Source organism: Actinomyces sp. HMSC08A09 (genome assembly GCF_001807465.1).
In the GTDB taxonomy this organism is placed as follows: Bacteria; Actinomycetota; Actinomycetes; order Actinomycetales; family Actinomycetaceae; genus Actinomyces; species Actinomyces oris.
Map to the genome: position 1 here is coordinate 57672 of NZ_KV789118.1, position 57671 is coordinate 115342.

General features: G+C 67.4%; 48 protein-coding genes and 5 tRNA genes (2 of these 53 cut by a window edge). 38 read left to right on the plus strand and 15 right to left on the minus strand.

The window, feature by feature from the left end; all coding sequences use genetic code 11:
• Positions 1–10: the end of a TerC family protein gene (locus tag HMPREF3165_RS05760; protein WP_070511482.1), read on the plus strand. Its footprint begins 995 nt before the window's first position; only the last 10 of its 1005 coding nucleotides appear in the window; its start codon lies off the left edge, out of view; it ends in the stop codon at positions 8–10.
• A gap of 56 nt (positions 11–66) precedes the next feature.
• Positions 67–2556 (plus strand): HAD-IC family P-type ATPase, encoded by a 2490-nt coding sequence (locus tag HMPREF3165_RS05765; RefSeq protein ID WP_070511484.1) that lies wholly within the window; start codon positions 67–69, stop codon positions 2554–2556.
• A 25-nt stretch (positions 2557–2581) separates the two neighbouring features.
• Here HMPREF3165_RS05765 and HMPREF3165_RS05770 read toward each other — a convergent pair whose 3' ends face one another.
• Together HMPREF3165_RS05770 and HMPREF3165_RS05775 are read right to left on the minus strand one after the other, a co-directional pair.
• A complete protein-coding gene (locus HMPREF3165_RS05770; RefSeq protein ID WP_070511485.1) occupies positions 2582–3229 on the minus strand; it encodes a class I SAM-dependent methyltransferase in 648 nt (215 codons plus the stop codon).
• On the minus strand, positions 3199–3483 hold the full coding sequence (locus HMPREF3165_RS05775) for a YciI family protein (protein WP_020991526.1): 285 nt from the start codon (positions 3481–3483) through the stop codon (positions 3199–3201). The genes HMPREF3165_RS05770 and HMPREF3165_RS05775 overlap by 31 nt, the downstream gene beginning before the upstream one ends.
• A 139-nt stretch (positions 3484–3622) precedes the next feature.
• On the opposite strand from HMPREF3165_RS05775, the gene uvrA reads away from it, so the two are divergent.
• A complete protein-coding gene (gene uvrA / locus HMPREF3165_RS05780) occupies positions 3623–6469 on the plus strand; it encodes an excinuclease ABC subunit UvrA (protein ID WP_040321130.1) in 2847 nt (948 codons plus the stop codon).
• Between the two features lie 49 nt (positions 6470–6518).
• Here the strand turns inward: uvrA and HMPREF3165_RS05785 are convergent, their stop codons facing one another.
• Positions 6519–9143, minus strand: coding sequence for a DUF2339 domain-containing protein (locus HMPREF3165_RS05785; RefSeq protein ID WP_070511488.1), 2625 nt, complete (start codon positions 9141–9143; stop codon positions 6519–6521).
• A 206-nt stretch (positions 9144–9349) separates the two neighbouring features.
• Here HMPREF3165_RS05785 and HMPREF3165_RS05790 point away from each other — a divergent pair, with 206 nt between their 5' ends.
• Complete coding sequence (locus HMPREF3165_RS05790) at positions 9350–10726, plus strand: UTP--glucose-1-phosphate uridylyltransferase (protein ID WP_070511489.1); 1377 nt, start codon at positions 9350–9352, stop codon at positions 10724–10726.
• 164 nt (positions 10727–10890) lie between these two features.
• Here HMPREF3165_RS05790 and HMPREF3165_RS05795 read toward each other — a convergent pair.
• Positions 10891–10963: transfer RNA gene (locus HMPREF3165_RS05795), tRNA-Val, on the minus strand.
• A 150-nt stretch (positions 10964–11113) separates the two neighbouring features.
• Between HMPREF3165_RS05795 and HMPREF3165_RS05800 the strand changes: the two genes are divergently transcribed.
• From HMPREF3165_RS05800 to HMPREF3165_RS05825, 6 genes are all read left to right on the plus strand, one after another.
• Positions 11114–11186, plus strand: a tRNA-Gly gene (locus HMPREF3165_RS05800).
• Between the two features lie 36 nt (positions 11187–11222).
• Positions 11223–11293, plus strand: a tRNA-Cys gene (locus HMPREF3165_RS05805).
• Position 11294: 1 nt separating this feature from the next.
• A tRNA-Val gene (locus HMPREF3165_RS05810) sits at positions 11295–11369 on the plus strand.
• A gap of 123 nt (positions 11370–11492) precedes the next feature.
• Positions 11493–13649: an excinuclease ABC subunit UvrC gene (gene uvrC / locus HMPREF3165_RS05815; protein ID WP_070511491.1), complete on the plus strand. Its 2157-nt coding sequence runs from the start codon at positions 11493–11495 to the stop codon at positions 13647–13649.
• A gap of 50 nt (positions 13650–13699) precedes the next feature.
• Positions 13700–13912 (plus strand): TOBE domain-containing protein, encoded by a 213-nt coding sequence (locus HMPREF3165_RS05820; protein ID WP_003780741.1) that lies wholly within the window; start codon positions 13700–13702, stop codon positions 13910–13912.
• Between the two features lie 119 nt (positions 13913–14031).
• A complete protein-coding gene (locus HMPREF3165_RS05825; RefSeq protein WP_070511493.1) occupies positions 14032–15489 on the plus strand; it encodes a glycoside hydrolase family 1 protein in 1458 nt (485 codons plus the stop codon).
• A 36-nt stretch (positions 15490–15525) separates the two neighbouring features.
• Here HMPREF3165_RS05825 and purT read toward each other — a convergent pair whose 3' ends face one another.
• Positions 15526–16812: a formate-dependent phosphoribosylglycinamide formyltransferase gene (gene purT, locus HMPREF3165_RS05830; RefSeq protein ID WP_070511495.1), complete on the minus strand. Its 1287-nt coding sequence runs from the start codon at positions 16810–16812 to the stop codon at positions 15526–15528.
• Positions 16813–16932: 120 nt separating this feature from the next.
• Between purT and rapZ the strand changes: the two genes are divergently transcribed.
• The 16 genes from rapZ to HMPREF3165_RS13755 all read left to right on the plus strand — a co-directional run bounded on the left by rapZ (position 16933) and on the right by HMPREF3165_RS13755 (position 34535).
• Positions 16933–17907: an RNase adapter RapZ gene (gene rapZ / locus HMPREF3165_RS05835; protein ID WP_060957942.1), complete on the plus strand. Its 975-nt coding sequence runs from the start codon at positions 16933–16935 to the stop codon at positions 17905–17907.
• A 3-nt stretch (positions 17908–17910) separates the two neighbouring features.
• Complete coding sequence (yvcK, locus tag HMPREF3165_RS05840; protein ID WP_070511497.1) at positions 17911–18921, plus strand: gluconeogenesis factor YvcK family protein; 1011 nt, start codon at positions 17911–17913, stop codon at positions 18919–18921.
• Between the two features lie 266 nt (positions 18922–19187).
• A complete protein-coding gene (gene whiA, locus HMPREF3165_RS05845; RefSeq protein ID WP_004564945.1) occupies positions 19188–20168 on the plus strand; it encodes a DNA-binding protein WhiA in 981 nt (326 codons plus the stop codon).
• Positions 20169–20419: 251 nt separating this feature from the next.
• Positions 20420–21427 carry a type I glyceraldehyde-3-phosphate dehydrogenase gene (gene gap, locus HMPREF3165_RS05850; protein WP_004564944.1) on the plus strand — a complete coding sequence of 336 codons (1008 nt, stop codon included), beginning with the start codon at positions 20420–20422 and terminating at the stop codon, positions 21425–21427.
• Positions 21428–21539: 112 nt separating this feature from the next.
• Positions 21540–22733 carry a phosphoglycerate kinase gene (pgk, locus tag HMPREF3165_RS05855; protein ID WP_070511499.1) on the plus strand — a complete coding sequence of 398 codons (1194 nt, stop codon included), beginning with the start codon at positions 21540–21542 and terminating at the stop codon, positions 22731–22733.
• A 15-nt stretch (positions 22734–22748) separates the two neighbouring features.
• The gene (tpiA, locus tag HMPREF3165_RS05860; protein WP_070511501.1) at positions 22749–23528 is read left to right on the plus strand and encodes a triose-phosphate isomerase; all 780 of its coding nucleotides are present in this window, start codon (positions 22749–22751) and stop codon (positions 23526–23528) included.
• Between the two features lie 232 nt (positions 23529–23760).
• Positions 23761–24003, plus strand: coding sequence for a preprotein translocase subunit SecG (gene secG, locus HMPREF3165_RS05865; protein WP_009406441.1), 243 nt, complete (start codon positions 23761–23763; stop codon positions 24001–24003).
• Positions 24004–24094: 91 nt separating this feature from the next.
• Positions 24095–25018 carry a site-specific tyrosine recombinase XerD gene (gene xerD, locus HMPREF3165_RS05870; RefSeq protein ID WP_043537648.1) on the plus strand — a complete coding sequence of 308 codons (924 nt, stop codon included), beginning with the start codon at positions 24095–24097 and terminating at the stop codon, positions 25016–25018.
• Positions 25019–25178: 160 nt separating this feature from the next.
• Positions 25179–26051, plus strand: a complete 873-nt coding sequence (locus tag HMPREF3165_RS05875; RefSeq protein WP_009406376.1) for a ParA family protein — start codon at positions 25179–25181, stop codon at positions 26049–26051.
• Entirely contained in the window at positions 26041–26862 is an 822-nt protein-coding gene (locus HMPREF3165_RS05880; protein ID WP_070511504.1) for a segregation and condensation protein A, read from the plus strand. The genes HMPREF3165_RS05875 and HMPREF3165_RS05880 overlap by 11 nt, the downstream gene beginning before the upstream one ends.
• Complete coding sequence (gene scpB / locus HMPREF3165_RS05885; RefSeq protein WP_070511506.1) at positions 26859–27458, plus strand: SMC-Scp complex subunit ScpB; 600 nt, start codon at positions 26859–26861, stop codon at positions 27456–27458. The genes HMPREF3165_RS05880 and scpB overlap by 4 nt, the downstream gene beginning before the upstream one ends.
• The gene (locus HMPREF3165_RS05890) at positions 27455–28429 is read left to right on the plus strand and encodes a pseudouridine synthase (RefSeq protein ID WP_070511508.1); all 975 of its coding nucleotides are present in this window, start codon (positions 27455–27457) and stop codon (positions 28427–28429) included. Before scpB ends, HMPREF3165_RS05890 begins: the two co-directional genes overlap by 4 nt.
• Complete coding sequence (locus tag HMPREF3165_RS05895) at positions 28426–29586, plus strand: prephenate dehydrogenase (protein WP_070511509.1); 1161 nt, start codon at positions 28426–28428, stop codon at positions 29584–29586. Before HMPREF3165_RS05890 ends, HMPREF3165_RS05895 begins: the two co-directional genes overlap by 4 nt.
• 130 nt (positions 29587–29716) lie before the next feature.
• The gene (gene der, locus HMPREF3165_RS05900) at positions 29717–31876 is read left to right on the plus strand and encodes a bifunctional cytidylate kinase/GTPase Der (protein ID WP_070511586.1); all 2160 of its coding nucleotides are present in this window, start codon (positions 29717–29719) and stop codon (positions 31874–31876) included.
• Between the two features lie 945 nt (positions 31877–32821).
• Complete coding sequence (locus HMPREF3165_RS13245) at positions 32822–34177, plus strand: hypothetical protein (RefSeq protein WP_141745021.1); 1356 nt, start codon at positions 32822–32824, stop codon at positions 34175–34177.
• 229 nt (positions 34178–34406) lie between these two features.
• On the plus strand, positions 34407–34535 hold the full coding sequence (locus tag HMPREF3165_RS13755) for a helix-turn-helix domain-containing protein (RefSeq protein ID WP_256275108.1): 129 nt from the start codon (positions 34407–34409) through the stop codon (positions 34533–34535).
• 41 nt (positions 34536–34576) lie between these two features.
• Here the strand turns inward: HMPREF3165_RS13755 and HMPREF3165_RS13760 are convergent, their stop codons facing one another.
• On the minus strand, positions 34577–34777 hold the full coding sequence (locus HMPREF3165_RS13760; protein WP_070511511.1) for a hypothetical protein: 201 nt from the start codon (positions 34775–34777) through the stop codon (positions 34577–34579).
• Between the two features lie 322 nt (positions 34778–35099).
• Here HMPREF3165_RS13760 and pgi point away from each other — a divergent pair, with 322 nt between their 5' ends.
• Together pgi and HMPREF3165_RS05920 are read left to right on the plus strand one after the other, a co-directional pair.
• Positions 35100–36755 carry a glucose-6-phosphate isomerase gene (gene pgi, locus HMPREF3165_RS05915; protein WP_070511513.1) on the plus strand — a complete coding sequence of 552 codons (1656 nt, stop codon included), beginning with the start codon at positions 35100–35102 and terminating at the stop codon, positions 36753–36755.
• A 63-nt stretch (positions 36756–36818) separates the two neighbouring features.
• Positions 36819–37115 carry a rhodanese-like domain-containing protein gene (locus tag HMPREF3165_RS05920; protein ID WP_256275087.1) on the plus strand — a complete coding sequence of 99 codons (297 nt, stop codon included), beginning with the start codon at positions 36819–36821 and terminating at the stop codon, positions 37113–37115.
• Between the two features lie 65 nt (positions 37116–37180).
• Here the strand turns inward: HMPREF3165_RS05920 and HMPREF3165_RS05925 are convergent, their stop codons facing one another.
• The 8 genes from HMPREF3165_RS05925 to zwf all read right to left on the minus strand — a co-directional run bounded on the left by HMPREF3165_RS05925 (position 37181) and on the right by zwf (position 44751).
• A complete protein-coding gene (locus tag HMPREF3165_RS05925; protein ID WP_070511517.1) occupies positions 37181–38050 on the minus strand; it encodes an HAD family hydrolase in 870 nt (289 codons plus the stop codon).
• Between the two features lie 144 nt (positions 38051–38194).
• Positions 38195–39154, minus strand: coding sequence for a CAP domain-containing protein (locus HMPREF3165_RS05930; protein ID WP_070511519.1), 960 nt, complete (start codon positions 39152–39154; stop codon positions 38195–38197).
• 473 nt (positions 39155–39627) lie between these two features.
• A tRNA-Pro gene (locus HMPREF3165_RS05935) sits at positions 39628–39704 on the minus strand.
• A gap of 100 nt (positions 39705–39804) precedes the next feature.
• On the minus strand, positions 39805–40242 hold the full coding sequence (locus HMPREF3165_RS05940; protein WP_070511521.1) for an RNA-binding S4 domain-containing protein: 438 nt from the start codon (positions 40240–40242) through the stop codon (positions 39805–39807).
• A gap of 22 nt (positions 40243–40264) precedes the next feature.
• Positions 40265–41326, minus strand: a complete 1062-nt coding sequence (locus HMPREF3165_RS05945) for an HNH endonuclease family protein (RefSeq protein WP_070511523.1) — start codon at positions 41324–41326, stop codon at positions 40265–40267.
• An 86-nt stretch (positions 41327–41412) separates the two neighbouring features.
• Positions 41413–42207, minus strand: coding sequence for a 6-phosphogluconolactonase (gene pgl, locus HMPREF3165_RS05950; protein WP_070511525.1), 795 nt, complete (start codon positions 42205–42207; stop codon positions 41413–41415).
• On the minus strand, positions 42200–43171 hold the full coding sequence (locus HMPREF3165_RS05955) for a glucose-6-phosphate dehydrogenase assembly protein OpcA (protein ID WP_070511527.1): 972 nt from the start codon (positions 43169–43171) through the stop codon (positions 42200–42202). The genes pgl and HMPREF3165_RS05955 overlap by 8 nt, the downstream gene beginning before the upstream one ends.
• On the minus strand, positions 43168–44751 hold the full coding sequence (gene zwf / locus HMPREF3165_RS05960; protein WP_070511529.1) for a glucose-6-phosphate dehydrogenase: 1584 nt from the start codon (positions 44749–44751) through the stop codon (positions 43168–43170). Before zwf ends, HMPREF3165_RS05955 begins: the two co-directional genes overlap by 4 nt.
• A 417-nt stretch (positions 44752–45168) precedes the next feature.
• Here zwf and gndA point away from each other — a divergent pair, with 417 nt between their 5' ends.
• The 7 genes from gndA to HMPREF3165_RS05995 all read left to right on the plus strand — a co-directional run bounded on the left by gndA (position 45169) and on the right by HMPREF3165_RS05995 (position 53469).
• On the plus strand, positions 45169–46644 hold the full coding sequence (gene gndA, locus HMPREF3165_RS05965; RefSeq protein WP_070511531.1) for an NADP-dependent phosphogluconate dehydrogenase: 1476 nt from the start codon (positions 45169–45171) through the stop codon (positions 46642–46644).
• Between the two features lie 81 nt (positions 46645–46725).
• Positions 46726–49425, plus strand: coding sequence for an aminopeptidase N (pepN, locus tag HMPREF3165_RS05970; protein ID WP_070511534.1), 2700 nt, complete (start codon positions 46726–46728; stop codon positions 49423–49425).
• A gap of 257 nt (positions 49426–49682) precedes the next feature.
• On the plus strand, positions 49683–50135 hold the full coding sequence (locus tag HMPREF3165_RS05975; protein ID WP_004564921.1) for an FHA domain-containing protein: 453 nt from the start codon (positions 49683–49685) through the stop codon (positions 50133–50135).
• A complete protein-coding gene (locus HMPREF3165_RS05980) occupies positions 50132–50896 on the plus strand; it encodes a transcriptional regulator FtsR (protein WP_004564920.1) in 765 nt (254 codons plus the stop codon). Before HMPREF3165_RS05975 ends, HMPREF3165_RS05980 begins: the two co-directional genes overlap by 4 nt.
• Before the next feature lie 130 nt (positions 50897–51026).
• Positions 51027–51503: a DUF151 domain-containing protein gene (locus HMPREF3165_RS05985; protein ID WP_020991520.1), complete on the plus strand. Its 477-nt coding sequence runs from the start codon at positions 51027–51029 to the stop codon at positions 51501–51503.
• Between the two features lie 272 nt (positions 51504–51775).
• Positions 51776–52348, plus strand: coding sequence for a MerR family transcriptional regulator (locus tag HMPREF3165_RS05990; RefSeq protein ID WP_370538944.1), 573 nt, complete (start codon positions 51776–51778; stop codon positions 52346–52348).
• Between the two features lie 161 nt (positions 52349–52509).
• Positions 52510–53469, plus strand: coding sequence for an aldo/keto reductase (locus tag HMPREF3165_RS05995; RefSeq protein ID WP_070511536.1), 960 nt, complete (start codon positions 52510–52512; stop codon positions 53467–53469).
• A 24-nt stretch (positions 53470–53493) separates the two neighbouring features.
• Here the strand turns inward: HMPREF3165_RS05995 and HMPREF3165_RS06000 are convergent, their stop codons facing one another.
• Complete coding sequence (locus tag HMPREF3165_RS06000) at positions 53494–55095, minus strand: Hsp70 family protein (RefSeq protein WP_070511537.1); 1602 nt, start codon at positions 55093–55095, stop codon at positions 53494–53496.
• A 308-nt stretch (positions 55096–55403) separates the two neighbouring features.
• Here HMPREF3165_RS06000 and HMPREF3165_RS06005 point away from each other — a divergent pair, with 308 nt between their 5' ends.
• The 3 genes in view from HMPREF3165_RS06005 to HMPREF3165_RS06015 are tightly spaced (at most 43 nt apart) and all read left to right on the plus strand, a layout consistent with a single transcriptional unit that may run on beyond the window.
• Positions 55404–56642: an inorganic phosphate transporter gene (locus HMPREF3165_RS06005; protein ID WP_070511538.1), complete on the plus strand. Its 1239-nt coding sequence runs from the start codon at positions 55404–55406 to the stop codon at positions 56640–56642.
• Positions 56639–56884 carry a hypothetical protein gene (locus HMPREF3165_RS06010; protein ID WP_004564914.1) on the plus strand — a complete coding sequence of 82 codons (246 nt, stop codon included), beginning with the start codon at positions 56639–56641 and terminating at the stop codon, positions 56882–56884. The genes HMPREF3165_RS06005 and HMPREF3165_RS06010 overlap by 4 nt, the downstream gene beginning before the upstream one ends.
• Before the next feature lie 43 nt (positions 56885–56927).
• Positions 56928–57671, plus strand: the beginning of a protein-coding gene (locus HMPREF3165_RS06015; RefSeq protein WP_070511540.1) for a glycoside hydrolase family 32 protein. It continues 789 nt past the right edge of the window; the window shows 744 of its 1533 coding nt (coding positions 1–744); it begins with the start codon at positions 56928–56930; the stop codon falls past the right edge of the window.

Sequence of the window (57671 nt, forward strand, 5' to 3'; positions counted from 1 at the left end):
GGCATCCTGAGGTCTCGGCCCCCAGGAGGAGGGGCGCCCTCCGGCTGATTCACTACTGTGTGACGTGTGAGCACCACGCATCCCCCTGAGTCCTCGGTCAGCGGGCTCAGCGCCGCCCAGGTCGCCGAGCGCGTCAGCGCCGGACGGACCAACGAGTACCGCGAGCGGACCTCCCGCAGCGCCGCGCAGATTCTGCGAGCCAATGTCTTCACGATCTTCAACGGCATCCTTGGCGCCGCACTGGTGCTCGTCCTGGCGCTGGGGCACTGGGCGGATGCACTGTTCGGTTTCGTCCTTGTGCTCAACACCGCCACCGGAACCCTGGCGGAGATCCGCGCCAAGCGTGCCCTGGACCGTCTGTCCGTGCTGGAGACCCCCCGCGCCATCGTCGTCAGGGACGGGGCCGAGACCGAGGTGGCCGTCGGCCAGGTCGTTCTCGACGACGTCGTACGGCTCGCAGCCGGCCAGCAGGTGCCTGCCGACGGGGAGGTTCTGACCAGCGACGGCCTGGAGATCGATGAGTCGATCCTCACCGGCGAGTCCCGGCCGGTGCGCCCCGTGAGCGGAGCGAAGGTCATGTCCGGGACCACGGTGACGGCCGGGACCGGGCTGTTCCGCACCACCGCGGTCGGCGGGGACGCCTACGCCCACCGGCTGGCCCGGGAGGCCCGCAAGTACTCACTTGTCGTCAGCGAGCTGCAGGCGGGGACCAACCGGGTGCTGCACTGGATCAGCTGGGTCATCGTGCCCGTGGCCCTGGTCCTGGTGTGGTCCCAGCTGCGGTTGAGCGGAAGCGTCGCCGAGGCCTGGAGCAGCGGCGCCTGGCGTCATGCGGTCGTCGCTGGCATCGCGGGCGTGGTCAGCATGGTGCCCCAGGGCCTGGTGCTCCTGACCTCGGTCAACTTCGCCACCGCCTCCCTGACCCTGGCCAGGCGTAACGTCCTGGTTCAGGAGCTGCCCGCCGTCGAGGTCCTGGCTCGGGTCGACACCCTGTGCCTGGACAAGACCGGCACCATCACCACCGGACGTATCCGTCTCGGTGAGATCCATGGGCCCGACGGCGGCGAGGCTCCCTCCGAGGTGCTCTCGGCGCTCGCGCTTCTCAGTACGGTGGGGGAGGCCAACGCCACCGCCGACGCCATCAGGGAGGGGCTCGCTGATTCCGACTGGCTCGGTGCACAAGGACTTCAAGAGGCGCTGTCGTCGGCCGGCGCCGGCAGCGGGGCCGGTGTGGAGTCAGTGCCCTTCTCCTCGCGCCGCAAGTGGTCCGCAGTTCGCGACCGCTCCGGCACCACCTGGGTGCTCGGTGCCCCCGAGATCGTTCTGGCGGGACACAGTGAGTCGGTGCTGGATCGTGCCCGTCAGATCGCCGCGCAGGGGATGCGCGTCGTGGCCCTGGCCTGCTCGCGCTCGCCCTGGAGGCTGGCCGAGGGGCAGGAGGAGCCGCGGCTTCCCGATGACCTTGAGGCCGCAGGGATCGTGATCCTCACCGAGGAGATCCGCCCCGACGCCGCGGAGACCCTAGCCTACTTCCGCCAGCAGGGGGTCGACGCCAAGGTCATCTCCGGGGACAGCCCCGAGACGGTGGCCGCGGTCGCCCGTCAGGCCGGAGTCACCGCGCCCGACGGCGGCGAGCTCGTCGTCCTGGACGCACGTACCCTGCCTGCCGGAGCGGGTAGCGGGCAGGAGACGGAGGAGGACCTGGAGCGCCTGGCCGACGCGGTTGAGCGCGCCAGTGTCCTGGGACGCGTCACGCCCGAGCAGAAACGGGCACTGGTGCGGGCACTGAAGTCCCGAGGGCACGTCGTCGCCATGACCGGGGACGGCGTCAACGACGCCCTGGCGCTCAAGGACGCCGACCTCGGCATCGCCATGGGCAACGGAGCGCCAGCCACCAAGGCGGTGGCGCGCCTGGTGCTGCTCAAGGGAGAGTTCTCGGCCCTTCCCGGGGTCGTGGCTCAGGGGCGCCGCGTCATGGCCAACACCGAGCGCATCGCCTCGCTGTTCCTGGCCAAGACCATCTACGCCTCGCTCATCGCCGTCGTCGTGTCGGCCATGGCGGTCGCCTACCCGTTCCTGCCCCGCCAGTTCACGGTCGTCTCCTCACTGACGATCGGGATCCCCGCCTTCGTCCTGGCCCTGGCCCCCAGCAACCAGCGCTACCGGGAGGGCTTCCTCGGGCGGGTGCTCAGCCTGTGCGTACCGGCCGGGCTCATGGCGGGTACCGTCACGCTGTCCACCTACCTCTGGTTGACGCTCACCCACGCCCCGCGCGCCCAGGTGACCACGGCGACGACCCTGGTCCTCATCACCTGCGGGCTGTGGCTGCTCACGCTCACCGCCAGACCATTGACGAGCTGGCGGCTGGGGCTGGTCGCTCTCATGGGGACGATCGCGGTCCTCGGCGTCGTCGCCCCACCGGTGCGCGCCTTCTTCCTGCTGGCCTGGCCCACCCCCGGGGTGTGGTGGGTCATCGCACTCATGGCGGGCCTGGCCGTTGGTGGCATCGAGCTGGTCCACCTGGTGCGGCGCCGGATCGTGCGCGGCCGCGGCTAAGTGCCCTGCTGCCTCGCCGCCGCTCCTACCTTGTGGCGACGAGGCGAAGCCATCCGTGCCGGGGATGGATGCTGATATCGACCGTGAGGAAGCCGGCCTCGCGGGCCAGGCCTGTGAGGCTCCGGCCATCAGGCACATTCATGTCCAGACGCTCCGCCCAGCGCCCGGCCGCTTCCCGATCGGCGACCTCGTTGGTAATCACGAGCCGACCCCCGGGACTCAGGACGCGGCGTATCTCCATGAGGCCTGCCCGCAGGTCGGGCCAGAAGTAGGTGGTCTCGAAGGCTGTCGCCACGTTGAAGAATCCATCGCGGAAAGGCAGGTGGTCCACCGAGCCCTCCAGGACTCGAAGACGGCCGGAGGCAATGGCGGAGCGGTTGAGACGGCGGGTTGTCCCAACCGCCTCGGGGGAGTGGTCGACACCGGCCACCTCACGACGAGTCCGCGCAAGAATCCGGGCGATGGCCCGGCCTCCGCCGCAGCCGACGTCGAGCACCTTGTCACAGGGGTGGATCTCCGCTGCCTCCAGCCCCCACCGGTGCAGGCGGGCGTGCCCGATGTTCATACCGCGCAGCAGCAGACGCCCGGTCAGGGAGGAGGGGCGGGCGAACTGCGAGCCGGTCGGCGCGGCCTCCTGCCGGCTCAGGCCAGGACTCCGATGACGGGGTTCCACTCGCGTGGGATGCGCTCGGCGATGTAGCCGGCCTGCTGGAAGGGGTCGTCCTCGAGGAGGGCCAGTGCGCCGGCCTCGTCCTCGGCCCGCACGACGATGAGGGCGTCGTGGGTGCCCACATAGGGGCCGGCGGCCAGCAGCCGGCCCTCATCGGCCAGGCGTCCGTTGAAAGCGCGGTGCGAGGGGCGGACAGCGGCCATCTCCTCGTCCTTGTCAGTGACGTAGCGGTACTCGACGGCGTAGATCTTGCTCATGGCCTCAGCATAGGGGGGCCGCCCCCGACCATGGTGGGAACTCGGGAGCACGGTCATTCTTCCGGTGTCCCGACCATGAGACGTGTCGAACACATGTGCGACGCACGGGATGTGCGCTCACCCCTTAGACTCGAATCCCGTGAACGACTCTCTCATCATCCGTGGGGCCCGCGAGCACAATCTCAAGGGCGTCGACCTGGACCTGCCGCGCGACACGATGATCGTCTTCACCGGACTGTCGGGCTCGGGCAAGTCCTCCCTGGCCTTCGACACGATCTTCGCCGAGGGGCAGCGCCGCTACGTGGAGTCCCTGTCCTCCTACGCCCGTCAGTTCCTCGGGCAGATGGACAAGCCCGACGTCGAGCTCATCGAGGGCCTGAGCCCGGCGGTGTCCATCGACCAGAAGTCCACCTCGCGCAACCCCCGGTCCACGGTGGGTACCGTGACGGAGATCTACGACTACCTGCGTCTGCTCTACGCGCGCGCCGGCGTCCAGCACTGCCCGGTCTGTGACGCCGTCATCTCCTCCCAGACCCCGCAGCAGATCGTCGACCAGGTCCGCGCCCTGCCCGAGGGCACTCGCTTCCAGGTTCTCGCCCCCGTGGTGCGGGGCCGCAAGGGCGAGTACTCCGAGCTCTTCGGCGAGCTGCGCGGACGCGGCTTCAACCGGGTACGCGTCGACGGCGCCGCCGAGCGCCTCGACAACCCCCCGACCCTCAACAAGCGCCTCAAGCACGATATCGAGGTCATCGTCGACCGGCTCGTCGTCCGTGAGGGCATCCGCCAGCGACTCACCGACTCCGTCGAGACGGCGCTGGGGCTGGCGGAGGGGCTGGTCATCATCGAGCAGGTCGACCTGCCCGAGGACGACCCCGACCGGGAGCGGCGCTACTCCGAGAAGCGCGCCTGCCCCAACGAGCACCCCCTGGCCCTGGACGAGATGGAGCCGCGCACCTTCTCCTTCAACGCCCCCTACGGCGCCTGCCCCGCCTGCACCGGAATCGGCACCCGGCTCGAGGTGGACCCCGAGCTCGTCGTCCCCGACGAGGAGCTCACCCTGGCTGAGGGAGCCGTCGCCCCCTGGTCGAGCCACCAGAAGTACTTCACCCGCCAGCTTGAGGCCCTGGGCAAGGAGCTCTCCTTCGACGTCGACACCCCCTGGCGCGCCCTGCCCGCGCGGGCTCGGGAGGCGATCCTGCGCGGTAAGGACTACGAGGTCAAGGTCACCTACCGCAACCGGTGGGGGCGCGAGCGCATCTACTCCACCGGCTTCGAGGGGGTTCTTGACTATGTCATGCGCAAGCACGACGAGACCGAGTCCGACTGGTCCCGGGAGCGCTACCAGGCCTACATGCGTGAGATCCCCTGCCCCGTCTGCGACGGAGCCCGGCTCAAGCCCGAGGTGCTGGCCGTGCGCGTGGGCGAGCTGTCCATCGCTCAGCTGTGCGAGCTTCCGATCAACGAGGCCCGAGACTTCCTGGCCGACCTCAACCTCACCGGCCAGGCCGCCCAGATCGCCGGCAGCGTCCTGACCGAGATCAACGCGCGCCTCGGCTTCCTCGTGGACGTGGGTCTGGACTACCTCAGCCTGGCCCGTGGTGCGGCCACGCTCTCCGGGGGCGAGGCTCAGCGCATCCGCCTCGCCACCCAGATCGGCTCAGGCCTGGTGGGCGTCCTCTACGTCCTGGACGAGCCCAGTATCGGTCTGCACCAGCGCGACAACACCCGACTCATCGAGACCCTCCAGCGGCTGCGGGACCTGGGCAACACGCTCATCGTCGTCGAGCATGACGAGGACACCATCCGCTCGGCCGACTGGATCGTTGACATCGGGCCCGGAGCCGGCGAGCTGGGCGGTGAGGTCGTCTACTCCGGTGACGTCGCGGGCCTGGCCGGAGCCGAGGGTTCCATCACCGGCGACTACCTGGCCAGGCGGCGTCAGATCGAGATCCCATCCACTCGGCGCAAGCGGGACAAGAACCGTGAGGTCACCGTCGTCGGGGCCCGGGAGAACAACCTCAAGGACGTCACCGTCTCCTTCCCGCTCGGCGTGCTCACCGCCGTCACGGGAGTATCCGGCTCGGGGAAGTCCTCCCTGGTCAACTCCATCCTCTACCAGGTGCTCGCCAACCGGCTCAACCGCGCCCGCGGTGTGCCCGGCAGGCACAAGACGGTGCGGGGAGTGGAGCACCTGGACAAGGTGGTCCACGTCGACCAGTCACCGATCGGACGCACCCCCCGCTCCAACCCCGCCACCTACACCGGGGTATGGGACCACATCCGCAAGATCTTCGCGGCCGTGCCCGAGTCGAAGGTCCGGGGATACGGGCCCGGGCGCTTCTCCTTCAACGTCAAGGGCGGGCGCTGCGAGTCCTGCAAGGGCGACGGCACGCTCAAGATCGAGATGAACTTCCTGCCCGACGTCTACGTCCCCTGCGAGGTCTGCCACGGCGCCCGCTACAACCGGGAGACCCTGGAGATCCGTTACAAGGACAAGACGGTCGCCGACGTCCTGGACATGACCATCCACCAGGCGGCCGACTTCTTCTCCGCCTCCTCCGTCATCTCCCGCCACCTCAACACCCTGGTCGAGGTGGGACTGGGGTACGTGCGCCTGGGGCAGTCGGCCACCACGCTCTCCGGCGGTGAGGCCCAGCGCGTCAAGCTCGCCACCGAGCTGCAGCGCCGCTCCACCGGCCGAACCATCTACGTCCTGGATGAACCGACCACCGGACTGCACTTCGAGGACATCCGCAAGCTGCTCGGGGTGCTTCAGGGACTGGTCGACAAGGGCAACTCCGTGGTCGTCATCGAGCACAACCTCGACGTCATCGCCAACGCCGACTGGGTCATCGACATGGGACCCGAGGGCGGCAAGGGCGGGGGAACCGTCGTCGTGGCCGGGACCCCGGAGAAGGTCGCGGCCACCGAGTCGTCCTATACCGGTCAGTTCCTGGCCCCGGTGCTGGAGGCCGCTCGCGGCTGACTCCTCAGTCCGGCTCAGCCGGACGGCTCGACGTCGGTCCTCGCCGCTCTCAGATGCTTCCGGGCCCCATGGGGACCTGGCTGCTCTCGCGACGCTGCTCCTGCGCAAAGCGGTTGTAGAGCAGGGAGAGGACGAAGCAGACGACGCCCGCGGCCGCCAGCGAGATGACTCGAATGATCGAGTTCTGCGAGGCCACGTCCACAACAGCGAGCTTGAGCACGGACAGGAGCACCAGGGTCAGGCCGTAGTGGCGCAGGATCGTCAGGCGTGTTCTGAAGCCGAACACGATGCAGGCGCCGCCTGTCAGCAGGACCAGCACCGACATGAGGACTGAGCCCGGGCCGACGTCGGTGGCCACCATCACGGAGATCCACATGAGCAACGAGTTTCCGATCGCAAGACTCAGACACACCTCCGCGTGCCGCCGCCAGGGAAGCAGAAGCCATGTGGCGCTGGCTCCCAGTCCCAGGGCGATGGCAATCAGTAGAAGCTTCCAGGCCGTCGAGGACGCGGCATCAGCCCACGACAGCGTTACCAGTGCCAGCGCAGCCACCGTCACCGAGACGATCCAGGACGGTGCCGGTGCTCCCGTCTGCCTCCCTGTCGGGTCGGGCAGGGCCTCGCCGTGGGGTCCCACCCGGTAACGGGCTCCTCGGCACTGGCCACTGAGCACTCGCAGAGGCGTGGCACCGGGTGAGATCGTCCCCAGTGCGATGAGCGCGATAGCCACCAGGCCCGGAACCATGCGCAGCGCCGCCCACGCGCCCCGGTTGTTCTCCACGAGGCCGGTTCCCAGGAACGGAACGAGGACGGTCATGTTGAAGGCGACTGCCGCCAGAGCCACCCGCAGGGCCTGCACCCGTGGTTGAACGCGTGAAGGCGCGGTATACGGAGCCGGGACCGGTGAGCTGCGGGCGACTCGGTCACCGAGTCCTTCGGCCACGCACACCATGAGCGCAGAGATCACCACGGAGATGATGAGCGACCAGGAGTCACTGCGGGAGTAGATGGTTCTCGGGGGCACGAGGATCGGTGCCGTTCCGAGCAGGGCCAGGATCGGGGCGGGCTCCACTCGTGCGTTCAAGACGGCCGGAAGGAGGCACAGCATCGCAGCCACGATGACGAAGAGATGGACCCGGGGATCGCCTACAGCCGCCAGTCCGGCCAGCGCGAGGGGGAAGAACGCGGCCTCGTGTCCGATCGCCATGGCACGGCGCCAATCAGCGGGGCAGTAGCCCGGGAGTATCGCGAGCGCCGCCGCGGCCAGCAGGAGGAGCTCGAGGAGATAGGTGATGACGACGACGGTGTGCGCCAGGTGGAGAGCCATCTGCCCCGTCAGCAGGTTGACGAACCCCACCATGAGCACCGCCGCGGTCAGGCCCCAGTCCCAGCCCGAGGTCTTGATACCGATGCTCCACAGTCGCGTGCTTGCGTGCATCGTCTGAGACACCAGCAGCGCGCACAGGATGAGAGTGATGCTGGTACCGCCGACGGTGGAAACACGCAGCATCGGCTGGATCGGTGCGGTGATGAGGGCCGTTGCCGTCGCCACCATCGATGTCGCCGGAAACCAGGCGGCCGACCTCATCCGTCCGGTGTTGCGCGACAGGGCGGTGCAGGTCAGCGCCAGCACCGTGACATGGATACCGATCATCAACCATGTGACGAGCGCGGCCTGTGGCTGGCGTGACACATGGCTGACTGCGAACCCGATGGTCACCAGAGCGCCGAGGGTGGAGATGACCGCGGTGAACAGCACCCGTGTCATATGCGACACGGCCAGGAGGACGAGGCCCCAGCAGGCCATGAGGATCAGGGCTGGCTCTGGGCGGAGCATTCCTCCGAGAAGAACAGCCCCCACGATGGCGACGAAACCGAGCCCCCCGCCGGTTCCCGTGATCGTCGCGGCGGCGACACGGTGCCGGGGATGGGTGAGGCCTAGCCGAGCCCCGGCTGCTGTCATGATGACCGCGATGAGTGCCAGTCCCAGGATCTTGACGGGGGTGGGAATGTAGTCCCAGACGAGAGCCAGCAGACTGACCCCGGCCGACAGGACGAGCACCGCTGCGGCGCCGGAGAGCAGATATCGTCCGAGGTTGCCCTCACGCATCGCCCGCTGGGCCCAGCCCGGAACCGCCTGGGCCTCAGCGCCGAGTGCCTGACCGGCGCCGGCCGGACCCACCTGATTGGTCGCCTGCATATGAGGGGCGTTGCCCGCTACGGGGGCATACTGCATTGGAGTCGGGCCCGCCTGGGCTGCGAAGGATCGCGTGGGCTCCACGGGGGCGGGGGGCTGGTAGTGCTGGGCCTGCGGTACCTCGGTCTGAGTGGCTCGGGGAGCGTCAGCGGATGGTGCCTTCGCAGGGTGGACGTTCCTGTCCTCCGGGAGGGGGTCGTTGACCGGGGCCTGAGCGGGGGACTCGTTGAGACGCTGCCAGGAGTGCTCTGAGGCAGACCTCGTCTGCGGGGCGATCGAGGGCGGAGTCGTCTCCGGACGGGAGGGGCTGCTGCTCCTCACTGTGTCGGGGGAGTCGCTGCTCTCCTGCGTCGAGGCGGCGGAGGAGTAGGTCAGCCAGGTGACGCGCTCGGCGAGCCAGTCGATCTTCCTCTCGATGAGGTCCAGCCGCTGCAGGACCAGGGCGACATTCGGGCCGACAGTTGGCGGCATGGACATGACGGTTCTCCTCGTCACTCGGTGCTCGGCGGTGAGCACGTGTCACTCAACCGGTTCATCTGAGAGTAAGGGGAGTCGTCGATGGCGTGAAGGGGGTACAAGTGCCCTGTGGATAACTCGAGAGGAGGGAGAGAACCAATCCTTCAAGAACGAACAGAGTCGAACAAAGTTCCACAAGAACGGTCAGGCTGGGATAGGCTTGCGTCATGAGCGAGAACGGACTCACTTCAGCCCAGCACAAGATGCGCGACGCCGGTGTCGCAGAGCAGGCCATCACGGTTTTCACCCACTACTACCAGTCCCTGGAGGCGGGGGCCACAGGGCTCATTCCCGAGGAGACCATCGAGCCCCTCACGCAGATCGACGCCCTGGCTGACGTCGAGGTCAGCGAGGAGCAGGCCCGTGAGGCGCTGAGCAAGACGGTCCTCATCCGGCTCAACGGGGGACTGGGCACTTCGATGGGCCTGGATCGCGCCAAGTCCCTCCTGCCGGTCCGCGATGGCAAGACCTTCCTGGACCTGCTGGTCGATCAGGTCCTGGCGGCACGTCGCCGTTACGGAGTGAGCCTGCCGCTGATCCTCATGAACTCCTTCCGCACCCGGGAGGACTCCCTTGAAGTGCTGGCCGGGCACCCCGAGATCCAGGTCGATGGCCTGCCCCTGGACTTCCTGCAGAATCGCGAGCCCAAGCTGCGCGCCGACGATCTGACTCCCGTGGAGTGGGAGGCCGACCCTGAGCTCGAGTGGTGCCCTCCGGGCCACGGTGACATCTACACCGCCCTGCTCGCCTCCGGGCTGCTGGACGCCCTGCTGGACAAGGGTTACCGATACGCCATGACCGCCAACTCCGACAACCTCGGTGCGGCGCCCTCGGCCAGGATCGCCGGCTGGTTCGCCGCCTCCGGAGCCCCCTACGCCCCGGAGATGTGCCGGCGCACGCCGGCCGACGTCAAGGGCGGCCACCTGGCGGTGCGCAAGAGCGACGGGCGCATCATCCTGCGCGACACCGCGCAGACCCCCGAGGATCAGATGCACTACTTCACCGACCAGTTCCGCCACCCCTTCTTCCACACGAACAACCTCTGGTTCGACCTCGAGGTGCTGCGTGACACCCTCGCCGATCGAGGCGGGATCCTCGGGCTTCCGCTCATCAGGAACAGCAAGACGGTGGACCCCGCTGACTCCTCCTCGACGCCTGTCATCCAGCTCGAGACGGCCATGGGTGCCGCCGTTGAGGCCTTCGAGGGGGCCACCGCCATCGAGGTGCCGCGCTCCCGCTTCCTGCCGGTCAAGACCACCAACGACCTGCTGCTGGTGCGCTCGGACGTCTATGAGGTCGACGACGACGGACTGCTGCAGATGGTCCCGGACCAGGCCTGCACCGTGAGTCTTGACCCGCGCTTCTACAAGAAGGTCCAGGACTTCGAGGCTCGGTTCCCAAACGGTGTCCCCTCCATCAAGGACGCGCAGTCGCTGACCGTTGAGGGCGACTGGACCTTCGGTGCCGACGTCGTCGCCACCGGTGAGGCGCACGTGGAGGCGGAGGGCTCGCCCGGACGGATCGCCGACGGCACCCGGATCTGAATGAGCAGGTGGTCGCGGCCCTGCTAGTTGCGGCCGGTCGCGGCTGGTCGCTACGCGGTGGTGCCGGACACTCAGTCATGAGGTCCGGCGCCACCGCGCGTAGCGGGAACGAAAAAACGCTTGCCCTCCCAGAAGAGGGCAAGCGTGAGGGAACCGCTATCCGGTGGGCGATACTGGAATCGAACCAGTGACCTCCTCGGTGTGAACGAGGCGCTCTAACCCCTGAGCCAATCGCCCGGTGCGGCGCCAACCATAGCCAGCCGGGTGCCTCCGGAGCAAACGGCTGCCCGGTGAGGTGAATCACCGCGATGCCATTTGCCTGCCACTGCGATCCTGGTGCTATGGTTTTCCAGCACCGAGCGGTTCGGACGAACCGTGAGGATTCATGCGGATGTGGCTCAGTTGGTAGAGCATCACCTTGCCAAGGTGAGGGTCGCGGGTTCGAGTCCCGTCATCCGCTCCGAGGAGCCGGGAGCGCCCAGCCCCAGCATCTCATGGTGGGTTGGCCGAGAGGTTAGGCACCGGCCTGCAAAGCCGTTTACACCGGTTCGAATCCGGTACCCACCTCGGGCGATTGGCGCAGCGGGAGCGCGCTTCCCTGACACGGAAGAGGTCACTGGTTCGATCCCAGTATCGCCCACCACCATGACGAGGACCCGAGCCCTACCGGCTCGGGTCCTTCGTTGTTCTCGGGCTGGGTGCACCGGCGGCCGGCTGCCGGGCCGCGGGTCGTGGACGAGGATGATGGGCGTCTACGCTTGCGGGCATGGCCGACCCCTCGACGTACCGTCCGGCCCCGGGCGAGATCCCCACGTCCCCGGGGGTCTACCGGTTCCTGGACGGGCAGGGACGGGTCATCTACGTCGGCAAGGCCAAGAACCTGCGTCAGCGCCTGTCCAACTACTTCCAGGACCTCGCCGCACTGCACCCGCGCACCCAGAAGATGGTCACCACCGCATGCGCGGTGGAATGGACGGTCGTGTCCACCGAGGTGGAGTCCCTGGCCCTGGAGTACTCCTGGATCAAGGAGTTCAACCCCCGTTTCAACGTCATGTACAAGGACGACAAGTCCTACCCCTACCTGGCGGTGACGATGGGGGAGACCTACCCCCGCGTCCAGGTGGTCCGGGGAGCCCGCAAACCGGGAACCCGCTACTTCGGTCCCTTCGTCCAGGCCTGGTCCATCCGCGAGACCGTCGAGCAGCTGCTACGGGTGTTCCCGGTGCGTTCCTGCTCGGCCGGCGTCTTCCGCCGTGCCCAGGCCTCGGGGCGCCCCTGCCTGCTGGGATACATCGACAAGTGCTCGGCCCCCTGCGTGGGCCGCATCAGCGCGCAGGACCATCGGGCGCTGGCTGAGGACTTCTGCGCCTTCATGGCCGGTCGCACTGGCCCCTACCTGCGCCAGGTCGAGGCTGAGATGAAGGCGGCTGCCGCCGCCCTCGACTTCGAGAAGGCCGCCCGCCTGCGTGACGACGCCGCCGCACTGCGCAAGGTCATCGAGGGCAACGCCGTCGTCCTTCCCGACGCGACCGACGCCGACGTCTTCGCCCTGGTCCGCGACGAGCTCGAGGCCGCCGTCCAGGTCTTCCACGTTCGCGGCGGCCGGGTGCGCGGGCAGCGCGGCTGGGTCGTGGACCTCATCGACGACGCCGGGGACGCCGAGCTCATCGAGCGCCTCCTCGAACAGGTCTACGCCTCCCTCGTTGATCCGGCCGACGCCGGCGCCGTCCACCACAGTGGCGCCCCCACCTCCTCGGGCACCACCACCTCCGTCGGGGTGGGGGACCGTGCCCCCTCCAGCCCCCAGCCCCGCAGCGGCCCCCACGGTTCCAACGGTGACGCCTCCCGGCGCAAGGGAGAGTCGGCGGCCACGAGCGTCGACGACGTCGCCCACACGGCCACCACGGCGGTGCCCAAGGAGATCCTGGTTCCTGAGCTGCCCAGCAATGCCGCCACCGTGCGAACCTGGTTGTCCGGCCTGCGCGGAGCGAAGGTCGACCTGCGCGTCCCGCAGCGCGGCGACAAGGCCGCCCTCATGGATACGGTGCGCAAGAACGCTCAGGAGGCTCTGCGGCTGCACAAGACCCGGAGGGCGGGAGATCTCACCCAGCGCGCCCTCGCCCTCGATGAGCTCGCCGAGGCCCTCGATCTGCCCGAGGCGCCCCTGCGCGTCGAGTGCTACGACATCTCCCACACCCAGGGCACCTACCAGGTCGGCTCCATGGTCGTCTTCGAGGACGGTGCGCCGCGCAAGTCCGACTACCGACGCTTCACCGTGCGCGGCCAGGACGGCAGCGGCGCCGCTGACGACACCGCCGCCATGCACGAGGTCCTCACCCGCCGGTTCAAACGCCTCATCGCCGAGCAGGGGCGCGGTGAGGCCGCTGCCCTGGCGGCGCAGGAGATCGAGGACGTCGAGGGCATCGCCGTCGCCTCCGGGCCCATCGATCCTGAGACCGGCAAGGCCCGGCGTTTCTCCTACGCGCCCGGGCTGGTCGTCGTCGACGGCGGTCTGCCGCAGGTCAATGCCGCACGTACCGTCCTCGACGAGCTCGGCATCGACGTGCCGCTCATCGGCCTGGCCAAGCGTCTGGAGGAGGTGTGGGTGCCGGGGGAGGAGTTCCCCGTCATCCTGCCGCGCACGTCGCCTGCCCTCTACCTGCTCCAGCACCTGCGCGACGAGTCCCACCGCTTCGCCATCACCCACCACCGCAAGAAGCGCTCGGCCGGCATGACCCGCTCCGTCCTGGACGGCATCCCGGGCCTGGGACCGGCGCGTCAGGCGGCCCTTCTGCGGGAATTCGGCTCAGTCACGCGCATCCGGCAAGCCGATGTGGATGACATCACCCGTGTCAAGGGCATCGGACCGGCTTTGGCGGCTACTATCTTGGCTCACCTCAACAGTCCAGGTACTGAACAATAGTGCGATCTCGCAATGCGCTGGACTGACGTCAACTCGAAAGGACACCCCGTATGAGGATCTCCGCCCGCAATCAGCTGCCCGGCACCGTCGTCTCCATCGAGAAGGGCGCCGTCAACGGCGTCGTCAAGATCGAGGTCGCCCCCGGCGTCATCATCACCTCCTCCATCACCAACGCGGCCATCGAGGAACTCGAGCTGGCAGAGGGCAAGAAGGCGGTCGCCGTCGTCAAGGCCTCCTCCGTCATGGTGGGTCTCCAGGACTGAGGCCGGACGCCGCCATGAGGCGCAGGTCGGCCGCCGTCAGCGCGATCTGATCGTGGCGGTCACTGGCCCGGAACCTTCTGAAACCTGCACCTGACAGAACACACGGAGGATGAGGAGCCATGACCACATCATCACCCGACCCCGACCTGCGCTTCCCCGGCGGCTTCCTGTGGGGCGGAGCCACTGCCGCCAACCAGATCGAGGGCGCCTACGACGAGGACGGCAAGGGCCTGTCCGTTCAGGACGTCATGCCCCGGGGCATCCTGGCCCCGCCCACCCAGGCCCCCACTCCGGACAACCTCAAGCTTGAGGCCATCGACTTCTACCATCGCTACGCTGAGGACATCGCCCTGCTGGCGGAGATGGGATTCAAGGTCTTCCGCTTCTCCATCGCCTGGAGCCGCATCTTCCCGCTCGGTGACGAGACTGAGCCCAACGAGGAGGGGCTGGCCTTCTACGACCGGGTCCTCGACGAGCTCGAGAAGCACGGCATCGAGCCGCTGGTCACCATCAGCCACTACGAGACCCCGCTCCACCTGGCGCGTACCTATGACGGCTGGACCGACCGCCGCCTCATCGGCTTCTTCGAGCGCTACGCCCGCACCCTGTTCGAGCGCTACGGCAAGCGGGTCAGGTACTGGCTCACCTTCAACGAGATCAACTCCGTCCTTCACGAGCCCTTCCTGTCCGGAGGTATCGCCACCCCCAAGGCCGAGCTCTGTGAGCAGGACCTCTACCAGGCCATCCACCACGAGCTCGTCGCCTCGGCGGCCGCCACGAGGATCGCCCACGAGATCAACCCCGATATCCGGGTCGGCTGCATGATCCTGGCCGTGCCCACCTACCCGCTCACCCCCGACCCCCGAGACGTCTGGGCGGCCAAGCAGGCCGAGCGCGCCAACTACGCCTTCGGGGACCTGCACGTACGCGGCGAGTACCCCGGCTACCTGCTGCGTTCCCTACGGGACAAGGGCATCGAGCTGGAGATCACCGAGGCGGACCGTGCGCTGCTGCGGGAGCACACCGTCGACTTCGTCTCCTTCTCCTACTACATGTCCGTGTGCGAGACCGTTACCCAGCCGGCCGAGGCCGGCCGGGGCAACCTCATGGGCGGTGTTCCCAATCCCACCCTCGAGGCCTCCGAGTGGGGCTGGCAGATCGACCCGGCGGGCCTGCGCACCATCCTCAACGACTACTGGGACCGCTGGGGCAAGCCCCTGTTCATCGTCGAGAACGGTCTGGGAGCCAAGGACGTTCTCGTTGACGGCCCCCACGGCCCCACGGTTGAGGACGACTACCGCATCGCCTACATGAACGACCACCTGGTACAGGTCGCCCAGGCCATCGCCGACGGCGTCGAGGTCCTGGGCTACACCTCCTGGGGATGCATCGACCTGGTCTCGGCCTCCACCGCCCAGATGTCCAAGCGCTACGGCTTCATCTACGTCGACCGCGACGACGCCGGCGACGGCACCCTGGCCCGCTACCGCAAGAAGTCCTTCGGCTGGTACCGAGACGTCATCGCCTCCAACGGCGCCTGCCTCATTCCCTCGCCACAGGATGCGGCACAGGGGTAACCGCTGGGACGGTGCGGCCCTCCTGGGCGATCTGACTCAGACGCTGGGACGGATCGCCTGGGCGGCGGACCGCGCCCGATCTCGGGCGACCTGCACGTCGTCGGCGTAGGCCACGACAACGCCCAGGCGCCGCCCCGGGTGGGCCTCAGGCTTACCGAAGAGCCGCAGATCCACCCCCTCCTGAGCGAGGGCCTCATCAAGACCCGCGAAGCGCACGCCCTCGCCCGGCGCGGACTCTCCCGTCGCCTTGATGGTCACCGAGGCGCCGGGGGAGCGCAGCGTGGTGTCCACGGGCAGGCCCAGCAGGGCGCGGGCGTGCAGCTCGAACTCGCTCAGGCGCTGGCTCGCAAGTGTCACCAGGCCGGTGTCATGGGGGCGCGGGGAGACCTCGGAGAAGAGAACCTCCTCCCCGCAGATGAACAGTTCCACCCCGAACAGGCCCCAGCCGCCCAGCGCCGCGGTCACGCGCTCGGCCACCTGCTGGGCCCGTTCCAGGGCCACCGGGCTCAGGGGCTGTGGCTGCCAGGACTCCACATAGTCCCCATCGACCTGCCGGTGCCCGATCGGCTCGCAGAAGCTCGTCACCGTCTCCCCGGTGCCGGGATGACGCCAGCGCACCGTGAGCAGCGTGATCTCGGTGTCGAAATGCACGAATCCCTCCACGATGACCCGGCCTCGGTCCACGCGCCCGTCGGCCGCCGCGTAGCGCCAGGCCGCCTCCAGGTCCTGCGGCCCGCGCACCACGGACTGGCCGTGCCCCGATGAGGACATGACCGGTTTGACCACACACGGAAAGCCCACTTGCTGAGCACCTGCGCGCAGCTCGTCCAAGGACGAGGCGAAGGCGTAGGGACTGGTCGCCAGCCCCAGCTCCTCAGCCGCTAGGCGTCGGATGCCCTCACGATTCATCGTCAGCTGCACCGCGCGGGCGGTCGGTACCACCCGCACCTCGCCAGCGCCCTCCAGCGCCGCCAGGGCGTCGGTGGCCAGCGCCTCGATCTCCGGGATCACGACGTCGGCACCGCTGGCGCTGATGGCGGCCGTCAGCGCCTCGGGGTCGCTCATGTCCACCGTCATGGCGTTGTGCGCCACCTGCTGGGCCGGAGCCCCCTCATAGCGGTCGATCGCCGTGACCTCCACCCCCAGGCGGGTCAGAGCGATTGCCACCTCCTTGCCGATCTCACCGGCGCCCAGCAGCGCCACCTTCGTTGCGCTGTTGGTCCAGGGGGTGCCCAGCACTGGGGCGGTGGGCCGACGCATCGGCGTCTCCTGGGGCGTGCACTGGCATGAGGGAGCCTGGTCGGACATGGGGGAGGGGCTCATGGGGCCTCCTGGCATCTGGCGCCGGGAACCGGCGGCCGTGAGTACTGGCAACGGTGAAACGCTACCGGTAAACCGGCGTCGGCGACGGGCGGAGCGAGCTGGGCATGCGATGCTTGGTGCATGCATGACGAGCGCCGCCCTCAGTCCTCCTCCGGCAAGCGCCAGCGGCTTCAGGACACGGTTCCCATTGAGATCCCCGCCCTCGATGAGGCGACTCCTCCGGTTCCCCCGGCGGAACGCCCCGAGATGATTATTGTCACGGGTATGTCCGGGGCGGGGCGCTCGCGCGCGGCCAACGCGCTGGAGGACCTCGACTGGTACGTCGTGGACAACCTGCCGCCCCAGCTGCTGCCGGCTCTGTCGGGAATGATGACGACGGTCGGCGCCGGGGTGCACCGGCTGGCCGCGGTGGTCGATGTGCGCAGTCGCGAGTTCTTCTCCCACTTCATGGACTATCTGCGCAAGGTCCGCAACAACGGCACCGACGTGAGGCTCATCTTCCTGGATGCCTCCGACGCCGTGCTGGTCCGACGCTTTGAGTCCTCTCGCCGACCCCACCCGTTGCAGGGCAGCGGCTCCGTCCTGGACGGGATTGAGCACGAGCGCACTCTCCTGGGGGGCTTGCGGGGCGTGGCAGACAGCGTCATCGACACCTCCAACTACTCCGTCCACGACCTCGCCCGCCGGGTGCGCGAGCTCGTGGCGCACGAGTCCGACCTTGCGCTGCGCATCAATGTCATGTCCTTCGGGTTCAAGTACGGCATTCCTCTGGACGCCGACCACGTCCTGGACGTGCGCTTCATCCCCAACCCCTACTGGGTCTCCGAGCTGCGCCACCTCACCGGGCGCGACGCACCTGTGGCTGACTACGTCTTCGCGCAGAAAGGGGCGGCGGCCTTCGTCGACGGCTACGCCGACCTGCTCATCCCCGCGCTCCCGCAGTACGTCGATGAGCTCAAGCCTCATGTCACCCTGGCTGTGGGCTGCACCGGCGGCAAGCACCGTTCCGTGGCCTCGGCGGAGCGGCTCGGGGCCAGGTTGAGGCGCGGGGGCTTCGAGGTCGTTGTCCAGCACCGCGATCTGGGACGGGAGTAGGCAGTGGGAACCACGATCGATGCGGCGGGCTGGCCCCGTCGTGGTGAGGAGGGGCCGGCCGTCGTCGCCCTGGGAGGCGGGCACGGACTGTCCGCCACGCTGCGGGCGCTGCGCCATGTCACCCACCGGCTCACCGCTGTCGTCACCGTCGCCGACGACGGCGGCTCCTCGGGACGCCTGCGCCGAGAGTTCGACTGTCTGCCGCCAGGAGACCTGAGAATGGCGCTGGCATCGCTCTGCGAGGACTCCGAGTGGGGCCTGACCTGGCGAGACGTGCTCCAGCACCGCTTCGAGGGGCAGGGCGAGCTCGACAATCACGCCCTGGGGAACCTGCTCATCCTGGCGCTGTGGCAGCTGCTGGGGGACGAGGTTGCCGGGCTCGACTGGGTGGGGCGCCTGCTGACGATCCACGGCCGCGTCGTTCCCATGTCCTCCTCACCCCTGGTCATTGAGGCCGACATCGTCTCCGGGGGGAGTCGACGCCGGGTCAGTGGTCAGGTGGCAGTGGCCTCGGCCCGCGGACGTCTGGAGAACGTGGGGATGGTTCCTCAGGACGCCGAGGCCCACCCCGAGGCGCTGCGCGCCATCGATGAGGCCGAATGGGTGGTCCTGGGGCCCGGCTCCTGGTACACCTCGGTGCTCCCGCACCTCATCCTGCCGTCCATGCGCCGCGCGCTGGTGAACACCTCGGCCCGCAAGGTCGTGGTCCTCAACCTCTCCGCTCAGCAGGGCGAGACCGACGGGATGACCAGTGCCGATCATCTTCGGGTCCTGAGCCAGTACGCGCCCGACCTGCGCCTGGACGTGGTGCTGGCCGACCCCTCCACCGTTGAGGACGTCGAGGATCTTGCAGAGGTGGCCGCCGCCATGGGGGCCACCGTCGTCCTGCGCCAGGTGCGCACCGGCGAGGCCCTGTGCCACCACGATCCGCTTCGCCTGGCAGCCGCCTTCCGGGACGCCTTCGAGGGGGCTCTGGGGGACGTCACCGATCTCAGTGGACGTGATGACATGTGATGCTGGACTCATTGAAGAGTCCCGCTGTGCATGATCGTTCATAATTCTCGGCGGCCGCTTCCAGCCGGCTGCCGGGTGCTGCGGCTAAAAATTCTCCATTGATACGCCTCGGGCGCCGTATGACATCGCCCTGACGTCTTGAGTCGCTTCGCCCGCACATGTTCGAGCTGCGCCTCGCCAGCACCCGGGACGCCATGGCAACGGCCGCAGCGTCAACCATGTTTGCCAGTCCCGAATCACGAACCCCGACCACGAGGAGCCCGCCCATGTCGCTGACGGTCACCGTCAAGGATGAGCTCGCGCTCGTCGCTACTGAGAACGCCGCCCAACGACGGGCGGAGGTCTCCGCGATGCTGCGCTTCGCCGGAGGGCTCCATATCGTCTCCGGGCGCATCGTCGTCGAGGCCGAGCTCGATCACGGCGGAGCGGTGCGGCGCCTGCACCAGCACCTCAAGGAGCTCTACGGGATGGAGCCCGAGGTCATGGTGGTTCAGGGCGGTTCCCTGCACCGAGGGTCCCGCTACGTGCTGCGAGTGACCAAGCGCGGCAAGGACCTGGCCCGGCTGTCCGGGCTGGTCGACGACCGGGGCCGGCCGGTGCGGGGCATGCCGGTGTCGGTCATTCAAGGAGGGCGCAACGCCGCCGCTGCCGCCTGGCGTGGAGCCTTCCTGGCCCGCGGATCCCTGACCGAGCCCGGCCGGTCCTCCTCTTTGGAGGTCACCTGTCCCGGCTCCGAGGCCGCACTGGCCCTGGTCGGGGCCGCGCGGCGCTTCGACATCTCCGCCAAGGCCCGAGAGGTGCGCGGGGCCGACCGCGTCGTCGTTCGCGACGGTGAGGCCATCGGTGTTCTCCTGGAGCGGATGGGGGCGCCGGAGGCCTTCAAGGTGTGGGCCGAACGCCGATCTCGGCGCGAGTCCCGGGGGACCGCCAACCGCCTGGCCAACTTCGACGACGCCAACCTGCGCCGTTCGGCCCGCGCCGCCGTCGCCTCGGGTGCCCGCGTCGAGCGAGCCTTCGAGATCCTGGGGGACGATGTCCCCGCCCACCTGCTTCAGGCCGGTCGCCTGCGCATCGCGCACAAGCAGGCATCCCTGGAGGAGCTTGGGCAGCTCTCCGACCCACAGCTGACCAAGGACGCCGTCGCTGGACGTATCCGCCGCCTCCTGGCCATGGCGGACAAGCAGGCCCACGAGCTGGGCATCCCCGACACGGAGTCGGTTCTCACCCAGGAGATGCTCGAGCCCTGAGGTGAGATGGGACCTCGGTCCTTGCCTTTGGGGCGCCTGATGGTCTTTGGTCCCCTCGGTTTGGCTTGTGCATCACAGTGTTCGCCCGTGGCGTGGTCGGCGACTCCCAGCGCCTGCCCAGTGTGACTAGACTCGGCCGTACCGGAGCTGAATCGGATGTGAGCTGAAGAGGAGGTTCCGGAGCACACGCCATGTGTGAAAAGAGCCCCAGCAACCGTGCGCCGCCAACCGGCGCACTAGGAGGACACAAAGTGACCACCCGCGTTGGTATTAACGGCTTCGGCCGGATCGGCCGCAACTTCTTCCGTGCCGCCCTCGAGCAGGGCGCCGACATCGAGGTTGTCGCCGTCAACGACCTGACGGACAACAAGACCCTGGCCCACCTGCTCAAGTACGACTCGATCCTCGGTCGTTTCGACGGCGAGGTCTCCTACGACGAGGATGGCATCACCGTCAACGGCAAGCACATCAAGGTGCTCGCTCAGCGCAACCCCGCCGACCTGCCCTGGGGCGACCTGGGCGTCGAGGTCGTCGTGGAGTCCACCGGCTTCTTCACCGACGGCGAGAAGGCCAAGGCCCACCTCGACGGTGGCGCCAAGAAGGTCGTCATCTCCGCTCCCGCCAAGAACGTCGACGGCACCTTCGTCATGGGTGTCAACGAGGGCGACTACGACAACGCCACGATGAACATCGTGTCCAACGCCTCGTGCACCACCAACTGCCTCGCCCCCCTGGCCAAGGTTCTCCACGAGAACTTCGGCATCGAGCGCGGCATCATGACCACCATCCACTCCTACACGGGTGACCAGCGCGTCCTCGACGCCCCGCACAGCGACCTGCGCCGTGCTCGCGCCGCCGCGCTGAACATGATCCCCACCAAGACCGGTGCCGCCCAGGCCGTGGCCCTCGTTCTGCCCGCCCTCAAGGGCAAGTTCGACGGTCTGGCCGTGCGTGTCCCCACCCCGACCGGCTCGCTGACCGACCTGACCTTCATCGCTGAGAAGGAGGTCTCCGTCGAGGCCGTCAAGGCTGCCGTCAAGGCCGCCGCCGAGGGCGAGCTCAAGGGCGTTCTCGAGTACACCGAGGACCCGATCGTCTCCACCGACATCGTGGGCAACCCGCACACCTCGATCTTCGACGCCACCGAGACCAAGGTCATCGGCAACCTCGTCAAGGTCCTCTCCTGGTACGACAACGAGTGGGGCTACTCCAACGCCCTGGTCCGCCTGACCTCCCTGGTCGGCTCCAAGCTCGCCTGAGACCAGACCGAGAGCATGACTCTCTAGAAGACGGCGCCCGCGCCACGCTATGCGTGCGCGGGCGCCGTCCGTCCCACACCCACACCTTCACCCACAACTGATGAGAGGCTTCATGAAGACCATCGAGTCCCTGGGCGACCTCAAGGGCAAGCGAGTCCTGGTCCGCTCCGACTTCAACGTGCCGCTGGACGCCGACAAGAACATCACCGACGACGGCCGCATCCAGGCCGCTCTGCCCACCCTGCGCACCCTGCTCGACGCCGGCGCCAAGGTAATCATCACCGCCCACCTGGGGCGCCCCAAGGGGCAGGTCAACCCCGACTACTCCCTGGCCCCTGTCGCCAAGCGCCTCGCCGAGGTCACCGGTGTCAAGGTGACCCTCGCCGAGGACACCGTGGGCGACTCCGCCAAGGCCGCCGTCGCCGCCGCCGGTGACGGTGAGATCGTCCTGCTGGAGAACGTGCGCTTCAACGCCGCCGAGACCTCCAAGGACGACGCTGAGCGCGAGGCCTTCGCCGCCGAGCTCGCCGCCCTGGCCGACGTCTTCGTCTCCGACGGCTTCGGCGTCGTGCACCGCAAGCAGGCCTCCGTCTACGACGTCGCCAAGCTGCTGCCCTCCGCCGCCGGCCTGCTCGTCGTCAAGGAGATCGAGTCCCTGGGGCGCGCCGTCAACGACCCCGAGCGCCCCTACACCGTGGTGCTCGGCGGCTCCAAGGTCTCCGACAAGCTCGGTGTCATCTCCAACCTGCTGAGCAAGGCCGACCGTCTCCTCATCGGTGGCGGCATGGCCTACACCTTCCTGGCCGCCCAGGGCTACGAGGTGGGTACCTCTCTGCTGGAGAAGGACCAGATCGACACCGTCAAGGGCTACCTGGAGACCGCCAAGGCCAACGGCGTCGAGCTGCTGCTGCCCGTCGACACCGTCGTGGCCCCGACCTTCGCCGCGGACGCCCCCGCCACCGTGGTGCCCGCTGACGCCCTGCCCTCCGACCAGATGGGCCTGGACATCGGCCCTGAGACGCGAAAGCTCTTCGCCGATGCCATCGCCACCTCCAAGACCGTGGTGTGGAACGGCCCCATGGGCGTCTTCGAGTTCCCGGCCTTCGCCGAGGGCACCAAGGCCGTGGCCAAGGCGATCTCCGAGTCCGACGCCTTCTCCGTCATCGGCGGTGGCGACTCCGCCGCGGCCGTGCGCACGCTCGGCTTCGACGAGGCCACGTTCTCCCACATCTCCACCGGTGGCGGCGCCTCCCTCGAGCTCCTCGAGGGCAAGACCCTGCCCGGTATCGCCGTGCTCAACGACTGAAGGAAGGCAACCCAGATGAGTAACCGCACCCCGCTCATGGCGGGCAACTGGAAGATGAACCTCGACCACCTCGAGGCCAACCACCTCGTCCAGGGCCTGGCCATGGAGCTCAAGGACCACGACCACGACTACACCAAGTGCGAGGTCCTCGTGATCCCGCCCTTCACGGACATCCGCACCGTGCAGACCGTCGTTGAGGCCGACTCCCTGGACATCAAATACGGCGCCCAGGACGTCTCCATCCACGACAACGGCGCCTACACCGGTGAGATCTCCACCGAGATGCTCACCAAGCTCGGTGTCAGCTACGTCGTCATGGGCCACTCCGAGCGCCGCGAGTACCACGGCGAGTCCGACGCCCTCGTGGGCGCCAAGGCCCGCAAGGTGCTCGACGCCGGCATGACCCCCATCCTGTGCTGCGGTGAGGCCCTGGAGATCCGCAAGGCCGGCACCCACGTCGACTTCGTCCTGGGGCAGATCCGCGCCGCCCTGGAAGGATGGAGCGGCGAGGACGTCGCCAAGATCGTCATCGCCTATGAGCCCATCTGGGCCATCGGCACCGGCGAGACCGCCACCGCCAAGGACGCCCAGGAGGTGTGCGGAGCGATCCGCGAGGCCCTGCGTGCCGACTACGGCGACGCCACCGCTGACGCCACCCGCATCCTCTACGGCGGCTCCGCCAAGCCCGGCAACATTAAGGAGCTCATGGCCCAGCCCGACGTCGACGGCGCACTCGTCGGCGGAGCCTCCCTCAAGGCGGACTCCTTCGCCGCCATGGCCGGCTTCTACGCCTGAGCGAGCCGAGTCGCGGCGGAGGAACTGAGCGATCACTTCTCCGCAGTGTCTCACCGCTCGCTGACAGGGTCCCGGACACCTCACACCCCGAGGTGTCCGGGACCCCGCGCGTTACAGGTAGACTGCCACGCGGACAGGTGGGGGCGCGGACCCTGTCGGGAGTCGCGCCGGACCCATGCCGGAGCGTGAGGCCCCCGCAGCAAGACGGAACCAACAACGAAGGGAACGTGACGTGAACGTAGTGCGTATCGTCCTTCAGGTGCTGCTCGTCCTCTCGAGCTTCTTCCTCATCATGTCGATCCTCCTGCACAAGGGCAAGGGCGGCGGTCTGTCGGACATGTTCGGCGGCGGTATCTCCTCCTCCGCAGGGTCCTCCGGCGTGGCCGAGCGCAACCTCGACCGCATCACGGTGGCGGTGGCCATCATCTGGACGATCACGATCGTCGGGCTCGGCCTGGTCGCCAAGCTCGGCTGAGCCTCGGCGGACTCCGACGAGCACAGCGCACACGACGGATCCGACCGTCGATACCACCCCCGATCCGCGTGGAGACGATCTGGACCGAGGGCTGCGCGGCTATCTCGCCCACCTGCGTGTCGAGCGCGGGCTGAGCCCTCACACCCTGAGCGCCTACGAGCGCGACCTCGGCCGCTACCTGCGCTACCTGAGGAGCGCCGGCATCTCAGCACCGCAGGACGTCAGCCGCAACGACGTGGCCGGCTTCCTCGAGGTCCTGCGCACCGGATCCGACGGCGCCCGTCCGCTGGCGTCGTCCTCGGCATCCAGAACCGTCACGGCCGTGCGCGGCTGGCACAAGTTCCTCCTGGCCGAGGGCACCACCTCAGAGGATCCCTCGGCCACCGTGCGCCCGCCCCAGCCCGGAAGGCGCCTGCCCAAGGCCTTAGGGGTCGATGAGGTCCGCCGTCTCCTGGAGGCAGCAGGCGTTGACGACTCCCCGGTGAGCCTGCGCGACCGAGCGCTGCTGGAGGTCCTCTACGCCACCGGCGCCCGCATCTCCGAGGCGGTGGGGCTCGTCGTCGACGACCTTGACACCGACTCCAGGCTGCTGAGGCTGTTCGGCAAGGGACGCAAGGAACGCGTGGTCCCCATGGGGGCCTACGCCTGGGAGGCGCTGGACGCCTACCTGGTGCGAGGGCGGCCGGTCCTGGCCGAGAAGGGCAGGGGAGTGCCACAGGTCTTCCTCAACACCCTGGGCAGGCCCCTGAGTCGGCAGAGCGCCTGGGCGGTCCTCCAACAGGCCGCTGAACGGGCCGGTCTCATCGGGACGGACGGCGCCGACGAGCGGCGCATCTCCCCCCACACCCTGCGCCACTCCTTCGCCACGCATCTGCTGGCGGGAGGGGCGGATGTGCGTGTCGTCCAGGAGATGCTCGGACACGCCTCGGTCACCACCACCCAGATCTACACGAAGGTCACCGTCGACCACCTGCGGGAGGTCTACGCCACCAGTCACCCGCGGGCTCTGGCCTGATCGATGAGCCCGCAGGTGAGGGCCGTACCCCAGGCTTTGGTGGGGGAAGCCTGAGTGCGCACCGGGCCGCGCCTGAAAGCGGGGTCCCGTTGGCCTTGATCTCTGGCGTGTCCCGTCTGAACTGGGCGATGTCGGTCGGCTTTCGACTAGGCTGGTTGACGTGAATGACTCCATCCAGCCAGGCCTGATCGACAACCCCGGCACCGACGAGAGCGAGGAGAAGGACTTCCCCGTTCCCGCGCCGCTGGAGTCGCACGGACCCGCTCGGGTCATCTCCATGTGCAACCAGAAGGGCGGCGTCGGCAAGACCACGACGACGATCAACCTCGGTGCGGCCCTGGCCGAGCTGGGGCGCAAGGTCCTCATCGTCGACTTCGATCCCCAGGGAGCGGCCTCGGCCGGCCTGGGCATCAACGCTCACGAGCTCGACTCCACCATCTACGACCTGCTCGTCGCCAGCCGTCCGGACATCCGCACGGTCATCCACGAGACCACGGTGGAGGGGCTGGACATCGTCCCGGCCAACATCGACCTGTCCGCCGCCGAGGTCCAGCTCGTCAACGAGGTCGCCCGCGAGCAGGCCCTCAAGCGGGTGCTGCGTCCGGTGCTCGACGAGTACGACGTGATCCTCGTGGACTGCCAGCCCTCGCTCGGACTGCTGACCATCAACGCCCTGACCGCCTCCCACGGCGTCATCATCCCGCTGGAGACCGAGTTCTTCGCCCTGCGTGGGGTGGCGCTCCTGGTGGAGACCGTCGAGCGGGTCAAGGACCGCCTCAACGCCACGCTGGAGATCGACGGCATCCTGGCCACCATGGTGGACTCCCGCACCCTGCACTCCCGGGAGGTGCTTGAGCGCCTGGAGCAGGCCTTCGGTGAGCAGCTCTTCGACACGCGCATCCGGCGCACGATCAAGTTCCCGGACGCCTCCGTGGCCAACGAGCCGATCACCAGCTACGCACCCTCCCACCCCGGTGCGGACGCCTACCGCCGGCTGGCCCGCGAGGTCATCGCCCGCGGCGATGTCGCCTGAGCCGGAGGAGCAGGGGCCGCCCAGGCTGCCCGGATTCAGCGTCACACTGCCGCAGTTCGAAGGCCCCTTCGACCTGCTACTGAGTCTCATCGCCCGCAAGCGGCTCGACGTCACCGAGCTGGCGCTGGCCGAGGTGACCGACGACTTCATCGCCCACATGCGCTCGGACTGGGACCTGGGGCGCGCATCTGAGTTCATCGTCGTGGCCTCCACCCTCCTGGCGCTCAAGGCCCACCGCCTTCTGCCCCGTAACGAGAACGAGGAGGAGCCCGACCTCGAGCTGCTCGAGGCCCGCGACCTGCTCTTCGCCCGGCTCCTGCAGTACCGGGCCTTCAAGGAGGCCGCAGCTGCCTTCCGCCACCGGGCGGAGACCTCCGCACGCAGCTACCCGCGCATCGTCGCCCTGGAACCACATCTGGCGGCGCTGCTGCCCAAGCTCGTGGCCACCATCACCCCCGAGGAGCTGACCCGGCTGGCGGTGGGCGCCTTCACCCGGCCCACCGATCCGGGCGTCCAGACCGTCCACCTGCACGAGCGGGTACCGGTCGGTGAGCAGCTGAGCCTCATCGCCAGCAGGCTGCGCAGTCACGGAACCCTGACCTTCGCCCAGATCATTGAGGACGCCGAGCGCACCGCCGTCGTGGTGGCCCGCTTCCTGGCGCTGCTCATCCTCCACCGGCAGGGCAGTGCCGAGCTGGACCAGACGGAGGCCATGGGCGAGATCACCGTGACCTGGTGCGGCGGCCAGGACGACCTGACCGGCATGATGACCTCTGAGAACCTTACTGAGCTCGAGGAGGAATTCGCATGAGCGATGCTGTGGGGTCTGAGCTGCGCAGTGCTGCTGAGGCTATCCTCATCGTCGCCGACGAGCCGGTGATCACCTCTGCGATCGCCGAGGCCCTCGGTATGGAGGAGAGCGTCTGCGAGGAACTGCTCGAGGGTCTAGCAGCCGAGTACCGTGGAGAGGCGCCCGGCAGCCGTGCTCATGGATTCCTCCTGCGACGTGCGGCAGGTGGGTGGCGTTTCGCCTCCGTGCCCGAGCACGCCGACCTCGTCGAGCAGTTCATCATTGGCGGCGCCACCGCACGCCTGAGCCAGGCAGCGCTGGAGACCTTGGCCGTCGTCGCCTACCGGCAGCCGGTCACCCGGGGGCGCGTCGCGCAGATCCGCGGGGTCAATGTCGACGGCGTCATGCGCACCCTGCACGCCCGCGGCCTTATCGAGGAGGCCGGTGCCGAGACCTCCGGTGCGATTCTGTACCGGACCACGGGAGACTTCCTGGAGTACCTGGGAATCGACTCCCTGGACGAGCTGCCACCCCTGGCTCCCTACCTCCCCCGCGTCGAGGCGCTGGGGGAGATCGTCGAACAGGCCGATGAGATGGCCGGTAGGAGGACCCCATGACCCCGAGGAACCGCCACACCCGAACCGAGTCCGTGCCCCACAGCGATTTTGGGGCCCAGGAGTTCTACGACGAGGATGACCTCGAGGAGCTGGATGAGCGGGCCGACGCCGGCGATCTGGCGGCCTTCGACGCCGAGGCCATTGACGAGGACGAGGAAGCCCGTCTGCTTCAGATGCGTGAGCGCGCCACCAAGGGCGGCCAGGACGACCCGCACGTCGCCTCCGGACAACGGCTGCAGAAGGTCCTGGCCCACGCAGGGGTTGCCTCGCGCCGCGCCTGCGAGCAGCTCATCGCCGACGGCCGCGTCAGCGTCGACGGTATTTCCGTCACCGAGGCGGGCGTCAGGGTGGACCCGCTGACCCAGGAGATCCGCGTTGACGGCAGCCGAATCCTCACCAACCCCGAGCTCATCACCCTCATGCTCCACAAGCCGGCAGGGGTCGTCACCACCATGGAGGACCCTGAGGGCCGCCCCACCGTGGCCCAGTACGGACGCGACTACCTGGCCGAGCACCCCGAGCTGCCCGACTCGCTGCGCCTGGTGCATGTCGGGCGCCTCGACACTGAGACCGAGGGGCTGCTCCTGCTGTCCAACGACGGCGAGCTCTCCCACCGGCTCATGCACCCCAGCTTTGAGATCGCGAAGACCTATGTCGCCATCGTTGAGGGACAGGTTGAGCCCTGGGTCCCGCGTAAGCTGCGGCGCGGCATCGAGCTGGAGGACGGTGAGGCCAAGGCGGACCGAGTGACCGTCAAGGATTCCGGGCCGCGCGGTTCCATCGTTGAGATCCCCCTCCACTCCGGCAAGAACCGCGTCGTGCGGCGCATGCTGGACGCTGTCGGCCACCCTGCGACGCGTCTGGCGCGCACCCGGCTCGGACCGCTGCGGCTGGGCAACCTGCGCCCCGGCCAGACGCGCCCCCTCAGCGGCGAGGAGATCGCCGCACTGCAGCAGGAGGTCGGGCTGTGAGCGCCCCCGAGCCGCGGGCGTCAGTGTCCACGCGCGGCCCGGTGCTCATCGTCGGCACGGGGCTGCTGGGAACCTCACTCGCCCTGGCGCTGCGGGCGGCAGGTGTCGAGGTCCTGCTCTCCGACACCTCGCCCACCTCCCTGGCCCTGGCCCGAGACATGGGAGCAGGATCGCTTCATGACGAGGACAGCCCTGAGCCGCAGATCGTCGTCGTGGCCACGCCCCCCGACGTCACCGCCGACGTCGTCGTCGCGCAGCTGAGCGCCCACCCCAGTGCTGTGGTCACTGACGTCGCCTCCGTCAAGGAACGGGTCGTCGCCGAGGTCCGGGCCCGGGCGGGAGACGAGGCCCGCAGGTACGTCGGCTCCCACCCGATGGCCGGCCGGGAGCGCTCGGGCGCCGGCGCCGCCGACTGCGACCTCTTCGCCGGGCGCCCCTGGGTGGTGGTCGGCCAGGACGCCGATCCACAGGCGGAGCTGGTCATCAGGAACCTGGCGGTCGATGTGGGCGCCACCCCGGTGCGCATGGGTGCGGCGGAGCATGACGCTGCCGTCGCTGCCGTCTCCCATATGCCCCAGCTCGTCTCCTCACTCGTGGCCGCCCGCCTGGAGGAGCTGGGGGAGGGGGCCCTGGCTCTGTCGGGGCAGGGGCTTCGTGACGTCACCAGGATCGCGGCCTCGGATCCCAGGTTGTGGTCGGCCATCATCGTGGGCAACGCCGGGCCCGTGGTCGACCTGCTGCGCCGAATCCGTGATGACCTAGGCGTACTGATCACAGGGATCGAAGCGGCCGCCTGCGATTCGGACAGTCCGGAGCACACAGCTCCGGGAGCGGCACGTGTGGTCGCTCCCGGGGCCGTCGGCGCGGTCACCGATGTCATGACACGGGGAAACCTCGGTCGGGAACGCATCCCCGGAAAGCACGGCGGGGCGCCGCGCCGCTACACCGAGGTCCAGGTCCTGGTACCCGACGCCGCCGGCGAGCTGGGCAGGCTCTTCTCGGACGTCGGAGCCGCCGGCGTCAACATCGAGGACTTCTCCCTGGAGCACTCGGCCGGGCAGAGCGCGGGCATCGCCCTCATCTCCGTCCTTCCGGCGGCCGCCCAACGGCTGGAGGAGGCCCTGGACGCCCAGGGCTGGCGCGTCGTCGCGGGCTGAAGCCGGTTCAATCCGTCACCGAGGTCCGCCTGTGTCAGTACTCATGGGGACCTGATCCGCGGTACCGCGCCGGAGTGTGGGACGCTTGGCCCAGTTCATGACCGTCAATCGGACCCTGATGGAGGGCACCATGGGAATCGTCGTTGCGATCGACGGACCGAGCGGATCGGGCAAGTCCACCGTCTCGCGGCGCGTCGCCGCCGAGCTGGGACTGGCCTACCTGGACACCGGTGCCATGTACCGGGCCGCCGCCTGGTGGTGCGAGCGCGAGGGCATCGACCTGGAGGACGGGGCCGCCGTCGCCGAGGCCGTCACCGCGATGCCCCTGCACATGGGGCTGGATCCCGAGCACCCCACCTTCACCGTGGACGGCACGGACGTATCGACCGCGATCCGCGACCCGCACATCGCCACCGTCGTCTCGAAGGTCGCCACCAACCTCGAGGTGCGTGCTGACCTGGCGCGCCGCCAGCGCGAGATCATCCGCTTCGAGGCGACCGGGCACACCGGCTCCTTCTCCGCCGGTGCCGGCATCGTGGCCGAGGGACGTGACATCACCACCGTCATCGCGCCCGACGCCGACGCCCGCCTACTGGTGACCGCCTCGGAGGAGGCCCGCCTGGCCCGCCGCGCCGGGGACCTGGAGGCCGCCGGCAAGCAGGTCGACGCCGACGCCCTGCGCGACCAGGTGGTGCGCCGCGACCGTGATGACGCCACGGTCTCCCAGTTCCTCACCGCGCCCGAGGGCGTCACCCTGGTGGACACCTCGGAGCTGACCCTGGAGCAGTCCGTCGAACGGGTCCTGGACCTGGTGGAGGAGGCCGCCGACGCCGCCGCCCAACGGGACGCCGAGGAGGACCTGCGGGCCCAGGCCATGCGCGCGGGCCTGGCCGACTACGAGCTCGATGAGGAGGACCTCGCCCTCCTGGAGGCCGACGGCGGCCTGCCCACCGGTGACAGCGTCGAGCCCGGACTGCCGGTCCTGGCCGTCGTCGGCCGCCCCAACGTGGGCAAGTCGACGCTGGTCAACCGGGTCCTGGGCCGTCGCGAGGCCGTCGTCCAGGACACCCCCGGTGTCACGCGCGACCGGGTCTCCTACCCCGCGGAGTGGGCCGGGCGCCGCTTCACCATCGTCGACACCGGCGGATGGGAGGTGGACGTGGCCGGCCTCGACGCCGCCGTGGCCACCCAGGCCGAGATCGCCGTGGAGATGGCCGATGCCGTCCTGCTGGTCGTCGACGCCCAGGTCGGTATCACCGAGACCGACGCCCGCGTGGTGCGGATGCTGCGCCGCAGCGGCAAGCCGGTGGTGCTGGCCGCCAACAAGGTCGACTCCCCGGCCCAGGAGGGGGACGCCGCCACCCTGTGGAACCTGGGGCTGGGCGAGCCCTTCCCGGTCTCGGCCCTTCACGGCCGGGGCAGCGGCGAGGTCCTCGACGCCGTCATGGAGGTCCTTCCGGAGGTCTCCGCCGTGGCCACCGCAGCGCCGGAGGGGGACCTGCACCGCATCGCTCTCGTGGGGCGTCCTAACGTCGGCAAGTCCTCTCTGCTGAACTCCATCGCGGGCCGGGAGCGCGTCGTCGTCAACGAGACCGCGGGCACGACCCGTGACCCGGTCGACGAGATCATCGAGCTCGACGGGCGCCAGTGGGTCTTCGTCGACACCGCGGGGATCCGCCGGCGGGTCAAGCAGTCACGGGGCGCCGACTACTACGCGGTGCTGCGCACGCAGGGCGCCATCGACAAGGCCGAGGTCGCCGTCGTCCTGCTGGACGCCTCCGAGCCGATCAGTGAGCAGGACGTGCGCGTGGTCCAGCAGGCCGTCGATGCCGGCCGCGCCCTGGTGCTGGTCAACAACAAGTGGGACCTGGTGGACGAGGAGCGCCAGAAGATGCTCCTGTGGGAGGTCGAGCACGACCTGGCCCACGTCTCCTGGGCCCCCCACATCAACCTGGCAGCCCGGACCGGCTGGCACACCAACCGGCTCGTGCGCGCTCTCGACGCCGCACTGGAGGGTTGGACCACGCGCGTGCCCACAGGCCGGCTCAACGGCTTCCTGGGGCAGCTGCAGTCCGCCACCCCGCACCCGGTGCGAGGCGGCAAGCAGCCCCGCATCCTCTTCGCCACTCAGGTCCAGGTGGCCCCGCCCCGGATCGTCATCTTCACCACCGGTTTCCTCGACGCCGGCTACCGGCGCTTCATCGAGCGGCGCCTGCGTGAGGAGTTCGGCTTCACCGGCACCCCCATCCAGATCGGGGTGCGCGTGCGTGAGAAGCGCCAGCGGCGCTGAGATGCCTGACTGTATTCAATCAGATTGTCAACCTTAGTAGGCCGACTGGTCACTCTGTGGCATATGGTTTAATGACGGTATTTGAACTAAACTCGAACAAGTAAATGTTGACTCAATAACCCATAAGAAAGGGTAACAATTGTGTCGAGTTTAGGTAAGAATTCCATCTTAATTGGTCGAAGTGATCGTGCGGTTAAGCCATATGTAGTGCCAGTGGCTATCTGGTTTCTTGTCCTCATATTCGGTTGGGGCGTCATGAGGGCGTTCTGGGAGTTCAGTTACAAGTATTCCTATGATGGGATGGAAACCCTTCCATACTACCTTTCGGCGAACTGGGGTGACGCTTTAATTCTTCCGACGGTATGCGCAATTGGATATGTTGAGATTCGAACTTCCTGGAGAAGTGTATCTCGGGTAGTTGCTTGCGTTTCCGGATTGTTTGGATTTGCAGTCGGAGTGCTGACACAGATTCAGTGGAATCTGGATGCGAACACCGTCAGAAACTGGACTTTTAATCGTGCTGGAGGTTTTAATCTTCCTGGATGGTACCATGCGGCATTCTTGATCATCATGTGTGGGGTGCTGACTTGTCTCGTCGGGGTATCGGTACACGTTGGCTGCAAAAGGAGAAACTGGGAACGTAGCTCTGCTTTAAGGTACATGGCCGTTGGCTATCTGCTAGTTCTATTCTCATGTCTACTGGCAACCGATAACTTACGTCAAGTCAACGGGGTACTTCCATTGAGCACTTCTGGTCTTGTCGGCTTGTGGAGTAAACCCTTGTTAACGTGTGTGCTGGTCGTTTTCTTTGCACATTTATGCAACCTAAGTTATCGTGGAGTTGTAGCATACGCGTTAACTCTAACTACCACAGCACTATCTATTCCCCTCCTCTTTATGTATCGCGGATTAGAGCCGGTGACATTAACTGCAGGAATCGGGTGCATGCTGGCGTTCGTATTCGCGTTATCCTTCATCACTGCACCGTCGTCTGTTTCATCAGTTGAGCGCCTTCTACGCTCGTTGCCCACAGCCGTACTTGCCGCAGTTTTCGTTCATGTCGTCCTAGCCAAGCCTGAAAAAGTAACTCTTTCGGAAGGCGCTGTTGTCCTAGCTTCCGGTCTCGCAATTCTTATAGCGTCAAGTGCTTCGACAGTTTTATATGACGGAGATTTGTGGATGGTGTGGAGTGTCGCGAGAGCTTCCGTATTCTCAGTTTGCCTCATTTTCGTGCAAGTTGTTGCCTTCAAAGGCGGTAGATATTCAGCCATTTCGGTAGGTCTGTTGTTTCCATTTTTTGTATGGTGTTCTTTCTCTTGGGTTAAAGAGAACTTCAATGTGGTAATTGAAAACGAAAAGAATGCGGTAGGGTATGATAGTTTGCGCTATAGGGAGTGGTCTATAAGGGTTGGAATGCTCGGTGCATACATTGCGCTTGTTGCTTTTGTCTACATTACGGCATCGTGGTTAAACTTAACTAACCTTGAGCCGCACCCTAAAGTAATATATCGAATGTTGGTTTGCTCGGTTATCGTAGTTGCCATGACTGTTGGGGCTTTCAGTTTTTCTCGTGTGTCTTACGTCAATAATGTTTTCATTCTGCGTGGGGTGACGGTGGTGCCTGGTCTGGTCTATTTTGGGTCAGTTTCATCTGCGCTGGCATCCTTAGTGTACGGTGTTGTACTGTTTCAGTACCCTTCCTCTAGGCTGCATGTTGGATGGTGGGGATTGTTGTCTATGCTATATGTCGGAGTTTTATGGTTGACTTGCGTTGCGACTTTGAAATTTTTCGACGTTCCGAAGGCTAAGGATGACTGGACTTTTACTGGTAAAGTAGTCCATTGTGTTCTACAGGATCATCTTCTAAGTCTAGCTTTGATGAACATCTTAGGTTTGGGGTTGCTGGTATGGATTTCTGACAGATTTGTCTGGAGTTTTAACCAATTTGCGAGATCGCCTGATCGACCGATTGAGGTGGCGACACTATTTGCGACACTGCTTGGGGTTATGGCGCCTATGGCGGAAGTTTTTGAATACTTTATTGGGAATAATGTTGGTCACCTGGATAGAGAGAAGCTCCGAATTTCTGAAATTCTAGATAAACCTGAGCGCGACCTACTTGATAGGCGAAGAGGTGAAGAGTATCTTTGTGCTTTGGAGAAACATCTTCGAAGACAGAATGAAATTGCTTCGGTTATGGTGGCGGCTTCTGTCAATTTCATATTTCTGTATTATGTTGTTAAAAAGAGAATGGGGTTGACTAGTGGTGGTTCTGGCAGGACGAGGAATATTCGTTGGTGATAGTTTGTCTAAATGGCCGTTGCGGAACTGTCGTCTGTTTGGCGTGGTTGCTGAAGTGTCTTGCGTGTCGATCAACTGGTGCGACGCCTCGATCTTTCTGTCCGAAGTCTCCAACGCCTCTGTGAGAAGTGCATCATCGGCCTGCCCCCACTCGCAGTGATCCGACGCTACCGGCTCCAAGAGGCGGCACGGCGGCTTCGGGAGGATCCGTCCGTCACCGTATGCGTAGGTGGCCGCCGAGCTCGACTACGCGGACCACGCCCACCTGACCGCCGACTTCCGACGCGTCCTGGGTTTCTCACCGAGCCTGTACCGACAGCAGACCATTAGCGATCGTCAGGCTCTCAGTGGCCGGTAGGTGACCGGTAGTGGTCTCGAGCCTCGGGCTGCGCCGCTCGATCAATAGATCAGGGAGCGGAAGCTCCACCATGCCGTCAGGGTGCTCAGAGTCATCAGCACGCTCGGTGTCAGCAGTACGCAGGAGACTTGCACCCAGCGAGTCGTGCGATGCCATCGCATCTGGACCAGCGCCCACACATCGGCTGCAGCCAGTAGGAGGGGCACGACTCCCAGCAACAGGATGGCCTGGTTCTTGTTCATAACCTCACGGGTCTGACCCAAGCAGCTCACGTGTGCCGGGGTGGGCACGCAGGGAGATTGTAGGTGTTCTGCCAGCTGGTTGTTGTGATGATGCCTACTGCCAGTGACACAAGCACGACAATCGTCTCGACGCAGGTGAGTGTCCGAGGCAGCCACCCGCCTGTTCTCTGGAAGCCGGCTGAAGAAGGTTCCATCGCCTCATCGTACGGGGCAGCATTGAGGATGCTGCGCCGGCTCGTTGAGAACCATCAGGACGCCGCCAGCGTGAGAACGGTTGGCACCGGACAGTGGCGTGCGGCCGCAACACCCATAGACTGTAGCCATGCTGAATCCGGTTGACCCCACCACCACGCCCGCCTGGAAGCGCCTCACCGAACTCCACGACTCCATGACCCCGGACCTGCGCGCCTGGTTCGTCGACGACCCGCAGCGCGCCGAGCGCTTCTCCTACGAGCTGGGAGACCTCTACGTCGACCTGTCCAAGAACCTGCTGACCGACGACGTCCGCGCTGCCCTGGTCGAGCTCGCCGAGCAGGTGGACGTCCCGGGCCGCCGCGACGCCATGTACGCCGGTGAGCACATCAACATCACCGAGGACCGGGCCGTTCTCCACACCGCCCTGCGCCGCCCGGCCGCCGACTCCCTGACCGTGGACGGCCAGGACGTCGTCGCCGACGTTCACGAGGTCCTGGAGAAGATCTACGCCTTCGCCCGACGTGTCCGCTCGGGGGAGTGGACCGGCATCACCGGCAAGCCCATCAAGACGGTGGTCAATATTGGCATCGGCGGCTCCGACCTCGGCCCCGTCATGGTCTATGAGGCCCTCAAGCCCTACGTGCAGAAGGGCCTTGAGTGCCGCTTCATCTCCAACATCGACCCCACCGACTGTGCCGAGAAGGTCGCGGACCTCGACCCGGAGACGACCCTGTTCATCATCGCCTCCAAGACCTTCACCACCCTGGAGACCCTCACCAACGCCCGCATGGCCCGCGACTGGTTCCTGGCCGCCCTCCAGGCCAAGGGCATTGAGACCGACGGCGCCATCGCCAAGCACTTCGTGGCCGTCTCCACCGCCCTGGACAAGGTCGCCGAGTTCGGCATCGACCCGGCCAACGCCTTCGGCTTCTGGAACTGGGTGGGTGGACGCTACTCGGTGGACTCCGCCGTCGGTACGGTCCTGGCCGTGGCCATCGGCCCGGAGAACTTCGCCGACTTCCTCTCCGGCTTCCACACCGTTGACGAGCACTTCGCCACCAAGGCCCCGGCCGAGAACGTCCCCATGCTCATGGGCCTGCTCAACGTCTGGTACGTCAACTTCTTCAAGGCCGGCTCCCACGCCATCCTTCCCTACGCCCAGTACCTGCACCGCTTCCCCGCCTACCTCCAGCAGCTCACCATGGAGTCCAACGGCAAGTCCGTGCGCTGGGACGGCAGCCCCGTGACCACCGAGACCGGCGAGGTCTTCTGGGGTGAGCCGGGCACCAACGGCCAGCACGCCTTCTACCAGCTCATCCACCAGGGCACCCAGCTCATCCCCGCGGACTTCATCGCCGTGGCCAATCCCGCGCACCCCACCAAGGACGGGGGAGTGGACGTCCACGAGCTGTTCCTGTCCAACTACCTGGCCCAGACTGCGGCGCTCGCCTTCGGCAAGACCGCCGATGAGGTGCGTGCCGAGGGCACCGCCGAGGAGATCGTCCCGGCCCGCGTCTTCGCCGGCAACAAGCCGACCACCTCGATCCTCGCCCCGGCGCTGACGCCCGCGGTCGTCGGAGAGCTCATCGCCCTCTACGAGCACATCACCTTCACCCAGGGCATCGTGTGGGGCATCGACTCCTTCGACCAGTGGGGAGTGGAGCTGGGCAAGAAGCTGGCCCTCGAGATCGCCCCCGCTGTCCAGGGCGACGAGGAGGCCCTCGCAGGGCAGGACGCCTCCACCCGGGGCCTCATCACCCGCTACCGCAGCCTGCGCCGCTAGCCTGGCCAGACCAGCCGAATACTCTGTCGTGTCAGCGACTCATATCCCGTTGAGGAGGACATCGTGAAGGAAATCAGCGTCGATGAGCTGCGGCGTCGGCTCGAGACGGGGGAGGATCTGGTGGTCCTTGACGTGCGCGAGCCCGACGAGGTGGCGCGCACGGCGATCCCCGGTTCAGTCAACATCCCACTGGGCGAGGTGGCCGACCGGATGGGAGAGCTCGATGCGTCCCGCCCCACTGCGGTCATCTGTGCCGGCGGAGTGCGCTCCGCCAAGGCGGTCACGGCTCTGACCGCTGCCGGCTACACCGGCGAGCTGCTCAACGTCAGCGGCGGCATGAAGGCCTGGTTGGGTCAGTAACCCGGCGGGCAACCAAGCCATCGGGATGGCCTCGGACTGACCGGTTCGGGGCCGTCCCGCGTATCTCAGCCTCGTCTCCGAGAACGCCTGAGCAGCTCCTCGACTGTACGCAGGACACCGTCCTCGGTATTGGCGGGCGCCGTGTACGCCGCTGCGGCATGGATGCCGGGGTGGGCATTGCGCATGGCGAAGCCCAGATCCGCATAGTCGTAGAGATCCAGGTCGTTGAGGTAGTCCCCGAAGACAGCAGTCTGCTCCGGGAGGACTCCGAGCCTGGCCTGAAGCGCCGCCAGGGCCCGCCCCTTGGAAACCTGTGCCGACATCATGTCCGTCCAGTGCAACCCGGAGACGACGGTCTGCACGTGCGGAACCGCAGCGGTCAGCGCCTGAGAACTGCCGTTCTCAACGTCGTCGAAGTCGAAGACCGCGACCTTGAGCACCTCATCCAGGGCGATGGCGGTCAGGTCCTCGACGATCTCCAGCGCCTCGTAGTACAACCCGGTCTGTTCCAGGAAGGCCGCATCCGAGCGCTCGATGTAGGCGCAGTGCTTGCAGGCCACAACCGCGCCGACGTCGTACCCGGAGTCGACCAGGTGGCGGGTGGTGGTGATGGCGGCCTCGGCGTCCTGGGCGCTGATGGTGTCGGAGTGGATCTCCTCACCGCCGTGAACGACGAAGGAACCGTTCTCAGCGATCAGTGGTGAGTCCTCGACGGCGGAGCCCAGGACCGCACGCAGGTTCGCCAGTTGCCTGCCCGAGGCAGGAGCGAAGACGATGCCGGCGGCTCGCATGTCTTCGACTGCATCCAGCAGCCCGGCGGGAACGCGCCCATGACCATCCAGGAGAGTTCCGTCCATGTCGGTGACAACAAGACGGAGATCGATCTGCGCGGGCAACGCTGCGAGGAGCTCGGGCTCCAGGGGAAGGTGCTTCACGGCGTCATCCTCTCAAGGATGATGCGTCCATGTCAGCACGGCGTGAGGCGCGCACAAGACGGGCGCCTGCCGGCCCACACCGATCAGTGGACCAACAGGCGCCCGTCAGAGGAACAGCTCGCGCTCTGAGAGCCTTCAGCTCAGTCAGCTGGCCTGGCGGCGACGCATGACGAGGACGGCGCCGGTGCCCAGCAGGCCGGCGGCGGCGACGGCGACGGCAATGCTCGGACCAGTGGTGGCCAGGGCGGGCTTCGTCGGGGTGGTGCGAGGAGCCGCAACGACAGGAGTCGCGGACGGCTTGGCCGGGGTACCGGTGGTCGTGACGGTCTCAGTGGTCACCGTGGTGGCCGGAGCGGACGGCGTGGACGCAGGGGTGGTGGTCTCCGAGGTCGGGGGAGCAGTCGGAGCCGGAGCAGTCGTCTCGGTGGACGGCGTCGACGGAGTGGTCTCCGGGGTCGGCGTCGGGCTGGGGACGGTGGTGTCCGTCGGCGGGGTGTCGGTCGTCGACGGCGGGGTGTTGCTCTTCGTCGTCGTGGTGGTGGTGTTGGTGGTCGTCGTGGTTGACGGGGTCAGCGTCGAGTTGCTGACGTTGTAGGCGGCGAAGTTCTGGGTGGCGTACCACTTGCCGTCCGAGGTCTGGGCGAATCCGATGCCGATGGAGTTGACGTTCGGGTCGGTCATGTTCTTGTAGTGGCCGGGGGAGTTGAGCCACTGGTTGAAGATCTGCGCGCCGGTGTCACCACCCGCGGTACGCCAGGCCACGTTCTCAGAGCCGGTGGTCCAGCCCGAGGGGTAAGCCGACGTGAAGTCGGGGCGGTGGCTCATGTTGTTGGCGGCGGCCTGCTGCTCGGACCAGTCCTGTGCGACGGCGTCGAGCTCCTGGTACCGGGTCACGGGCTGAAGGTTCAGGCTGCTGCGCAGCTCGTTGACCTTGTTCAGGACGGTGTCGGCGTACTGGGCCCCCTCCGAGGTCACCTGGGCGGGAACCGCGGCGGCGGCTGCAGGTGCGCCCTGAGGGGCGGCCGGAGCGGCCAGTGCGGCCGAGGAGGCGGTCAGCGGCACGACGGTGAGCGCAGCTGCGGCGATGACGCGCTTGATGTTCATGTGTCGTTCTCTCTGATCGGGAATATGAGAACACAGTCTGATTTGCACAATCGACGATGAGCCGACGCGCAGGATGCTGTGAGACACCCTTGATGTCGGTGTTCACTCAACCACAGTCGCGTCGGCCATGCATGTTATTCGGTTGTGACTTTTCTGACCGAATTCGTCGCGCGGCTGAATCATGTGGCCGACTGCAAGGGGTAGTTCTTTCGTCTTGAGGTACCAATGAAAACTGGCCGCAGGCGGCGGGCGGGCTGGGTGATCGCCGTCATTGCAACGTTGACTGGATCGTGATTAAAGGTCGGTAAATTGCTATCGGGCTCATCGGCTTAAATTAGCCTAATGGTTGTTATGTGGGATGCAAATGTGGCTTGTGTTGATAAGGGTGGCATCGGAAGAATGTGAACGTCTGCTGCCGAAGTGCTGTCGACAAAAAAGTCCGCACTCCTTTGAAAGAGTGCGGACCTTTGCCCTGGTCGGGCTGGCGGGATTTGAACCCACGACCCCTTGACCCCCAGTCAAGTGCGCTACCAAACTGCGCCACAGCCCGTTGACTCGCGGCTCCGGGCCGCTTGCAACGAGCAGAACCTTAACCCATGGGGCGGCTCCTTCCGAAATCTGCTGGCGGTGAGGCCGCTCACCCCAGCGCGTCAGACGCGGTCATCCTGATGGCGTCCGCCTCCCATGAGGGCGTCGAGCTGACGACGCTCCTTCTTCGTGGGCCGTCCTGCCCCGCGATCTCGGATGACGGCGGCCGGCGCATCCAGGGGCGACGGGCGAGGGGGAGAGGAGTCGATGTACGCGGTGCGGGCGATGGGGGCACCTACCCGCTTGGTGAGGATCCGGGTCACGGTCAGTAGCCGGTCGAAGCCATCGACGCGGTAGCGGACCTCGTCCCCCACCGAGACGTGCTGGGCGGGCTTGGCAGTCTCTCCGTTGATGCGTACATGCCCCGCCTTGCAGGCGCTTGTCGCCGCCGAACGGGACTTGATCTGCCGCACGCTCCACAGCCAGACGTCGATACGAGCCGACGTCGGTGCACTTGGAGCGCTGTTGCCGCCGGAGGCGGAACGGGGGTGAGCTGCCATGGCGGCATCCTAAGCAGGAGGCTCAGTGGCGGGACATGGAACGGCGCCGACGCCGTGAGGCTGCGCGCCCTCGGCGTCGGCCCCGAAGGATGAGTCCCCAGCCCAGTACCAGGGCTCCGAGCGCTGCCAGTGCGGCGTATCGGGGACTGTGCCACACCGCGGAGCCGACCTCTTTCGCGCTACGAGCGGCTCGTTCCGGGAGGGATGCGGTCCCGTCCCCACCGGTGAGACAGCTGTTCAAGGTGGTGCTCAGCGCCGCCTTGTCGGCCTGGGGCAGGCCGAGCCGGTAGGAGGCGGCCACTGAGACGAAGCGACGTGCGTAGGTGCAGCGGTATGAGGTGTTGGCCGGCCACCAGCCGCCCGGGCCGGTGGGCCGCCAGCTGCCGGTCTCGGTGGAACCAACGGGACAGCTCGCCGGTCCGCAGGCGCCCTTGGCCTGGTTGGCCTCGCCTTCAACGGCGACGAGATTCAGCGGGTCGTTGGCCACCAGTAGTCGAGTGCGCTCATCCCACTGCCAGGCTCCGTGGGCGTAGAGGTAGTTCAGCGGCACTACATGGTCGATCTGGACAGCCGCCGAGGTCTCCTGACCACGTGTGAAGGTGACCCTTCTGCCGGTATAGGGATCTTGAAGGACACCCGCCCATACGGTGGCGTCCGGGCACACGCCCGCACCCCGGCCACGTCCCTCCTCCCGGGACTGAATGCCGTCGGCGCGCGAGAAGTCGGCGTCCGTCAGGTCCCGGGCCAGGATTTCGTTACGAGTGTCACAACCGTCACCGTCGACGTCGGTCCAGGCCTCACCGAACCAGCCGGTGCGGGAACCTCCCTCGGCCCAGGAGTGGGCGGCCGGAGCGTCCTCGGGCAGCTCCGAAAGCGCCTCAAGGGAGGACTTCAGGGACAGGATGAAGTCTCCTCTGCGGTCCCAGGGCGCCTCATGGAGGGCGGCGAGCTCGGTGGTCGCCGACCTCTGGGAGGGCTCCGGCGAGGCGTCATCGGCATGGACGGGAAGAGCTGCTGTCATCCCCGACGCGCTGAGCGCACCGAGCACCGTCAGGCGCGCCAGGAGCCGGCCGGAAGCGTTCATGGGGCTACGGTAGCCCCACCCACCGACATGAACTCTCGGGCTCGTTCGTCGGCCCGCACTGCGCCAGCAGGGCGACCGGATCAGACTCAATCAGTCGTCAGGGCATTGGCCTGCTCGTCCAGGTACCAAGTGGTCTGCTCTCCCCGGCAGCACGAGGCCGGTGCCTTGAGCACATCGGGAGTGCCCAGCCCGAGGCGGACTGCCTCGGCCTTGCCCGCACCGCCGGCCACCACCATGACCCGGCCGGCATGCTGCAAGGCCTCGAAGGTCAAGGAGTAGCGCTCAGGAGGCGGTTTGGGCGAGTTGCGCACGGCCACGGCGGGAGCTCCCGCCGCGAGCGCGGCCGGGTGTCCTGGGAAGAGGGAGCAGACGTGCGCGTCAGGTCCCAGCCCCACGTGGACGACGTCGAAGCCGCCGTGGGTGACACCCGCCGACTCAAGCTCGTGGGCCATGCGGGCGGTCGCCTCATCCAGGTCACTGACCTCGTTCGGAGCGGCCAGCCGGTGGGTCTGAGACTCCCTGATGCCTGCGGCGATGAGGGGCGTGGCCAGCAGATCGTTGCGTTCCGGGTCCCCGGCGGGCACGAAGCGCTCGTCACCGAACCACAGGTGGATGGCGCGACGCACCTCTTCGGGCTGGGCGGTGATGAGCGGCGCGAGGGCCTCAGACAGCGCCATCCCCCCGGAACCGCCTGTCAGCGCCAGGTGGGCGACTCCCCGCTCCGTCACCGCCGCGGCCAGGATCCGCACGGTGTCCTGGCAGGCCCTGCGCGCGGCGTCGCTCAGTGTGGGAAGCACGATGACCTCTGGCGTGGCGGCGGCCGAAGCCGCCTCCTGGATCTCGGCGATGGCCTGGGTGCGGGGGGTACCGGTGTCAGTCATTGACGGGCTCCTCGAGCAGCGTGGCCAGGACCTCCTGGTAGACGAGGTCGGGGGTGAGCCGGCGCAGCTCCTCGTTGAGGGTGCTGACCGGCTCGCGCCGCGCCATCGTGACCACCTGGGGCTCGGGGGAGCCGGGGCGCGTGATCGTGACCCGCTCCAGATCGTGGCGGGCGATGATGACCTCGCCGTCGTCGGTTCTGGCGGTGATGGAGGAGATGCCCTTGAAGTCCTCCTCATCGACTCTCGTGACCGGTACGTCCAGTCGCAGCCGCAACCACGCGATCATGAGGGAGAGCGAGGAGTTCCTCGGCTCGCCGGCGACCACGACCTCTCGCAGGCTGCCCGAGCGCAGCAGCGGGTCCAGGGTGGAGGCCACCATGGCGCGCCACAGAGTGATGCGGGTCCAGGCCAGGTCGATGTCGCCGCGCACGCTCACCGGCGCCAGCTCTCGCAGCGCCCTGGCGGGGAAGTCCTGCGCGGGGGTGTTGGTGATGCGTGTGGAGCCCAGGCGTCCCAAGGGATCCTGCGAGGGGATCTCGGGGACGGTCGTCGGCCACCACACGACCACCGGGGCGTCGGGCAGGAGGAAGGGCACCACCAGCGTGTCGGTGTGCAGAGCCGCCTCGTCCCAGGGCCGCAGGACCAGTGTCTCGCCGGCACCGGCGTCGTGACCGACACGGATCTCAGCGTCCAGGTGCCCGCCGGCCTGGGCCGGGACGTGTCCGTCACGGCTGCGCGGAGTCACGCGACCGGCAGTGTCCTCCTCAGGCGGTTTGACGACGGCGATGATGCGGCTGGGGTGGTCCCGACTGGCACCGTGCGCGGCGCACAGCGCGTCTTCCAGCCCCTTCTCGTCGGTGGAGATCACGAGAGTCAGCACCCGGGAGGAGCCGGAGGTCCCCTCGTGCTCCACCAGCCGGGAGACGATCCGGGAGGTGGTCGTCGCGGTCAGTGTGGTAATCATGAGCGCCTCCAGGTGCGGCCGTCGCGGGCAAGGAGTTCGTGGGCACTGGCCGGCCCCCAGGAGCCGGGGCGATAGCCCTCGGGACTCCCACCGGCGCTCCAGTGCTCGATGACGGGATCGAGGATGCGCCAGGACAGGTCGACCTCGCGCTGGTGGGGGAAGAGGGGGGCGTCACCCAGGAGCGCATCGAGGATGAGTCGCTCGTAGGCCTCCGGGGACTCCTCGTTGAAGGTGGCTCCGTAGCCGAAGTCCATGGAGACGTCGCGCAGCTCCATCTGGGTTCCGGGCACCTTGGAAGCCAGCCGCAGCGTGATGCCCTCATCGGGCTGGATGCGCAGCACGATGGTGTTGGCACCCACGGCCGTGGTGGCCGCCGACTCAAAGGGCAGGAACGGCGGCTGCTTGAAGACGACGGCGACCTCGGTGACCCGGCGGGTCAGGCGCTTACCGGCGCGCAGGTAGAACGGCACGCCGGCCCAGCGACGGTTGGCGATCTCCAGGCGCAGGGCGGCGAAGGTCTCCGTGCGGGAGTCGGCGGCGACGCCGTCCTCCTCCAGATAGCCCCGCACCGGCAGCCCTCCCTGGAAGCCGGCGTCGTAACGGCCCCGGGCAGTGGTGAGGTCCAGGTCCAGCACCCCATCGCGCTCCAGACGCACGCAGTTGAGCACCTTCTCCTTCTCCAGGCGCACCGCGGCCGCCTCCATGCTGGTGGGCTCCTCCATCGCGGTCAGCGCCAGGAGCTGGAGCAGGTGGTTCTGGATGACGTCGCGTGCCGAGCCGATGGTGTCGTAGTAGCCGGCCCGGGTTCCGATACCGATGTCCTCGGCCATCGTGATCTGGACGTGGTCGACGTAACGCTGGTTCCACAGCGGCTCGAACATCGTGTTGGCGAACCGCAGCGCCAGGATGTTCTGCACCGTCTCCTTGCCCAGGTAGTGGTCGACCCGGAAGACGTCGTCGGGACGCACGATGCGTCCCACGAGGTCATCGAGCTCTCGGGCGCTGGCGCGGTCGTGCCCGAAGGGCTTCTCAATGACCACGCGACGCCAGGCCTCGGGCGACTCCTCCACGAGCCCGGAGCGGGCAATGCGCTCGGTGACGGCGGGGAACCACCCCGGAGGGATCGACAGGTAGAAGGCGCGGTTGCCGCGCGTGCCCCGGGTGGCGTCCAGGTCATCCACCACGGCCGTGAGCCGGTCGTAGGCGGCGTCGTCCTCGAAGGAGGCGAACTCCACGAAGCGCATCCCCGCTGCCAGCTGCTCCCAGATGGCGGGACGCCACGGGGTGCGGGCGCCCTCCCGAGCCGACTTCTCCACGTAGGCGCGCAGGTCGTCGTCGGACCAGGAGCGCCGGCCGACCCCCACCAGGGAGAAGCTGGGGGAGAGCAGGCCCCGGTTGGCCAGGTCGTAGATCGCGGGCAGGAGCTTGTGACGGGCCAGATCGCCGGTAATGCCGAACATCACCAGGACGCAGGGGTCCGCGATACGCGGAAGGCGAAGGTCACGGGCGTCGAGAAGCGGGTTGACCGCCCGCGCGGGTCTCGACGACGGGAACGGAGTCGCAGAGTCGGAGCTGGACACGTCAGCCTTTCTGAGATTCGACGAACGGCGGACCAGGTGGCACCGACGGGTTGTCGGAGCACTGCGGCGCTCTGAGCGGAGGCCCGGCCAGGGCCGCTGCACCGCCTGGAGGAACCGTGCTGGCCGCACCTGTCACTGTAGCGCCACCTCAGGCGGCTCACCCGGCAGGGACAGGCCTGTCGTGAGCCGTCACACGTCGTTGCCGACACGTCTGAACCACGGACGGTCCTCGTGCGCGAGGACTGGACGCGGTAGGGTCACAGAGGTTGACAGGTGCGAGTGGGTACTCATCAGCGTCGTGAACCGGAATGCTGACACGCCGTTGCCGTTATCGCAGAGCGCAACCAGTATCCTCCGCCACCAAGGCTTGGAATCGCAGCGCCGTCATGAGGGGCTGCGGCACAGGAAAGGACTTCCATGAGCAGTTTCATCCCCGCACCGGCCACAGCCGACCTCGGTGTCTTCGGGTTGGGGGTGATGGGGGCGAACCTGGCCCGCAACCTGGCTCGTCACGGTCACGCGGTCGCCGTCTTCAACCGCACGCTGGCCCGTACCGAGAGGCTCATCGAGCGCTACGGCTCCGAGGGCGATTTCGTGCCCGCAGCTGACCTGAAGGACTTCGTGGCCTCGCTGCGCACGCCGCGTGTGGCCATCATCATGGTTCAGGCCGGAGCGGCCACCGAGGCGGTTATCGAGGAGCTGGCCGCCCTCATGGAGCCCGGTGACATCATCGTTGACGCCGGTAACACGCTCTACACCGACACCCGGCGCCGCGAGGTCTCCCTGCGTGAGCGCGGGCTGCACTTCGTGGGCATGGGGGTCTCCGGTGGTGAGGAGGGGGCGCTCAACGGCCCCTCGATCATGCCCGGCGGTACCGCCGAGTCCTACGACCGCCTGGGGCCGATGCTGGAGTCCATCTCGGCTCACGTCGACGGCACGCCGTGCTGCACCCACGTCGGTCCCGACGGCGCCGGCCATTTCGTCAAGATGGTCCACAACGGCATCGAGTACGCCGATATGCAGCTCATCGCCGAGGCCTACGACCTGCTGCGCCACGTCGGCGGGTTCACGGTCCCCGAGATCGCCGAGGTCTTCCGCTCCTGGAAGGACTCCGAGCTCGACTCCTACCTCATCGACATCACAACCGAGGTTCTGTCCCACACCGATGCGGCCACCGGTGAGGCCTTCGTCGACGTCGTCGTCGACGCGGCCGGGCAGAAGGGTACCGGCGTGTGGACCACCCAGACGGCCCTCGAGCTGGGAGTGGCCGTGCCCGCCATCGCCGAGGCCACCTTCGCGCGCGCGGTCTCCTCCTCCAGTGCTGCGCGGGCTGCGGTCCAGGCCGCTGACATCGCTGCAGGAACCACGCAGACGGCCCTGACCGACCCCGAGGAGCGACGCGGCTTCGTCGATGCCGTCAAGCAGGCCCTCTACGGCTCCAAGATCGCCGCCTACGCCCAGGGCTTCGATGAGATCGCCACTGCCTCCAAGCAGTTCGACTGGAACATCGACCTGGGTGCCATGGCCCGCATCTGGCGAGGCGGCTGCATCATCCGCGCCCGCTTCCTGGACGACATCACCCGTGCTTACGCCGAGAACCCCTCTCTGGCCAGTCTGCTCACGGCGCCGGTCTTCGCCTCCTCCCTGGCGACGGTCCTGCCCGCCTGGCGCCAGGTCGTGGCCACCTCCGCCACCACCGGTGTCCCCGCCCCGGCCTTCGCCTCCTCCCTGGCCTACGTCGACCAGCTGCGCTCCCGGCGCCTGCCGGCCGCCCTGATCCAGGGGCAGCGAGACTTCTTCGGCTCTCACACCTACCACCGCACCGACGACGTCGAGGGCGTCTACCACACCCTGTGGGCCACACCCGAGCGCACCGAGGAGAAGTGGGACTGAGGTTTCACAAGGCCTGGCACCCACCTCGTACCAGGCTCGTGGAGGTCTCGGCCGCGACCGCATGCCGCTAGATTTTGGCGCATGACGACCACCGCGCCCGCCCGCTCCGACAGCCCCACGAACCTGCGTCACGAGGAGGCCGCCTGGCGATCCTCCGTGTGCCAGGTGCCGTCCACCCACGTGGCCGTGGACGTGACCAGGGCCATCGACCGCCACGAGGCCGCCTTCAGCGTGCGTTGCCTGATGAGCCTGGACATCGGGCAACGCGCCGAAGGACTCTGGGTGGACTTCGTGGGGCAGATGGTCGACTCCCTCAGCATCGACGGGCAACCGGTCCCGGTGATCTGGGATGGGGCCCGTATCGAGTTGCCCGTCCTCGACCCGGGCGAGCACACGATGGAGATCACGGCGCGCGGCCTCTACTCCAACTCGGGTCAGGGACTGCACCGCTTCCACGACCCGGTCGACGGCGCCACCTACCTCTACACCCACTTCGAGCCCTCCGACGCGCGCCGGGTCTGGCCGGTGATGGAGCAGCCGGATATCAAGACCCGCTTCTCGCTGGAGGTCACGCACCCCCGCGGCTGGACGGTCATGTCCAACACCCGCCCGCAAGCAGGCGGATCGAGCCCCCAGGCCGCGACCGGCACGGACCGTGGCTGTGAGACGACATCCTTCGCCGCCTCCAGGCCCCTGCCCAGCTACCTCACCGCACTGGCGGCCGGCCCCTGGCACCGAGTGACCGGGCAATGGACGTCCCCGAGCCGGCCGGGCATGACGATCCCGCTGTCGTGGTCCTGCCGAGCCAGCCTTGCCGAGCACCTCGATGCCGCAGAGCTCCTCGACCTGACCCGGGCCGGCCTGGACCTCTACGACCAGGCCTACGCCTACGGCTTCCCCTGGGACTCCTACGACAGCGTGCTCGTCCCGGAGTACAACCTCGGAGCCATGGAGAACCCGGGCTGCGTCACCTTCAACGAGGAGCTCTACCTCTTCAGGGGGCCGGTCACCCGCTCCCAGAGGGCCGGACGCGCCAACACGATCCTCCACGAGATGTGTCACATGTGGTTCGGCGACCTCGTGACCCCCACCTGGTGGGAGGACACCTGGCTCAAGGAGTCCTTCGCCGATCACCAGGGCACCTGGGCCGAGGCCGAGGCGGCCGGCTACACCGAGGCCTGGGTGAGCTTCGCCTCCACCCGTAAGGCCTGGGCCTACCTGGAGGACTCCCGGCCGGCCACCACCCACCCCATCGTCGCGCAGGTCGACGACGTCGAGGCCGCCCGGCAGGCCTTCGACGGCATCACCTACGCCAAAGGGGCCGCCGTCCTCAAGCAGCTCGTCGCCCACGTCGGCCAGGAGGCCTTCTTCAAGGCCTCGGGGCTCCTCTTCGAGCACAGGGCCTACGGCAACGCCTGCCTGGACGACTTCCTGCGCGTGCTCTCCCAGGTCTCGGGCCGAGATATGCACGACTGGGCCCGTGCCTGGCTCCACACCGCAGGCCCCTCGGTCATCACCGATGAGCTGGTCGTTCATGAGGGACGCATCGCCTCCCTGACCCTGCGGCAGGAGGGAATCGACCCGGTGAGCGGGTGGAGCGTGCTGCGTCCGCACACGCTCGTCGTCGGCCTGTACTCCTTCGACGGGGACGGAGCGCTGGTACGCACCCACCGCCTGCCGGCGGTCCTGGAGGCCGCGAGCCTCGACGTCGTCGAGGCCGTGGGGCTGCCCGCACCCGATCTCGTCATCGTCAACGACGAGGACCTCACCTACGCCGTCGTGCGACCCGACGACACCTCGCTGTCATGCCTGACCGCCTCGCTCGGCTCCCTGCGTGACCCCATGGCGAGGTCCTTGGCCTGGTCGATGCTGCACAACCTCGTCCGCGACGCGGTCATCGATGCGGCACTGTTCGTCCAGGCCGTTCTGGCGCACGCCGACGATGACACCGAGCCGAGCACCCTGACCGTCCTGCTGAACCAGGCGCTGCGGGTCGCCTGCAGGTACGCCGACCCGCACACGCGTCGCGTGCTCCTGGAGCGCCTCGTGGCCGATGACTCGACCGGGCCCTCCACGGAGGGGGAGCCGGCCGTCCTGCCCGGCGGGTGGGGCAGGCTCCGTGCTGCCGCGCCGGGATCCGACGCCCAGATCGTGCGCGCCCGCGCCTGGCTGGAGGCAGCAGGACAAGCGCGGCTGCTCGGTGAGGCGGGCAGCGCCCAGGTGGCCGCTCGTGCACGAGAGATCCTGGACGGAGCCCTGCCAGGACTGGAGCTGGATGCCGACATGCGGTGGCGGGCCCTGACCGCCCTGGCGCGGCTGGGCGCCGTCAGCGCCGACGAGCTCGAGGCGCAGCGGAAGGCGGACCCGACGGCCAGCGGCATCACCCATCACCTGAAGGCCTCCAGCTCGATGCCCCACCAGGACCTCAAGGCCGAGGTCTTCGAGAGGCTCCTCAGCGACACCACGCTGAGCAACGACCACATCGACGCCCTGGTGGCCGGCTTCGCCGTCGACGCCCACCGCGAGCTGACCGCATCCTTCACCCCCCGTTACCTCCGGGAGATCCAAGGGCTGTGGGCCGGGCGCGGCCAGGAGATCGCCACCCGGTTGGTCGTCGGGCTCTTCCCCGCCTGCGGGGACGAGGCGGATGCCCAAGCAGTCGAGGACTGGCTCTCGACGCACCCCGATGCGCCAACGGCCCTGCGTCGGCTCGTCCTCAAGAGCCTCGACGACCTGCGACGCGCTCTGACCGCTCGACGCACTGGCTCGGCCGTTCTCTGAAGGGCTCGGGCCATCGCCATGCCGCGAGACCTTTGTCCTAGCCTGAGCATCATCAATGCGGGACCGTAACCGATTTGAGACCTTCAATCGGTGCTCCCAGTCACCTCGCGGCCATCGTCGCGGGCGCGCAGCGGGTAGGCTGCTGGCCAATCATGGAGGGTCGCGTCGTGGTGTTGACTCGACGGCGGTGCAACGAACGGTATGGTGGTCCCTGAGGCGGCGCACCGGGCGCCGCAACGAACCGAGGGGCAGGAATAATGTCGAGCAGTCCGATCGAGCAGGATCCCTCCTCCACACAGACCTTCGGGGTCGTCGACGTCGCCAACGCAGTCGACTCCCCGGTGGTGGGGCTGAGCCAGCAGGACGCCGCCGCGATCGCTGCCCTACCGTCGGGAACGGCGCTTCTCCTGGTCCACCACGGGCCGACCACCGGTGCGCGGTTCCTCCTGGACGCCGAGGAGACCACCGTGGGGCGCCACCCTCGTGCCGACATCTTCCTCGATGACGTCACCGTCTCCAGGAAGCACGCGGTCTTCTCGTCGCTGCCCGATGGCGGGTACGGCGTCCGTGACTCCGGTTCGCTCAATGGAACGTATGTCAACCGCACGCGTGTGGAGCAAGTGGCGCTTCGCTCCGGCGACGAGGTCCAGATCGGCAAGTACCGGATGACCTACCACCCCGGCCCCCAGGGCGGAGCCGCGTCTCGGTGAGCGCTGCAACCGCACGAAGCAAGAAGCGAGACGCCCCCTCCTCCTTGCTTGAGGCCTCTGAGCGCCCGGCAGGCGAGACCTGGCCCCGCGGCATCTCTCGAGAGCCTGTGATGAAGATCGGACAGGTGGTGGATCTCCTCAAGGTGGAGTTTCCTGCCCTGTCGATCTCCAAGGTTCGCTATCTCGAGGGCGAGGGACTCATCAGCCCTCACCGTGTCGGCAACGGGTACCGTCGCTACTCGCAGGCGGACCTGGAGCGGCTGCGCTACGCCTTGGCGGTGCAGCGCGACGAGTACCTTCCGTTGCATGTCATCCGTGAGCGTCTGGCACGGCTGGACGCCGACGTCGAGGCCCCCGCCCCGCAGCCCGTCGCCCGGGTGGTCGCCCGGGATGGCCGGATCGTCGACGACGGTCCCATGGATCTGGAGGCGCTCCTGGCTCACTCCGGTGCCAGTGAGTCCCAGATCGAGGAGCTCGTCGCCGTCGGACTCATCAGTCCCGATGTTCGTGGACGCTACAGTCAGCAGAACCTCAGGACCGTGCGTCTGGCTATGGAGATCACCCGCAAGGGAGTGCCCCTGCGCAACCTGCGCGCGGTACGTGCCTCAGCTGAGCGGGAAGCGGACACGATCGACCAGGCAGTGGCTCCGCGTCGGTCACGCTCGCGCAGCGCCGGTGAGGAGACGGCTCGGGAGCTGGCCGAGCTCGTTGCGGATCTGCACACGATTCTGCTGCGTCGCGCCGTTGACGCGCTGGGCTGAGAGCGGGCGCGTGCACGCCCGGTAGGCGTCCAGCCGGCCGGTGGCACGTGTCGACGAAGGTCAGCGTGCATCGGTCGCGCGTTCCCGGGACAGGGGTGACTACCTCCCGTAGGGTTGGAACGTGCCCTTGATGCAGTTGGTGGGTGTCAGATCCACCGATCCTGATGACGGCTTGGTCGCCGTCCTCGTGGAGGACGGCGGACCGACGATGCTGGCCATTCCGGTGACGGCGCACGAGGGACTGGTGCTGCAGGCCCACGGCTCGCACCGCTCGCCCTCATGGCCCAGGCTCCTTGACGACGTCGTCGAGGCGCTGGGCGGTCGCATCGGGCGCACTGAGCTCGACGTCGACGATGACGCGCGTATCGTCGCCAGGCTCGTCGTTGAGACTCCCGCCCGCGCCAGCGGGGTGACGACGGTTGCCTGCACTCCGGGAGAGGGGCTGCTCCTGAGTGGATACCACCGGCTCCCGGTGCACGCCAGCAGCTCGCTAACGCGCCTGAGGGCTGTGGACCTCAGCGACGACCACGGTGCGGAGCGCCTCGAGCAGTGGCAGCGAGTGCTGTCGCAGACCGATGACCTGGCCGACGGCGACACGCGGGACTGATGTGACTGATGTGACTAGTGTTGTAATCTGCGTCACTTATGGACACTGCTGTCTTGTTGAAGAATCGGCTGCATCATGGGGAATAGTCGGTGTGTGGGCCAGGACTGTCGACCTCACCTAGAGATTCATGCCTGACGGCACACCGAGATGGGGCGCGCCCTTCGTTGAGCATCGCCTCAAGTGGCCCTATCGTGGAGCCGTGGCCGCACGAGGCGGGCCGCCGCACCAGTTTCAGGTGCGTGTTCTTCCGGCGACAGGAGCAGGTCGTGAGCATGAATGAAGCCAGCGCGATAGCAAGGCCTCAGCGTACTCAGGGCATGCTGTTCGGTGACCCGCTTCCCCAGCTCGATGCCGACTCGGGCTACCGCGGGCCGGTGGCCTGCCGAGCCGCCGGCATCACGTATCGCCAGCTCGACTACTGGGCACGTACCGGGCTGGTTGAGCCGTCGATTCGAAGCGCCAAGGGATCGGGCTCCCAGCGGCTCTACTCCTTCCGCGACATCTTGGTTCTCAAGGTCGTCAAGCGCCTTCTGGACACCGGGGTCTCGCTCCAGCAGATCCGTACGGCGGTCAGTGCCCTGCACTCCCGCGGTGTCGAGGATCTGGCCTCCATCACCCTCATGAGCGACGGCGCCTCGGTCTACGAGTGCACCTCGGCCGACGAGGTCGTCGACCTGGTCGCCGGTGGCCAGGGCGTCTTCGGCATCGCCGTGGGGCGGGTATGGCACGAGGTTGAGGGAGCGCTGGCGGATCTCCCCGTCGATCACGCTCAGGCCCTCGGTACTCCTCTGGTTGAGGACGAGCTGGCCAAGCGTCGCGCCGCCAAGCGGCAGCAGGCCATCTGAGCACTGCGAGGCGCACATCATCAGAACGCCTGTTCGCTGAGGCTGGAACCGTGGAGACGGTTCCAGCCTTCAACGTATTCTGGCCGAGCCGATCCGATTCATGACAAGGCGAGTGTCGCCGCGGTGCAGCTTCCGGCGGCGCTCTCACACCAGGAGGCAAGATGACTGGAGCGCCCACCCGTACCCTGGCCGACCTGAGGATCAGCCCCATTGGGCTGGGAGGCAACGTCTTCGGCTGGACGGCCGATGAGGCGACCTCCGTCCAGGTGCTGGACGCCTACCTGGACGGCGGCGGGAACCTCATCGACACTGCTGATGGATACTCCTACTGGGCTCCGGGGAACTCAGGAGGGGAGTCGGAGACTGTGATCGGTGCCTGGCTCGCCTCGCGTCCTGTCCGTGAGCGCGTGGTTCTGGCCACGAAGGTATCCACGAAGCCCGACCGTCCGGGTCTGAGCGCGGACAATATCCGCCGGGCGCTGGAGGAGTCGCTGTCGCGGCTGCGTACTGACGTTGTTGATATCTACTACGCCCACTTCGACGATGAGTCGACTCCGTTGGAGGAGACCGTCGGCGCCTTCGAAGAGGCCCGACTCGCCGGCAGGATCCGGCACGTGGGGCTGTCCAACTACACGCCTGAGCGCATCCGGCAGTGGTTCGCCATCGCTGACGCACACGGGTACGCACGGCCCATCGTCCTTCAGCCCCACTACAACCTTCTCCACCGAGACGACGTCGAAGGCCCTGACGCCAGGGGGCAGGTGGCGGCCGAGCTCGGTATGGGGCTCATGCCCTACTTCGCCCTGGCCGCCGGTTTCCTCACGGGGAAGTACCGTCGGGATGAGCCGATCAGTGGTGAGAGGGCTGGAATGGTTGCCGACTACCAGCGGCCCGAATGCTATGACGTCGTTGAGGCCGTCGCCAGGGTGGCGGCGGATCACGGGGTGGAGCCGGCAGCCGTGGCACTGGCCTGGCTGCGTGACCGTCCCGGTGTTACCGCTCCGTTGGCGTCAGCACGGGATCTCAACCAGCTGCGGCCGATCATGGAGGCGCTGACCCTCGAGATCAGCGACGAGGAGACCCGGGCTCTCACCCGGGTCTCCGATGCCGCGCGTTCCTGACCCGCTGTGGGGGCCGGCCGGCGCCTACAGGGTGCGCCTGCCCAGAACGTAACGGCGGCTGTATCCGTCGGAGAGGTCGGTAATGGTGACGCGAACCAGGCCGGCCTCATCGACGCGGTAGTGCTCCTCAATCCGCGGACCGTGATCGCGCCGCTCCACCGAGTAGGTCCTCAGCTCCTCGTCATCGACGTCCCGCAGGGAGGTCTCGAAGGGGAAGACGATGTCCTGGTAGGGGGCGATCTCGCCGCGGGGCTCACCGCCTTCGTCGACACCGGCGCACTCCACGAAGCGGTACCAGCCGATGTTGTGCGCCGCGTCGTACTCGCGGGTCAGCACCGTGCCTTCCCGACCCCCGGGCGAGGCCTGGACGGACTCGGGGCTCAGGATCGCGTCGAAGGTGAGGCGGTGGCCGCCGTCGGCCTCGCGGAAGACACCGAAACCCCGTGAGAGCCGGTCGGTCAGGTCGTAGTCACTGGTGCGGTCCGCTGCGATTGCCAGGCCGATGGCCGTGGAGGCCCCGGGGTAGGGGGAGCGGTGAACCCGACGACCGAAGCGCTCCCGCAGGAGCCTGGGCACCAGGGGAAGACCGGAGGCACCGCCGACCAGGTAGACGCCGGCGATGTCGGTCAGGTCCGGGCTCCCGTCGTCCATCCTGCCAACCAGAGGGGCCATCGTGGCCAAGGACCGCTCAATGAGCGGTGTGCAGGCCGTGTACAGGTCGGACACCGGCAGGACGACGTCCTGGCCTCTGAGGATGATGAGCACCCGACGGCTCTGAGGGGTGAGGTGCTCCTTGGCGTCGCGGCACTGGTCCAACAAGTCATCGAGCTCAGTGGGGGAGAGTTCCTCCTCGGTGATGCCCGCCCGGCTCAGGGCCATCGTGGCCATGAGCAGGTCGATGTCGTCCCCGCCCAGGTCTCCCAGCCCGTGAGAGGCCAGCACCTCGTGAGACGTGCCGACGACGTCGACCAGTGAGGTGTCGAAGGTGCCACCGCCCAGGTCGTAGACCAGAACCCGGGTGCGCTTGGAGGAGACGGTGGTCGCCTTGCGGTGGGTGTACTCGAATCCGGCGGCACTGGGCTCGTTGAGCATGGCGGCGACGCGGAAGCCGGCCTGCTGGAAGGCCTCAAGAGTCAGAAGACGCTGCGCCCCGTAGGCGTGGGCGGGTACGGCGACCACCACGCGGGTGCGGGTGATGTCGATGCCCCGATCAGCGAGCTCGGACTTCAGGTGACGGAGGTAACTGGTGAGAACCTCCAAAACGGAGAAGGTACTGTCTCCCAGCCGTACCGGCGTCGAGGCGGTCAACGTGGGGGAGGCCAGGATCCGCTTGAGGCTGCGCAGCAACGGAGCGCCCTGGTGAGCTGCCTGCCTGGCGGCGAAACCGTGGACGAGTGTCCCCTCGTGCAGCGCTGTCAGTGAGGGGATGAAGTCGTGCTCGTCGCCGTGCTCGTCGGTGAAGCTGATAACGGGATAGTTCCCCCGGTCAGCACGCGCCACGACGGTACGTGTCGTCCCCAGGTCGATTCCCAGATCGATGTCTGTTGCTGACTCGTGGTCGATCCCCTGGTCGGGGAGGGTGCCGCTGTCGATGCTGTTCAGGCTCTTCGTCGTGTCCGCTGCCATGCAGTGACCCTATCGTGACGGGCCCTTCATTCCGGGGTAAGCCGCCATGTTGCGAGGTACTTGTGGAACGTGACAATTGGCTCAGCGGTTTTGCCCCTGAGGTGGGACGAAAGACCGTGTTGCTGGGGAGTGGCCATGACGCGCTTATGAGACTTGGGGAACCAGTGCGAGCCTCGTATGCGATTGGTTAGGCAGCAGGGGGGTCGGCGGGTAACAATACTGGTGGGTTGCGCTCACGCGACCCGGACCTCCGCTTCCGTCTGCCAGGGCGGCCGAGAGGGTCAGCCAGATCTCCCATCGGGAACGGTATGAGCACCATTCTCTTCCTCGTGATCGTTGTCGTCGTGACGGCCCTCGTCTTCGACTTCACGAACGGTTTCCACGACTCGTCCAATGCGATGGCGACGTCGGTGGCGACAGGCGCCTTCACACCCAGAAGAGCGGTTCTGGTCGCCGCCGTGCTCAACGTCATCGGCGCCTGCCTGTCGACCGAGGTCTCCAAGACGATCTCGCACGGGATGTTCGACGACACGGTGATCGAGTCGGCGCCGGCCATGATCTTCGCTGGTCTGGCCGGCGCCATCCTGTGGAACCTGGCGACCTGGTTGTTCGGGCTGCCATCGTCGTCGTCCCACGCGCTGTTCGGAGGACTCATCGGAGCGGTCGTGGTGGCAGCCGGGGTCCAAGGAGTCCACTGGGGCACGGTGATCTCCAAGATCATCCTGCCCGCCGTCATCGCGCCGGTGGTGGCCGGAGTGGCGGCAGCCCTGGCCACAGCCTTGGCCTACCGCATCGCGCACCCGACCAACCCGTACTCCGAGAGACTCTTCCGTAACAGCCAGCGGGTCACCGCATCGCTGGTGGCGCTGTCCCATGGCACGTCTGATGGGCAGAAGACCATGGGGGTCATCACGCTGGTGCTGGTGGCCGGCGGCTACCAGGAGGCCGGTACCGGGCCCCACTGGTGGGTCATCGCCGCAGCGGGCCTCGCCATCGGCCTGGGCACCTATTCAGGCGGGTGGCGCATCATGCGCACCATGGGGCGTGGGCTGGTGCATGTCGAGGCCCCGCAGGGCTTCGCCTCCGAGACCGCCTCGACGGTGGCGATCCTGGCCTCCTCCCATCTGGGATTCGCCCTGTCCACCACCCACATCTGCACCGGGTCGATCCTGGGCTCCGGGATCGGCCGGGGCACCAAGGTGTCCTGGAGGACCGCCGGCAAGATGGGGATCGCCTGGCTGGTGACTCTTCCGTGCTCGGGCCTGGTGGGGGCCGCCACGTCCTATGTCGCGGTCAAGGGCGGCGTGCCGGGCACGATCGCGGTCATCTGCCTGCTCATCATGGGAGCCTTGGCCATCATTCGGCAGGCGAGCCACAACCGGGTGGATTTCTCCAATGTCAATGACGCCTCCGAGGTCGTCGTCGTCAAGCAGGATCCGGCACTGGGACGTGAACCGCGGACGCTGGACGAGGTGCGTTCCGAGATCGTCAATGGCGTGACGGACCAGGACAGTACGCATCGGATGACGACAGGATCCATGGCATGACCGGGATGGCGATCGACTGGGGCTCACTGGGGCTGGTGGCGTCCGTGACGGTGCTGGGCACCGCCTTCATCCTCACCATCTGCTCGCTGGCGGCCCGCATGCTGGCCACCGTGCACGCCAAGCACGAGGCCGGCGAGGTCGAAGGGGTGCGTTTGGCTCAGGTCCTGGCGGGTGTCTTCATCGCTATTGCCGCTGTGATCGCGTTATTCGGTCTGTGGCTCATCGTCCCGTACTTCCACTGAGGACCACCTCGGCGCACGACAGTGGTCCTGCTAACATCCCTTCGTGACTGAGGACCTCAAGCGCCTGGCCCAGGATGCAATCGCCGCATCCGCAGCGGCCGATGACCCGGACTATCCCTGCTTCCACGTCGTCCCGCCGGTGGGCCGACTCAACGATCCCAACGGACTGCTCATCGACGGCGATACATACCACGCCTTCTACCAGCTCAGTCCCTTCCATCCCCACCGCAAGCTGGTCTACTGGGGGCACTCCTCCTCGACGGACCTGCTGCACTGGCGCCACCACGCGCCCGCCATCATCCCGGACTCCTCCTACGACCGCAGCGGTGCCTACTCCGGCAACGCGATCGTGCTGGAGGGCCATGAGGTCGATGCTGCCCCTGCGCGGGCTCCGTTCCAGCTGTTCTACACCGGGAACCTCAAGGACCCGGTGACCGACGAGCGCACCGCCAGCCAGTGCCTGGTGACCAGCGAGGACCTGACTGACTTCGCCAAGTGGCTGGGAAATCCGCTCATCCCCACCCACGCCGAGGGCTACACGACCCACTACCGCGACCCGCAGGTCTTCCGGGATCCTGACCGGCCGGGGGAGTACCGAATGCTCATCGGGGTCCAGCGCGCCGACGAGACCGGCGCCGCAGTCCTGTACCGGTCCCGGGACCTGGTCTCCTGGGAGCTGGAGGGGGAACTGAGCTTCCCCGGAGCGGGAGGCGCCTTCGATGCCTTCGGGTACATGTGGGAGTGCCCCGGTCTAGTGCGGCTGAAGGATGAGGACACCGGTGAGGAC

What these genes read in the sequence shown, in the direction of transcription:
- HMPREF3165_RS05820 (WP_003780741.1), top strand. Translation starts at nt 13,700, where the DNA reads ATGAGGATCTCCGCCCGCAATCAGCTGCCCGGCACCGTCGTCTCCATC.
- pgi (WP_070511513.1), top strand. Translation starts at nt 35,100, where the DNA reads ATGCTGAATCCGGTTGACCCCACCACCACGCCCGCCTGGAAGCGCCTC.
- HMPREF3165_RS06005 (WP_070511538.1), top strand. Translation starts at nt 55,404, where the DNA reads ATGAGCACCATTCTCTTCCTCGTGATCGTTGTCGTCGTGACGGCCCTC.
- pgk (WP_070511499.1), top strand. Translation starts at nt 21,540, where the DNA reads ATGAAGACCATCGAGTCCCTGGGCGACCTCAAGGGCAAGCGAGTCCTG.
- HMPREF3165_RS05785 (WP_070511488.1), bottom strand. Translation starts at nt 9,143, where the DNA reads ATGTCCATGCCGCCAACTGTCGGCCCGAATGTCGCCCTGGTCCTGCAG.
- pepN (WP_070511534.1), top strand. Translation starts at nt 46,726, where the DNA reads ATGACGACCACCGCGCCCGCCCGCTCCGACAGCCCCACGAACCTGCGT.
- HMPREF3165_RS05940 (WP_070511521.1), bottom strand. Translation starts at nt 40,242, where the DNA reads ATGGCAGCTCACCCCCGTTCCGCCTCCGGCGGCAACAGCGCTCCAAGT.
- HMPREF3165_RS06000 (WP_070511537.1), bottom strand. Translation starts at nt 55,095, where the DNA reads ATGGCAGCGGACACGACGAAGAGCCTGAACAGCATCGACAGCGGCACC.
- HMPREF3165_RS06010 (WP_004564914.1), top strand. Translation starts at nt 56,639, where the DNA reads ATGACCGGGATGGCGATCGACTGGGGCTCACTGGGGCTGGTGGCGTCC.
- HMPREF3165_RS05825 (WP_070511493.1), top strand. Translation starts at nt 14,032, where the DNA reads ATGACCACATCATCACCCGACCCCGACCTGCGCTTCCCCGGCGGCTTC.
- HMPREF3165_RS05990 (WP_370538944.1), top strand. Translation starts at nt 51,776, where the DNA reads ATGAATGAAGCCAGCGCGATAGCAAGGCCTCAGCGTACTCAGGGCATG.
- uvrC (WP_070511491.1), top strand. Translation starts at nt 11,493, where the DNA reads ATGGCCGACCCCTCGACGTACCGTCCGGCCCCGGGCGAGATCCCCACG.
- HMPREF3165_RS05945 (WP_070511523.1), bottom strand. Translation starts at nt 41,326, where the DNA reads ATGAACGCTTCCGGCCGGCTCCTGGCGCGCCTGACGGTGCTCGGTGCG.
- whiA (WP_004564945.1), top strand. Translation starts at nt 19,188, where the DNA reads ATGTCGCTGACGGTCACCGTCAAGGATGAGCTCGCGCTCGTCGCTACT.
- HMPREF3165_RS05775 (WP_020991526.1), bottom strand. Translation starts at nt 3,483, where the DNA reads ATGAGCAAGATCTACGCCGTCGAGTACCGCTACGTCACTGACAAGGAC.
- HMPREF3165_RS05975 (WP_004564921.1), top strand. Translation starts at nt 49,683, where the DNA reads ATGTCGAGCAGTCCGATCGAGCAGGATCCCTCCTCCACACAGACCTTC.
- HMPREF3165_RS05880 (WP_070511504.1), top strand. Translation starts at nt 26,041, where the DNA reads ATGTCGCCTGAGCCGGAGGAGCAGGGGCCGCCCAGGCTGCCCGGATTC.
- purT (WP_070511495.1), bottom strand. Translation starts at nt 16,812, where the DNA reads ATGAGCCCCTCCCCCATGTCCGACCAGGCTCCCTCATGCCAGTGCACG.
- HMPREF3165_RS13245 (WP_141745021.1), top strand. Translation starts at nt 32,822, where the DNA reads ATGCTGGCGTTCGTATTCGCGTTATCCTTCATCACTGCACCGTCGTCT.
- pgl (WP_070511525.1), bottom strand. Translation starts at nt 42,207, where the DNA reads ATGACTGACACCGGTACCCCCCGCACCCAGGCCATCGCCGAGATCCAG.
- HMPREF3165_RS05995 (WP_070511536.1), top strand. Translation starts at nt 52,510, where the DNA reads ATGACTGGAGCGCCCACCCGTACCCTGGCCGACCTGAGGATCAGCCCC.
- HMPREF3165_RS13760 (WP_070511511.1), bottom strand. Translation starts at nt 34,777, where the DNA reads ATGAACAAGAACCAGGCCATCCTGTTGCTGGGAGTCGTGCCCCTCCTA.
- HMPREF3165_RS05930 (WP_070511519.1), bottom strand. Translation starts at nt 39,154, where the DNA reads ATGAACATCAAGCGCGTCATCGCCGCAGCTGCGCTCACCGTCGTGCCG.
- gndA (WP_070511531.1), top strand. Translation starts at nt 45,169, where the DNA reads ATGAGCAGTTTCATCCCCGCACCGGCCACAGCCGACCTCGGTGTCTTC.
- scpB (WP_070511506.1), top strand. Translation starts at nt 26,859, where the DNA reads ATGAGCGATGCTGTGGGGTCTGAGCTGCGCAGTGCTGCTGAGGCTATC.
- HMPREF3165_RS05790 (WP_070511489.1), top strand. Translation starts at nt 9,350, where the DNA reads ATGAGCGAGAACGGACTCACTTCAGCCCAGCACAAGATGCGCGACGCC.
- tpiA (WP_070511501.1), top strand. Translation starts at nt 22,749, where the DNA reads ATGAGTAACCGCACCCCGCTCATGGCGGGCAACTGGAAGATGAACCTC.
- HMPREF3165_RS05890 (WP_070511508.1), top strand. Translation starts at nt 27,455, where the DNA reads ATGACCCCGAGGAACCGCCACACCCGAACCGAGTCCGTGCCCCACAGC.
- HMPREF3165_RS05955 (WP_070511527.1), bottom strand. Translation starts at nt 43,171, where the DNA reads ATGATTACCACACTGACCGCGACGACCACCTCCCGGATCGTCTCCCGG.
- rapZ (WP_060957942.1), top strand. Translation starts at nt 16,933, where the DNA reads ATGCATGACGAGCGCCGCCCTCAGTCCTCCTCCGGCAAGCGCCAGCGG.
- der (WP_070511586.1), top strand. Translation starts at nt 29,717, where the DNA reads ATGGGAATCGTCGTTGCGATCGACGGACCGAGCGGATCGGGCAAGTCC.
- HMPREF3165_RS05985 (WP_020991520.1), top strand. Translation starts at nt 51,027, where the DNA reads ATGCAGTTGGTGGGTGTCAGATCCACCGATCCTGATGACGGCTTGGTC.